The sequence below is a fragment of the Aeromonas sp. 95A genome, from assembly GCF_051919235.1.
Taxonomy (GTDB): domain Bacteria; phylum Pseudomonadota; class Gammaproteobacteria; order Enterobacterales; family Aeromonadaceae; genus Aeromonas; species Aeromonas veronii.
Genome location: NZ_JBQBFC010000001.1, coordinates 2,802,501 through 2,860,171, shown reverse-complemented (window position 1 = coordinate 2,860,171; position 57,671 = coordinate 2,802,501). Strand labels below are relative to the sequence as shown.

The 57,671-nt window shown below is 59.2% G+C and carries 47 protein-coding genes, 1 pseudogene and 1 riboswitch (2 of these 49 cut by a window edge); of the genes and pseudogenes, 20 read left to right on the top strand and 28 right to left on the bottom strand.

Translation table 11 applies throughout. The features are described from left to right. Window positions 1-2,087, bottom strand: partial view of an immunoglobulin-like domain-containing protein gene (locus tag ACTG2U_RS12930; RefSeq protein WP_439974568.1) — the 5' portion only. Its footprint begins 106 nt before the window's first position; 2,087 of the gene's 2,193 nt are visible here — the first part of the coding sequence; it begins with the start codon at window positions 2,085-2,087; the stop codon falls past the left edge of the window. A 50-nt stretch (window positions 2,088-2,137) separates the two neighbouring features. After that, window positions 2,138-2,223, bottom strand: a riboswitch (cyclic di-GMP riboswitch). Between the two features lie 437 nt (window positions 2,224-2,660). On the opposite strand from ACTG2U_RS12930, the gene prlC reads away from it, so the two are divergent. Both prlC and ACTG2U_RS12920 read left to right on the top strand, forming a co-directional pair. Beyond that, window positions 2,661-4,703 (top strand): oligopeptidase A, encoded by a 2,043-nt coding sequence (gene prlC, locus ACTG2U_RS12925; RefSeq protein WP_439974567.1) that lies wholly within the window; start codon window positions 2,661-2,663, stop codon window positions 4,701-4,703. A gap of 204 nt (window positions 4,704-4,907) precedes the next feature. Further along, window positions 4,908-7,454, top strand: a complete 2,547-nt coding sequence (locus ACTG2U_RS12920) for a putative bifunctional diguanylate cyclase/phosphodiesterase (protein ID WP_439974566.1) — start codon at window positions 4,908-4,910, stop codon at window positions 7,452-7,454. 5 nt (window positions 7,455-7,459) lie between these two features. Here the strand turns inward: ACTG2U_RS12920 and ACTG2U_RS12915 are convergent, their stop codons facing one another. Continuing rightward, window positions 7,460-8,200, bottom strand: coding sequence for a substrate-binding periplasmic protein (locus ACTG2U_RS12915; RefSeq protein WP_439974565.1), 741 nt, complete (start codon window positions 8,198-8,200; stop codon window positions 7,460-7,462). 70 nt (window positions 8,201-8,270) lie between these two features. On the opposite strand from ACTG2U_RS12915, the gene ACTG2U_RS12910 reads away from it, so the two are divergent. Beyond that, window positions 8,271-9,020: a class I SAM-dependent methyltransferase gene (locus ACTG2U_RS12910; RefSeq protein ID WP_439974564.1), complete on the top strand. Its 750-nt coding sequence runs from the start codon at window positions 8,271-8,273 to the stop codon at window positions 9,018-9,020. A gap of 71 nt (window positions 9,021-9,091) precedes the next feature. On the opposite strand, the gene ACTG2U_RS12905 is transcribed toward ACTG2U_RS12910, so the two are convergent. From ACTG2U_RS12905 to rhlB, 3 genes are read right to left on the bottom strand one after another with little or no spacing between them, the layout of a single operon-like run. Then, window positions 9,092-9,346: a Rho-binding antiterminator gene (locus ACTG2U_RS12905; RefSeq protein WP_108613501.1), complete on the bottom strand. Its 255-nt coding sequence runs from the start codon at window positions 9,344-9,346 to the stop codon at window positions 9,092-9,094. A 30-nt stretch (window positions 9,347-9,376) separates the two neighbouring features. Further along, window positions 9,377-10,867, bottom strand: coding sequence for a guanosine-5'-triphosphate,3'-diphosphate diphosphatase (gene gppA / locus ACTG2U_RS12900; RefSeq protein WP_439974563.1), 1,491 nt, complete (start codon window positions 10,865-10,867; stop codon window positions 9,377-9,379). 11 nt (window positions 10,868-10,878) lie between these two features. Further along, complete coding sequence (rhlB, locus tag ACTG2U_RS12895) at window positions 10,879-12,168, bottom strand: ATP-dependent RNA helicase RhlB (protein WP_005339414.1); 1,290 nt, start codon at window positions 12,166-12,168, stop codon at window positions 10,879-10,881. A 113-nt stretch (window positions 12,169-12,281) separates the two neighbouring features. Between rhlB and trxA the strand changes: the two genes are divergently transcribed. The 6 genes from trxA to ACTG2U_RS12865 all read left to right on the top strand — a co-directional run bounded on the left by trxA (window position 12,282) and on the right by ACTG2U_RS12865 (window position 18,760). Next, window positions 12,282-12,608, top strand: coding sequence for a thioredoxin TrxA (gene trxA / locus ACTG2U_RS12890; protein WP_005339416.1), 327 nt, complete (start codon window positions 12,282-12,284; stop codon window positions 12,606-12,608). A 204-nt stretch (window positions 12,609-12,812) separates the two neighbouring features. Continuing rightward, complete coding sequence (gene rho / locus ACTG2U_RS12885; protein ID WP_005339417.1) at window positions 12,813-14,078, top strand: transcription termination factor Rho; 1,266 nt, start codon at window positions 12,813-12,815, stop codon at window positions 14,076-14,078. A 108-nt stretch (window positions 14,079-14,186) separates the two neighbouring features. Next, complete coding sequence (locus ACTG2U_RS12880) at window positions 14,187-15,179, top strand: hypothetical protein (protein WP_429013524.1); 993 nt, start codon at window positions 14,187-14,189, stop codon at window positions 15,177-15,179. A gap of 33 nt (window positions 15,180-15,212) precedes the next feature. Further along, the gene (ubiD, locus tag ACTG2U_RS12875; RefSeq protein ID WP_005339421.1) at window positions 15,213-16,682 is read left to right on the top strand and encodes a 4-hydroxy-3-polyprenylbenzoate decarboxylase; all 1,470 of its coding nucleotides are present in this window, start codon (window positions 15,213-15,215) and stop codon (window positions 16,680-16,682) included. A 146-nt stretch (window positions 16,683-16,828) separates the two neighbouring features. After that, window positions 16,829-17,527, top strand: coding sequence for an NAD(P)H-flavin reductase (gene fre, locus ACTG2U_RS12870; protein WP_005339423.1), 699 nt, complete (start codon window positions 16,829-16,831; stop codon window positions 17,525-17,527). 219 nt (window positions 17,528-17,746) lie between these two features. Next, window positions 17,747-18,760 (top strand): GGDEF domain-containing protein, encoded by a 1,014-nt coding sequence (locus ACTG2U_RS12865; RefSeq protein WP_167566723.1) that lies wholly within the window; start codon window positions 17,747-17,749, stop codon window positions 18,758-18,760. Between the two features lie 54 nt (window positions 18,761-18,814). Here the strand turns inward: ACTG2U_RS12865 and ubiK are convergent, their stop codons facing one another. Then, a complete protein-coding gene (gene ubiK, locus ACTG2U_RS12860) occupies window positions 18,815-19,072 on the bottom strand; it encodes a ubiquinone biosynthesis accessory factor UbiK (protein WP_005339429.1) in 258 nt (85 codons plus the stop codon). A gap of 300 nt (window positions 19,073-19,372) precedes the next feature. Between ubiK and ACTG2U_RS12855 the strand changes: the two genes are divergently transcribed. Further along, the gene (locus tag ACTG2U_RS12855; RefSeq protein WP_439974561.1) at window positions 19,373-21,820 is read left to right on the top strand and encodes a VolA/Pla-1 family phospholipase; all 2,448 of its coding nucleotides are present in this window, start codon (window positions 19,373-19,375) and stop codon (window positions 21,818-21,820) included. Window positions 21,821-21,886: 66 nt separating this feature from the next. Here the strand turns inward: ACTG2U_RS12855 and glpG are convergent, their stop codons facing one another. The 7 genes from glpG to ACTG2U_RS12820 all read right to left on the bottom strand — a co-directional run bounded on the left by glpG (window position 21,887) and on the right by ACTG2U_RS12820 (window position 28,027). Continuing rightward, window positions 21,887-22,720, bottom strand: a complete 834-nt coding sequence (gene glpG, locus ACTG2U_RS12850; protein ID WP_005342430.1) for a rhomboid family intramembrane serine protease GlpG — start codon at window positions 22,718-22,720, stop codon at window positions 21,887-21,889. Further along, entirely contained in the window at window positions 22,717-23,040 is a 324-nt protein-coding gene (gene glpE / locus ACTG2U_RS12845) for a thiosulfate sulfurtransferase GlpE (RefSeq protein ID WP_005355913.1), read from the bottom strand. The genes glpG and glpE overlap by 4 nt, the downstream gene beginning before the upstream one ends. 122 nt (window positions 23,041-23,162) lie before the next feature. Further along, window positions 23,163-23,864, bottom strand: coding sequence for an ABC transporter ATP-binding protein (locus ACTG2U_RS12840; protein WP_005339433.1), 702 nt, complete (start codon window positions 23,862-23,864; stop codon window positions 23,163-23,165). Window positions 23,865-23,874: 10 nt separating this feature from the next. Beyond that, window positions 23,875-24,648: a high-affinity branched-chain amino acid ABC transporter ATP-binding protein LivG gene (gene livG, locus ACTG2U_RS12835; RefSeq protein ID WP_005339435.1), complete on the bottom strand. Its 774-nt coding sequence runs from the start codon at window positions 24,646-24,648 to the stop codon at window positions 23,875-23,877. Next, window positions 24,645-25,913 carry a high-affinity branched-chain amino acid ABC transporter permease LivM gene (locus ACTG2U_RS12830; RefSeq protein WP_005355922.1) on the bottom strand — a complete coding sequence of 423 codons (1,269 nt, stop codon included), beginning with the start codon at window positions 25,911-25,913 and terminating at the stop codon, window positions 24,645-24,647. The genes livG and ACTG2U_RS12830 overlap by 4 nt, the downstream gene beginning before the upstream one ends. Further along, a complete protein-coding gene (livH, locus tag ACTG2U_RS12825) occupies window positions 25,913-26,839 on the bottom strand; it encodes a high-affinity branched-chain amino acid ABC transporter permease LivH (RefSeq protein WP_005339439.1) in 927 nt (308 codons plus the stop codon). Before livH ends, ACTG2U_RS12830 begins: the two co-directional genes overlap by 1 nt. Window positions 26,840-26,905: 66 nt before the next feature. Then, entirely contained in the window at window positions 26,906-28,027 is a 1,122-nt protein-coding gene (locus ACTG2U_RS12820; protein ID WP_439974560.1) for a branched-chain amino acid ABC transporter substrate-binding protein, read from the bottom strand. Between the two features lie 434 nt (window positions 28,028-28,461). Between ACTG2U_RS12820 and ACTG2U_RS12815 the strand changes: the two genes are divergently transcribed. Then, window positions 28,462-29,466: a substrate-binding domain-containing protein gene (locus tag ACTG2U_RS12815; protein WP_005357328.1), complete on the top strand. Its 1,005-nt coding sequence runs from the start codon at window positions 28,462-28,464 to the stop codon at window positions 29,464-29,466. A 64-nt stretch (window positions 29,467-29,530) separates the two neighbouring features. Here the strand turns inward: ACTG2U_RS12815 and ACTG2U_RS12810 are convergent, their stop codons facing one another. Together ACTG2U_RS12810 and ACTG2U_RS12805 are read right to left on the bottom strand one after the other, a co-directional pair. Beyond that, window positions 29,531-30,856: a 6-phospho-alpha-glucosidase gene (locus ACTG2U_RS12810; protein WP_232489819.1), complete on the bottom strand. Its 1,326-nt coding sequence runs from the start codon at window positions 30,854-30,856 to the stop codon at window positions 29,531-29,533. Further along, window positions 30,853-32,438: pseudogene (locus tag ACTG2U_RS12805) on the bottom strand (alpha-glucoside-specific PTS transporter subunit IIBC). Before ACTG2U_RS12805 ends, ACTG2U_RS12810 begins: the two are co-directional and overlap by 4 nt. Window positions 32,439-32,720: 282 nt before the next feature. Here ACTG2U_RS12805 and ACTG2U_RS12800 point away from each other — a divergent pair. Further along, window positions 32,721-33,425 (top strand): GntR family transcriptional regulator, encoded by a 705-nt coding sequence (locus tag ACTG2U_RS12800; protein ID WP_005357335.1) that lies wholly within the window; start codon window positions 32,721-32,723, stop codon window positions 33,423-33,425. A 219-nt stretch (window positions 33,426-33,644) separates the two neighbouring features. Then, on the top strand, window positions 33,645-35,909 hold the full coding sequence (locus ACTG2U_RS12795; RefSeq protein WP_429013531.1) for a methyl-accepting chemotaxis protein: 2,265 nt from the start codon (window positions 33,645-33,647) through the stop codon (window positions 35,907-35,909). Window positions 35,910-35,982: 73 nt separating this feature from the next. Here ACTG2U_RS12795 and ACTG2U_RS12790 read toward each other — a convergent pair whose 3' ends face one another. The 5 genes from ACTG2U_RS12790 to glyQ all read right to left on the bottom strand — a co-directional run bounded on the left by ACTG2U_RS12790 (window position 35,983) and on the right by glyQ (window position 41,788). Next, window positions 35,983-36,477, bottom strand: coding sequence for a DM13 domain-containing protein (locus ACTG2U_RS12790; RefSeq protein ID WP_439974559.1), 495 nt, complete (start codon window positions 36,475-36,477; stop codon window positions 35,983-35,985). 113 nt (window positions 36,478-36,590) lie between these two features. Further along, complete coding sequence (locus ACTG2U_RS12785; RefSeq protein ID WP_429013537.1) at window positions 36,591-37,355, bottom strand: EAL domain-containing protein; 765 nt, start codon at window positions 37,353-37,355, stop codon at window positions 36,591-36,593. Window positions 37,356-37,805: 450 nt separating this feature from the next. After that, window positions 37,806-38,624: a restriction endonuclease gene (locus ACTG2U_RS12780; protein ID WP_069528605.1), complete on the bottom strand. Its 819-nt coding sequence runs from the start codon at window positions 38,622-38,624 to the stop codon at window positions 37,806-37,808. A 161-nt stretch (window positions 38,625-38,785) separates the two neighbouring features. Beyond that, on the bottom strand, window positions 38,786-40,855 hold the full coding sequence (glyS, locus tag ACTG2U_RS12775; RefSeq protein ID WP_429013540.1) for a glycine--tRNA ligase subunit beta: 2,070 nt from the start codon (window positions 40,853-40,855) through the stop codon (window positions 38,786-38,788). Window positions 40,856-40,864: 9 nt separating this feature from the next. Next, window positions 40,865-41,788: a glycine--tRNA ligase subunit alpha gene (gene glyQ, locus ACTG2U_RS12770; protein ID WP_005339464.1), complete on the bottom strand. Its 924-nt coding sequence runs from the start codon at window positions 41,786-41,788 to the stop codon at window positions 40,865-40,867. A gap of 222 nt (window positions 41,789-42,010) precedes the next feature. Here glyQ and ACTG2U_RS12765 point away from each other — a divergent pair, with 222 nt between their 5' ends. Together ACTG2U_RS12765 and ACTG2U_RS12760 are read left to right on the top strand one after the other, a co-directional pair. Continuing rightward, a complete protein-coding gene (locus tag ACTG2U_RS12765) occupies window positions 42,011-42,583 on the top strand; it encodes a DNA-3-methyladenine glycosylase I (protein ID WP_058059621.1) in 573 nt (190 codons plus the stop codon). Window positions 42,584-42,712: 129 nt separating this feature from the next. Continuing rightward, window positions 42,713-43,369 carry an OmpA family lipoprotein gene (locus ACTG2U_RS12760; protein WP_429013542.1) on the top strand — a complete coding sequence of 219 codons (657 nt, stop codon included), beginning with the start codon at window positions 42,713-42,715 and terminating at the stop codon, window positions 43,367-43,369. Window positions 43,370-43,513: 144 nt separating this feature from the next. Here the strand turns inward: ACTG2U_RS12760 and ACTG2U_RS12755 are convergent, their stop codons facing one another. Continuing rightward, window positions 43,514-43,861: a RidA family protein gene (locus ACTG2U_RS12755; RefSeq protein ID WP_021229265.1), complete on the bottom strand. Its 348-nt coding sequence runs from the start codon at window positions 43,859-43,861 to the stop codon at window positions 43,514-43,516. 21 nt (window positions 43,862-43,882) lie between these two features. Continuing rightward, window positions 43,883-44,128: a sulfurtransferase TusA gene (gene tusA, locus ACTG2U_RS12750; RefSeq protein WP_005339470.1), complete on the bottom strand. Its 246-nt coding sequence runs from the start codon at window positions 44,126-44,128 to the stop codon at window positions 43,883-43,885. A gap of 169 nt (window positions 44,129-44,297) precedes the next feature. On the opposite strand from tusA, the gene ACTG2U_RS12745 reads away from it, so the two are divergent. After that, window positions 44,298-44,489, top strand: a complete 192-nt coding sequence (locus ACTG2U_RS12745; RefSeq protein ID WP_005339471.1) for a hypothetical protein — start codon at window positions 44,298-44,300, stop codon at window positions 44,487-44,489. A 75-nt stretch (window positions 44,490-44,564) separates the two neighbouring features. On the opposite strand, the gene ACTG2U_RS12740 is transcribed toward ACTG2U_RS12745, so the two are convergent. The 6 genes from ACTG2U_RS12740 to ACTG2U_RS12715 form a co-directional block, all read right to left on the bottom strand. Beyond that, entirely contained in the window at window positions 44,565-45,803 is a 1,239-nt protein-coding gene (locus ACTG2U_RS12740; RefSeq protein WP_064339027.1) for an ABC transporter substrate-binding protein, read from the bottom strand. A 4-nt stretch (window positions 45,804-45,807) separates the two neighbouring features. Further along, the gene (locus tag ACTG2U_RS12735; protein ID WP_005357365.1) at window positions 45,808-47,253 is read right to left on the bottom strand and encodes an ATP-binding protein; all 1,446 of its coding nucleotides are present in this window, start codon (window positions 47,251-47,253) and stop codon (window positions 45,808-45,810) included. Further along, window positions 47,250-47,972, bottom strand: a complete 723-nt coding sequence (locus tag ACTG2U_RS12730) for a response regulator (protein WP_005339475.1) — start codon at window positions 47,970-47,972, stop codon at window positions 47,250-47,252. The genes ACTG2U_RS12735 and ACTG2U_RS12730 overlap by 4 nt, the downstream gene beginning before the upstream one ends. 278 nt (window positions 47,973-48,250) lie before the next feature. Beyond that, entirely contained in the window at window positions 48,251-49,414 is a 1,164-nt protein-coding gene (gene fadA / locus ACTG2U_RS12725) for an acetyl-CoA C-acyltransferase FadA (protein WP_005342451.1), read from the bottom strand. Between the two features lie 21 nt (window positions 49,415-49,435). After that, a complete protein-coding gene (gene fadB / locus ACTG2U_RS12720) occupies window positions 49,436-51,583 on the bottom strand; it encodes a fatty acid oxidation complex subunit alpha FadB (protein ID WP_216952404.1) in 2,148 nt (715 codons plus the stop codon). 204 nt (window positions 51,584-51,787) lie between these two features. Further along, on the bottom strand, window positions 51,788-53,725 hold the full coding sequence (locus tag ACTG2U_RS12715; RefSeq protein WP_266135517.1) for an acetoacetate--CoA ligase: 1,938 nt from the start codon (window positions 53,723-53,725) through the stop codon (window positions 51,788-51,790). Window positions 53,726-53,916: 191 nt separating this feature from the next. Between ACTG2U_RS12715 and pepQ the strand changes: the two genes are divergently transcribed. The 4 genes in view from pepQ to hemG are tightly spaced (at most 36 nt apart) and all read left to right on the top strand, a layout consistent with a single transcriptional unit that may run on beyond the window. Beyond that, on the top strand, window positions 53,917-55,239 hold the full coding sequence (gene pepQ, locus ACTG2U_RS12710) for a Xaa-Pro dipeptidase (protein WP_216959965.1): 1,323 nt from the start codon (window positions 53,917-53,919) through the stop codon (window positions 55,237-55,239). Further along, window positions 55,239-55,856, top strand: a complete 618-nt coding sequence (locus tag ACTG2U_RS12705; RefSeq protein ID WP_040069890.1) for a YigZ family protein — start codon at window positions 55,239-55,241, stop codon at window positions 55,854-55,856. The genes pepQ and ACTG2U_RS12705 overlap by 1 nt, the downstream gene beginning before the upstream one ends. 36 nt (window positions 55,857-55,892) lie before the next feature. After that, entirely contained in the window at window positions 55,893-57,350 is a 1,458-nt protein-coding gene (locus tag ACTG2U_RS12700; protein ID WP_005339482.1) for a TrkH family potassium uptake protein, read from the top strand. A 7-nt stretch (window positions 57,351-57,357) separates the two neighbouring features. Beyond that, window positions 57,358-57,671, top strand: the 5' portion of a protein-coding gene (gene hemG / locus ACTG2U_RS12695; protein ID WP_005339483.1) for a menaquinone-dependent protoporphyrinogen IX dehydrogenase. The gene runs 211 nt beyond the window's last position; the window shows 314 of its 525 coding nt (coding positions 1-314); the start codon lies at window positions 57,358-57,360; its stop codon lies beyond the right edge, outside the window.

Genomic DNA, 57,671 nt, shown 5'->3' with positions numbered 1-57,671 from the left:
TTGCCACCGGCATTGCTGACCCGATCACCGGCTTGATAGCCGGTGTTGGGGGCATAGGCCGGGTAGTCGCCATCGCTGCCGCCGTTGTCGCTCTCTTCGGTCAGGGTGACCGGGAAGCGTTGCACCACCGGCTGCTGGCCGTCAGCCAGACCGGTGATGACCACGTCGTAGCTACCGTCGGTCACATTGCTGCCCTGCAGTACCAGGGTGCTGGTGCCGTTCACCTGGCTGCTGGTGGTACCGTGGCTGCGGCCGCTCTGCTCAAGAGTTGCGGTGATCTGCACCGGGTTGGCGGTGGTCAGGTTGAAGCGGATGCTGACCTGACCGTTGACTATGGTGTACTCGCTCGCCATGGCGCTGACGGTGAAGTCGCTGCTGCCTTCGACGGGTGGCGTTGTGCCGCCGCAGTCGCTGTCGCCCTGTACGCGCCAGACGCCCCAGTCACCCGTGGTACCCGGCTCTTCGTTCTGGGTCCACCAGCCTGCCAGCCAGTTCTTGCCGTTGTGGCTGACGATGTCGCCGCCCACGTAGACCTTCTTGGCATCCCAGCTGTTTTCACAGACGGCGCCTTGCTCCCTGACGGTCACGTTGCGCTGCTGGGTTACCTGCTGACCGGCGCTGTCGCTCACCTGATAGGTGAGGGTGTAGCGGCCGACCTTGCTGCTGTCGACGTTGCCGCTGACCTTGATTTGGGCGGTCAGGTCGCCATCTTCTTCATCATGGGCGCTGACGCTGGTCATCGGATCGAAAGCGGTACCCAGTTCCAGCGTGGTGTCGGTGACGCCGCTGAACACCGGCTTCATGCTGTAGACCTCGATGGTACGTACCTGCTCGGTGACGTTGTTGTCGCGATCGCTCACCTTGTAGGTGAGGGGGTAGAGGCCGATGCGCTGGCTCTCTACCGAGCCTTCTACCTGGATCTGGCCAGTCAGGTCGCCATCTTCCTTGTCGTTGGCGCTGACACTGGCCAGCGGATCAAAGGCGGTACCCTGCTTGATGCGGGTATCGCTCAGGCCGCTGAACACCGGCTTGCCGTTCTCGTCCGGGGGCGTGATCTCCTGATCGTGGATGAAGGGGCCGTAGCTCTTTATGAAGGATTCGTTGTAGGACTGACCGGCGGCGTTGCGGCCCATGTCCCAGTTGATGGACCAGGTCATCACGCCACGCAGCGGTTGCCCCTCGCTCTTCAGGCGGTTGAAGGCGTTGTAGAGCTTCTGCGGATCCTGCACATAGCCGGTGGCGGCGGCGTCGATGTTGGTCGGAATGCCGAACACCAGCTTGTCATGGGGGATCTTGTAGAAGCCGCGGGTTCCGTTGCTCAGCGAATCCGCCATGTAGTAGATGAACTCTTCTTTCAGGGCATCGTTGTTCTGGGCAATCCAGCCGATCCCATCGATGTAGATACCGTCGCCACCCTGGTTGTAGAACTGGGGATTGATCCAGTCGTAGTAGCCTTCCAGATTGCGGATATAGGGGATGTAGGCGCCAGTCTGGGTCAGATAGGGGAACTCCGGCGCCATGGTGATGAGGAAGTTTTTCCCCTGGACGCGGTAGTGATCCTTGACCAGACGCAGGGCCGCCGGGATCACTGTCTGGTTGTCAGCAGCGGTGATGGCGGCCTGTTCCAGATCGATATCCAGCCCGTCGAAGCCATAGGTCTCCACCAGACGGATGATCTCGTCGGCAAAGGCCTGCTCCTGACCCTTGCGCAGCTCGATGTGTGCATCGGCACCGCCCAGCGCCAGCAGCACGGCACGGCCCTGACGGTTCAGCTCGGCGATCTGCTCGATAAACTGGCTTTCGCTCATGCCGATGGCCGGGTCGAGTTTGAAAGTGGGGATGGGATCGCTGCCATAGACCTTCATGAAGGAGACATCGACCACGTTGTATTGCGGGTTGACCTGATCGAGCTTGACGCAGGGGGCGATACCGCCCTTGTAGCCCGAGCCGTCACACCAGTTGTGCCAATAGCCGACCACTACGCCGGACTGGGGGTTGACCATCGCCTGACCGGCACTGGCGGCATATGCCATGGGGGCGCCCATGCCGAGCAGGCAGCCAAGCAGGGATAATTTGAGTTTGTTCATCGTTTCTCCGTACAGTGCAAATGGGGCGTCGGTTGTGATCGGACGTCCCCGGGGGCAGCCCCGCTGTCATAGGTGTTTTCCCTTAGACCGGTGGCTTTGCGTCGCGCCCTTTCGGGTCACTTTGCCTTTTTCACCCGATTTCTGTGCAGCACAGAGAATCAAGTGACCTGCATGGCAGGTTGCCTATGATAGATGCTTGAAAATAAATTAATCAATAGTTGGTTTTGATTCTAATTGACTGAAAAATATTGATAATTTGTTACATTCACCACATTTTGTCCGTTTCCATGATTGGGCATGACGGTACTTGGCTGGCTGCTGTGGCGCCGGTAAATGGCGACTTTTTGCCCCTTGAAAGTAGCGGTAAGAGCCAAAAAAGGCCCACAGATTCATTCTGTTACTGGCTGTTGATAGCAAAACTGCAGCAACGGCAGAGATCCGGGTCGCAATGGCTGGAAAAGTACAGGGTTGCGGCGGATTCCCGCTTGATTATTGCGTGGCTTGGCCACATGTTAGAAAGCCATACAGAGCTGCTAAAGCGGTCTGTTCAAGACCAAACAAGAGGTAACCGGGATGAATAACCCTTTGCTGACAATGGATTCTCTGCCCCCTTTCAGCCAGATCAAGCCGGAGCAGGTTCAGCCTGCCGTGATTCAGGCGATTGCTGACTGCAAGCAGAAGATCAGCGATGTGCTGGCCCAGCGTGATCCCCATACCTGGGATAGCCTGATTGCCCCGCTGGAAGAGGTAAATGACCGCCTGTCACGGATCTGGTCACCGGTCAGCCACCTCAACTCCGTACTCAACAGCGAAGCGCTGCGCGAAGCCCATGACGCCTGCCTGCCGTTGCTCTCCGAATTCCAGACCTATGTTGGTCAGCATGAAGGGCTCTATCAGGCCTATCTGGCCCTCTCCCAGAGCGATGATTTCCCGCTGCTGAGCGGCGCCCAGCGCAAGGAGATCCAGAATACCCTGCGTGACTTCCGCCTCTCCGGCATCGGTCTGCCTGCCGAGGCGCAGCAGCGTTACGGCGAAATTCAGGCCCGCCTCTCCGAGCTGGCCTCCCGTTTCAGCAACAACGTGCTGGACGCAACCCAGGGCTGGCACAAGCTGGTGGACGATGAAGCCGAGCTGGCCGGTCTGCCCGACAGCGTGCGTGCCGCTGCCCGTCAGATGGCTGAACTTAAAGGCAAAGAGGGGTGGCTGTTCACGCTGGATATCCCTTCCTACCTGCCGGTGATGATGTATGCCGACAACCGCGAGCTGCGCGCCGAGATGTATGAGGCCTTCACCACTCGCGCCTCCGATCAGGGCCCCAATGCGGGCAAGTGGGACAACTCCGCCATCATGAGCGAGCTGCTCACCCTGCGTCGCGAACTGGCTCAGTTGCTGGGGTTCGCCAACTATGCCGAGCTCTCCCTGGCCACCAAGATGGCGGACAAGACCGAACAGGTGGTGAGCTTCCTCACCGATCTGGCGGCCAAATCCCTGCCGCAAGGCAAGGCCGAGCTGGAGGAGATCCGCGCCTTCGTCGCCGAGCAGCATGGTCAGAGCGAGCTGGCAGCCTGGGATCTCGCCTACTACGCCGAGAAGCTCAAGCAGCACAAGTTCTCCATCTCCGATGAGCAGCTGCGCCCCTACTTCCCCGCCAGCAAGGTGGTGAAGGGGCTGTTCGAGGTGGTGAAGCGGGTGTTTGGCATGAAGGTGCGCGAGCGCCTCGGCATCGACACCTGGCACCCGGACGTGCGCTTCTACGACATCTTCGATGCCGACGACGAGCTGCGCGGCAGCTTCTATCTCGACCTCTACGCCCGCGAGCACAAGCAGGGCGGGGCCTGGATGGATGTCTGTCTGGGTCGTCGCTACCGTCAGGATGGCTCGCTGCAAAAACCGGTGGCCTACCTGACCTGCAACTTCAACGGCCCGGTGGATGGCAAGCCTGCGCTGTTCACCCACAACGAAGTGGTCACCCTGTTCCATGAGTTTGGCCACGGCATTCACCACATGCTGACCCGCATCGACGTGGCCGGCGTGGCCGGTATCAACGGCGTGGCCTGGGATGCGGTGGAGCTGCCGAGCCAGTTCCTCGAGAACTGGTGCTGGGAGTCCGAGGCGCTGGCCTTTATCTCCGGCCACTACGAGAACGGCGAGCCGCTGCCTGCCGATCTGCTGGAGAAGATGCTGACCGCCCGCAACTTCCAGGCGGCGATGCAGATGCTGCGTCAGCTGGAGTTCGCCCTGTTCGACTTCCGTCTGCATCAGGAGTTTGACCCGGCCAAACCGGATCTGATCCCGGCGCTGCTGGACGAGGTTCGCAGCCAGGTTGCCGTGATGACGCCGCCGGCGTTTAACCGCTTCCAGCACAGCTTCTCCCACATCTTCGCGGGCGGCTATGCGGCGGGCTACTACAGCTACAAGTGGGCCGAGGTGCTCTCTGCCGATGCCTTCTCCCGCTTCGAGGAGGAGGGGATCTTCAACCCGGCCACCGGCCAATCCTTCCTGAAGAATATTCTGGAGAAGGGGGGCTCGAAGGAGCCGATGGAGCTGTTCCGAGCCTTCCGTGGTCGTGAGCCCAAGGTGGATGCACTGCTGCGACACAGCGGGATTGCCGCATGAGGCTGATGGCCACGACTGCACAGAGCCTCAAGCAGATACATTTTTGAGCCATAGTGAGATCAAGACGTGATTTCTGCGATAAAAAGGGACCTTTTGGTCCCTTTTTTCAAGGCTTTTTAATATCTTGCTGATTGCATATTTGCACAGTCCACGGCTCTTCAGTAGAGTCGTGTTCTAACCTTCAAGGAGAGAAAGCCACTTGCCATGAGGCGAGCACTCGATTCCGTCTGTCAAATCATCTCCAGTCTGGCTCACTCGAGCGGTCAGGGATATTTCGATACCTTTGTGAGTGAAATCGCCGCTGCTGTGATGGCTGATGTCGTCCTGATCGCCAGCAGGGAATCAAATGCTACCCACCTGACGGTTCAGACCGCTTATCCCTCCTCTCTTGACACCGATACCCTGACGCTGCCACTTGCTGACTCTCCCGATGCCATTACCTGGCAGGAGGGGGAAGCCTGGTTCAGCGATCGTCTGCTTCAGCTCTTTGCCAACGTTCCCCTTGCACAGGAGTGGCAACCTCAGGCCTATGCCGGGATTGTCCTCAGGAATGCAGATGGCGAGACCATAGGTATCTGCGCCCTGCTTTATCGTCAGCCGCAGGCCAATATGAGCAAGGTGATTGGGTTACTCCGGTTGCTGGCTCCGTTGGCGGGTCGTGAGCTGGCGCTGATGCTGCAACGACAGCTGCCCCCCCCTCTGCCTGAACCGTCCCATGCATTGCAGAGCATGCTGTTCCAGGCTCCGGTGGGGATCGGTAAGCTGGATCTGGCTGGCCGTATCCTCTGGGCCAACCCGGCCATCGAGCAGATGCTTGGCTATCCCCTCGACGAGTTGCTGCAGCGATCCATCTCCGACATCAACCATCCCGAGGATTGGCAGGGCAGCCTCGTTTGCTACGAAGAGATCCGCCGTGGCGAGCGCAGCAGTTTCACCCGGGAGAAGCGCTACTTCTGCAAGGGGGGGCAGATCCTGTGGGGGCGGGTAACCGTCACCCTGATCCGTGACAAGCAGCAGCAGCCGGACTACCTGATGGTGCTGCTGGAGAATATCGATCCTCTCAAGCGCCATGCGGAGCAGCTCAAGCTCTCCCACCGGGTCTATGACAATCTCTCCGAGGCGATCCTGGTCTGTGATGCCGATAGCCGCATCATCTCGGTCAATCCGGCCTTCGAGCAGATCACCGGCTACAGCAGTGACGAGGTGCGAGGCCAGCGCCCCAGCCTGCTCAAGTCGGGGCTGCACGATCAGACCTTCTATGCCGACATGTACCATGCGCTGGAGCGGGTGGGGGTATGGCGTGGTGAGGTGTGGAACAAGCGCAAGAATGGCAAGCTCTATCCACAGCAGTTGATGATTAGCACCCTGCGGGAAGGGGGCAGGATCAGCCAGTACATCGCCATCTTCAGCGACCTCTCCCAAACCAAACTGGCCGAGCAGAAGATCGCCGCACAGGCCAACTATGACAACCTCACCAGCCTGCCCAACCGCTGGCTGTTCAGTCGCTGTCTCAGCCGCTTCTGCGAGCGGGGCGAGCGCTTTGCGCTCATGGTGCTCGACCTCAACAACTTCAAGGCGGTCAACAACAGCATGGATCACCATGCCGGTGACGCCCTGTTGCGGGAGGTGTCGGACCGGCTGGTGAGCCGGGTGCGCACCGAGGACCTGGTGGCCCGCATCGGTGGTGACGAGTTCGCCTTTCTGGTGCCAGGCATCGTCACCCGTCGTCAGGCCGAGGTGTTTGCCAAGCAGGTTATCGGTAGCTTTACCCGTCCCTTTATGCTGGCCAACCAGCATCTCTATGTTACGGCAACCGTGGGGATGACCCTCTGCCCCGTCGATGGTAGCGAGAGTGACGAGCTGCTGCGAAACGCCGAACAAGCGTTGTTTGCCGCCAAGCGGCAGGGGCGGTTGATCGGTACCTACTGCTCCTCAATGCGGGAAGAGGTGCGTCAGCGCCACCAGATGCAACAGGATCTGGCGGAGGCGATCAAGCTGGAGCAGTTAACCATGGCCTACCAGCCGATCTGGGACAACCGCAGCGGTCGGGTCGCCAAGCTTGAGGCGCTGGTGCGCTGGTATCACCCCCAGTGGGGACAGGTGTCGCCAGCCGAGTTTATCCCGCTGGCGGAAGAGGCGGGGTTGATTCAGGGGCTGGGTGCGCTGGTGTTGTGGCAATCATGCCGGGATCTGGCGCGGTTGCAGCAGTCCGGCTTCCCTGATCTGCAGATGTCGATCAACCGCTCCACCATGGAGTTCCAGACTATCGACCCCGAGGCGAGCGAGTGGCTCAAGGTGATCCAGCACTTCGGGCTCGATCCTGCCGACATCGTCATCGAAATCACCGAATCTCTGCTGATGGAGAGCAGTGATCAGCACAGGGTGCGGATCGATGCCCTGCGCGAGGCGGGTTGCAAGCTGGCTATCGATGATTTCGGTACCGGCTACTCGGCGCTCAACTATCTGCGCTCTTTCCCGGTGGATCTGGTCAAGATCGACCGCTCTTTTGTGCGCCATATCCCCTTCAACGAGCAGGATCGGATGCTGCTCGACGGCATCATCAACATAGTGCACAACCTCGGTATGCAGGTGGTGATCGAGGGGGTAGAAACCCGCGAGCAACTCAACTTCCTCTGTCAGAAGGGATGTGCCTTCACCCAGGGTTATCTGCTCAGCCGCCCGCTGGCCTATGACGATCTCACCGAATATCTGCAGCTCAATGACAAGGGGATGTTTCTGCAGATCAGTTAGGGGGTTTACTCCTTCGATGTCATCTCTGCCTGCTTCGTTTGCAGTGTCCGGTAATTCTCGCCGAGATAGCGCAGATAGATGCGATCCAGTACCCCTTCATCCAGCATCTGTTGCAGCGCCTTGTTGTAGGCAGGCAACAGGTCTGCTTTCTGCTTGCCAAAACAGAGGTAGAGCGGTGTCGAATCGATAAAGGGGGTGAGGGCGCGGATCCTGACGTCCTGCTCCCTCGACAGAATGGGGGCAGAGAAGTAGTCCAGGATGATCATATCGACCCGGCTCTTTTCCAGCATCAGTAGCAGCTGTTTGTCGGAGTGAACCTTGATGGGCTCCCAGCCGGTGAAGTTCCTGATCTTGTCGGTATAGTCATAGCCCCTGACCATCCCCACTTTCAGCCCTTTGGCCATCTCCCACGAGAAGTTCTGTAACGGACTGTCGGTACGCACATAGGCGGCCAGAGGATAGAAGGCGGTGGCAACGTCAGAGTGATAGCAACCGGGGAGAGGGGCATTGTCGAGAATGCCATCCGCCAGCTGGGTGCTGACATATTGCTCGCAGCGCCCCCAAGGCAGTTCAAGCAGGGTGAGGTTCATGCCAAGGCGGCGCGCCACCTCTTGATGGATCTCCACCGAAATGCCCTCTTTCAGGTTGCCCTGTTCGGCATAGGAGAAGGGGGGCCAGTCTACACCGCATACCTTGAGACTGGTGCTGCTCTGGGCGGCAAGCAACAGGGCTATCAGCAGCTGCATGGGATTCTCCGGGATATGAGGGGGGTTGTGGTACACTCGCTTCACTGAACTTAGAACGCATCCAAAGACCATGCAAATCCTCCTCGAAGACCCCGCCAAGGCCGCGCAGGCAGACGCGCTGGCCAGCCAGCTTGCCCAGCTCGACCTTCCCCAGTTTGCCCTGGTGTTTACCCCGGAAAGGTTGGAACTGCGCAAGCTGGACGAGCCCAAGCTGGGTGCCGTCTATGTGGACTTCGTGGAAGGGGCGGTGGCACATCGTCGCAAGTTTGGTGGTGGTCGCGGTCAGTCCATTGCCAAGGCGGTGGGGCTCAAGGCCGGAGCCACACCCACCGTGGTGGATGCCACTGCCGGGCTGGGGCGCGATGCCTTCGTGCTCGCCTCCCTTGGTTGCAAGGTGACCCTGATCGAACGCAGCCCCGTGGTGGCTGCTCTGTTGCAGGACGGGTTGGCGCGGGCGGCGCAAGATCCCGAGATTGGCCCCTGGGTCAGCGAGCGGATGCAGTTGCTGCACGGCCCGGCGGTGGACAACCTGCTGGCGCTGCCGGAGCGGCCCGAGGTGATCTACCTCGACCCCATGTTCCCCCACAAGCAGAAGTCGGCGCTGGTAAAAAAAGAGATGCGGGTGTTCCAGTCGCTGGTAGGGCCGGATCTCGATGCGGATGTCTTGTTGCCTGCCGCGCTCAAGATGGCTGAGAAACGGGTGGTGGTGAAGCGGCCGGATTACGCCGGCTGGCTCAACGAACAGAAGCCCAGCATGGCTATCGAGACCAAGAGCAACCGCTTCGATGTCTATGTGATGGCGGCGCTGGCGGCGAGTTAACGGTCGGTGCGAGTTGCGGATGCAAAAAAGGAGGGCCAACGTCATGTTGGCCCTCCTTTTTCGTATTGGATTCAGTTGGTTGGCGCGAAGCGGATCAGCTTCTCTTCCCCTTGCCAGTTCAGGCGCAGGGTCGCCAGTTCTGCCAGACTGAGCCGCTCGCCACTGTGCAGCAGCAGATACTCGACCCCTTCGCTGGCTTCGATGGTGCGGATCTTGTCATCCCGCTGGCGACCATCGCGGCTGGTGAGGGTCACCGGCAGTTGCCAGCTGGCAGCAATTTCGAGCCAGTCGTAGAGATCGCAGCTGATGGGTTGATAATCGGGCATGATCGGCTCCAAAACAGGCAGGTTGCTGAGTCAGGCTTCCTGTACTCGGGTCGGCCAGCCCATCTTCTGCTGGCGTTCCACTTCAAAGCGCAGCTCGCTGGCACGCAGGTAGTGTTCATCCATCCAGCCCTTGGGCAGGGTCAGGGTCAGTGACTCCTCTTCTGCCTGCAGGGTGAAGCTGGGCACTGTGCCCTGGGTACGGCGCATGCAGAGGATCAGCGCGATGCGCAGGATACGGGCCAGCCGGATCGCCTGACGACCGGTGACGGCACCCTGTTTCTCCAGTGGTTCCAGCTTGAATTCGTCCCGCTGGTTGAACAGCAGGGCCGACAACAGCTTCTTTTGCGCAGGAGTAAAGCCCGGCATGTCGATGTTGTCGATGATGTAGGCGGCGTGTTGCGGTGCCTTCTTGTATTCGATACAGAGGCCGATCTCGTGCAGCAGGGCGGCATAACGCAAGATCGGGCGACCGTAGCGTTTCGAGAGTCGCCAGGCCGGTTGCAGCTGGTTGAACGCCTCGACAGCGGTATCGCGCACCCGTTCGGCGTGCTCTTTATCCAGCTGATAGCGGCTGATCAGGCTGTCGGCGGTGCGATCCCGGGCATCACAGTCGTGATTGTTGCCAAGCAGACCGTAGATCAGTCCTTCGCGCAGGGCGCCACCCGCGAGGGTCATGCTCTCGATATCGAGGGTTTCGAAGATGGCGATCAGGATGGCGAGGCCGGAGGGGAACACGGTCAGCCGTTCGGCCGCCAGCCCTTCCAGCTGTAGTCTGTCCAGCTTGCCACAGGCGATGGCCTGACCCATCAGCTCCTGCAACTTCGGCAGGGTGACCCGCTCGCTCTTCCCTTGCGCCAGCATGATCTCTTGCAGCGCCTGTACCGTGCCGGAGGCGCCAACGCAGGTGCGCCAGCCGAGGGCGCGGTAATCTTCCGCCACCTTCTCCAGCACCGCCTTGGCGGCGGCAATCGCCTGCTCGAAACGGGCTTCGGAGAGCTCGCCATCACCGAAGTGATTGTTGAGCCAGGTGACACAGCCCATGTGCAGGCTGTTGAGCAGTTTTGCTTCGCTATGTTCGCCGATCACCAGTTCGGTACTGGCGCCGCCGATGTCGATCACCAGCCGGTTGCCTTCCCCGGCAGAGGTCCAGGAGACCCCTTCATAGATGGTCTTGGCCTCTTCCTCGCCCGAGATGATCTCGATGTTGTGGTTGAGTACCCGTTCCGCTTCGCTGAGGAACTCGTCGACGTTGGTGGCAAGCCGCAAGGTTGCGGTGCCCACCACCCGGATGTTGTCGGCCGGAATGTCCTGCAACTGTTCGGAGAAGAGACGCAAACAGTCCCAGCCTCGCTCCATGGCGGCACGGCTGAGACGAAATTCCGGATCGAGCCCGGCTGCGAGGCGAACCTTGCGCTTGACCTTGGCGACGGTGCGCAGGGCACCGGCGACCTCGCGCACCACCAGCATATGAAAGCTGTTGGAGCCGAGGTCGATGGCGGCATAGAGAGGCGAGTTGTGCAACGGGCCTGTCCTTAGCTCTTGCGCGGCGGACGACGACGGTTGTTGCTGTTGCCACCGCCCTGACGATCCCGCATGTTGCGGTTCACCGGCTGACGGTTGCGGAACACCCGTTTCGGCGGGGTCACGTCATCCAGCAGCGCTTCGCGATCATATTTGCTGACCGGAATGGCGTGGTGGATGTACTCCTCGATGGCCGGCAGGTTGAAGGCATAGTCTTCACAGGCCAGGCTGATGGAGTGACCGCTCTTGCCGGCACGACCGGTACGACCGATACGGTGTACATAGTCTTCGGCGTCGTCGGGCAGGTCATAGTTGAAGACGTGGGTCACGTCAGGGATGTGCAGACCACGGGCGGCCACGTCGGTGGCGACCAGAATATCGAGCGCACCCTTGGTGAAATCCTCGAGGATCTTCATCCGCTTCTTCTGTGGCACATCACCGGTCAGCAGACCGACGCGATGGCCGTCGTTTTCCAGCCAGGCATGGACGTCTTCACAGACGTGCTTGGTGTTGGCGAAGACGATCGCTTTTTCCGGCCACTCCTCTTCCATCAGGGAGAGCAGCAGCAACATCTTGTCTTCATTGGAGGGGTAGAACAGCTCCTCCTTGATCCGCACGCCGGTCATCTGCTCCGGCTCAACCTGCACATGTTCCGGGTGGTTCATGTGTTCGTAGGCCAGCTCCTGCACACGCAGGGAGAGGGTTGCGGAGAACAGCATGCTCAGACGCTCGGTCGCGGGCGGCATGCGGCGGAATAGAAAGCGGATGTCCTTGATGAAGCCCAGATCGAACATGCGATCCGCTTCGTCCAGTACCACGACCTGAATGTTGCTCAGATCGATCACCTTGGACTTGAAGTAGTCGATGATGCGGCCGGTGGTGCCGATCAGGATGTCGACGCCCTGCTCCAGCACGGCCAGCTGCTTGTCGTAACCTTCGCCACCGTAGGCGAGGCCGAGTTTCAGGCCGGTAGAAGCAGCGATGCTGTCGGCATCGTTATAGATCTGTACTGCCAGTTCCCGGGTGGGTGCCATGATGATGGCTCTGGGTTGATTAACCAGACGGGGCTTGGTCAGCGGGTGAGTCAGCAAATAGTTGAATGTCGCGGCCAGGAAGGCAATGGTCTTGCCGGTTCCTGTCTGGGCCTGACCGGCGAGGTCATGACCTTCTACCAGCAGTGGCAGAGACAGTGCCTGGATGGGCGTGCAATAGTGAAATCCCTTTGATTCCAGACCAGCCAGAACTTCGGGTTCGAGGCCCATTTGGGCGAATTTGTCGGTCGTTAAGTGTGTTTTGCTCATGGCGGTAGGTTATCAGGTTAGGCTTGCAATAATAAACAGGATCATTTCAAATAGGGCAACTATTGCCTTTGTTGATATGTCAATAAAGCCTTAATTACTGACTGGAGTTGGAGATGAGTGACAAGATTGTTCAGCTGAGCGATGCCAGCTTCGAGGCAGATGTAATCAAAGCCGATGGCGCCGTTCTGGTCGACTTCTGGGCCGAGTGGTGTGGTCCGTGCAAGATGATTGCCCCGATCCTGGAAGAAGTTGCCCAAGAGTACGAAGGTCGCGTGACCGTAGCCAAACTGAACATCGACCATAACTCTGATACTCCGCCCAAGTACGGCATTCGTGGTATCCCGACCCTCTTGCTGTTCAAGAATGGCGAAGTGGCAGCGACCAAGGTCGGTGCACTGTCCAAGACTCAGCTGAAAGAGTTCCTGGACGGCAACCTGTAATAATTAAAGAGGAGCGCATTGCAATAATGCGCTCCTTGTGTTTTATCACCTAGACGCTCATCCCGATTGGTGCTAGTTTATCGCTCGTTTGCTAACCTTTTTGCCTGACTCTTTGCTAACCACAGCCTGGCAATCAAATCCGATCAGCATCAATCCAGCAGACTGTCTCCTCATTTCAATCCTTGCTTACAGACTTTCACCACTATGAATCTGACTGAATTAAAGAACACTCCTGTGTCCGAGCTGGTCAAGCTTGGCGAATCCATGGGGTTGGAAAATCTGGCTCGGGCGCACAAGAAAGATATTATTTTTGCAATCCTCAAGGCGCACGCCAAGGGTGGTGAAGATATCTTTGGCGACGGTGTGCTGGAAATCCTGACCGATGGTTTCGGCTTCCTGCGCAGTGCAGACGGCTCCTATCTGGCAGGCCCTGACGATATCTACGTCTCCCCGAGCCAGATCCGCCGCTTCAACCTGCGTACCGGCGATACCATCTCCGGCAAGATCCGGCCACCGAAAGAGGGCGAGCGCTACTTCGCACTGCTCAAGGTCAATGAGGTCAACTACGACCGTCCGGAAAACTCCCGCAACAAGATCCTGTTTGAAAACCTTACCCCCCTGCATGCCAACGAACGTCTGCGTATGGAACGGGGTAATGGCTCTACTGAAGATATCACCGCCCGTGTACTGGATCTGGCTTCCCCCATCGGTAAAGGCCAGCGTGGCCTGATCGTGGCGCCGCCCAAGGCCGGTAAGACCATGCTGCTGCAGAACATCGCCCAGAGCATCGCCTACAACCACCCGGATTGTGAACTGATCGTTCTGCTGATCGACGAGCGTCCGGAAGAAGTGACCGAGATGCAGCGCATGGTAAAAGGTGAAGTGATCGCTTCCACCTTTGACGAGCCGGCTTCCCGCCACGTTCAGGTTGCCGAAATGGTGATCGAGAAGGCCAAGCGTCTGGTCGAGCACAAGAAAGATGTGGTGATCCTGCTGGACTCCATCACTCGTCTGGCTCGCGCCTACAACACCGTCATCCCGTCATCCGGCAAGGTACTGACCGGTGGTGTGGACGCCAACGCCCTGCACCGTCCCAAGCGCTTCTTCGGCGCCGCGCGTAATGTTGAGGAGGGCGGCAGCCTGACCATCATCGCTACCGCGCTGATCGATACCGGTTCCAAAATGGACGAGGTTATCTACGAAGAGTTCAAGGGTACCGGCAACATGGAGCTGCACCTCTCGCGCAAGATTGCCGAGAAGCGCGTCTACCCGGCCATCGACATCACCCGCTCAGGAACCCGTAAAGAAGAGCTGCTCACCTCAGGTGACGAGCTGCAGAAGATGTGGATCCTGCGCAAGATTGTCCACCCGATGGGCGAGATCGACGGTATCGAGTTCCTCATTGACAAGCTGGCGATGACCAAGACCAACGACGAGTTCTTCGACGCCATGCGGCGCCAGCAGAAGTAAGTCCGGTCAGAAAATGACGAAACCGCGGCTCTGGTCGCGGTTTTTGTTTATCTGTTTTCCGGTCGCCCTAGTAGTATGAGATCCCGATGTCACATGGATGGAGACGTCATGAAGCCTGTTTTCTGGTTATTGCTGGGGTTGCTGAGTGCAATGCCAGCCTGCGTGCAGAGTGCACCGGTCGCGGTGACAGCCGAGACGTTGCAGACTCACCAGCTCTATCTGGCGGGCCGTCTGAACGAGGGGCAATTTGCAGCCATCGACTCTCTGCTGGCGACCCTGAGCCGCGAGCGGCGGGAGTTCCTGCTGTTGCAGCTGCTGCGGGATATTCCCGCGACCACCCCTGCATCCCCTGCGTTGCAACAGTGGGTCGAGGCTCAGGCCGACAAGGCCCCCGAGTGGCTCATGGAGCAGCAGGTCGACGGTTTTCTGGTGCAGCAACCTGTCTATGATTTTGCCGCTCGCGCCCGTCAGTTGCTGGGGGAGTGGCAACTGCAATCACTGGTGCAGCACTATCGGCAGCAGCTTGCCCAGGGCAGCTTCCAGCTAAAGTCCATCTACTACAGCAGTAACCCCGATCTCGCCATGCAGCAGCAAGCCCTGTTGCTGGCCCTCGACACCTTGCCGCAACCGATCTGGATGCGGGAGGCGCAAGCGCTGGCCAGCCAGAATATCTATCTGCCCGACAATCATCTGTTGTTTCATCTGTTGCAGCGCACCGGGGAACCGGCGCTCTATGGCATGTTGTGGCGGCGGCCGGCAGATCAGGATGCGCTGCGTGCACTCTCTACCATCAACCGCTTCCATCACGGCAGCGCTGCCAGCGATCTGCTGATTGCCGCCAGTGGCAACGAAGGATTGAAGGGGGCCGCCCTGCGTCAGTTGAGCGCGCTCTCCCCCTTGCCGCCGCAGGCCCAGAAATACCTGCTGGCGGAACTCTCCAACCGTCAATACGGGGCGCTGGTGGCCGGTCTGTTGATGGAGGTGGACGAGCCCCAGCTGCTCTCTGCACTGGCCAGACGCCTTGGCCAGCGTGACATGCCACCCATTGCACCGAGTCTGCTGCCCGATTCGGGTACACCCGATGGGCAGCCAGGGTTATAATGCGTGACCTCCTGAACCCGGTTGGGAACTTGCATGAAATACAAGGATTTGCGTGATTTCATCGCGCAGCTGGAACAAAACGGACAACTCAAGCGCATTACCCGCGAGATAGATCCCTATCTGGAGATGACCGAGATCAGCGACCGCACCCTGCGTGCGGGTGGCCCGGCTCTGCTGTTCGAAAATCCCAAAGGCTACACCATGCCGGTGCTGACCAACCTGTTCGGTACCCCGGATCGGGTTGCCATGGGCATGGGCCAGCCCGATGTGGGCGCCTTGCGTCAGGTCGGGGTCTGGCTCTCCTATCTCAAGGAGCCCGAGCCGCCCAAGGGATTCAAGGAGCTGATGGAGAAGCTGCCGATCTTCAAGCAGGTGCTCAACATGCCGACCAAGCGCCTCTCTTCTGCCCCCTGCCAGCAGGTGGTACAGGAGGGCGATGCGGTCGATCTCGACCAGATCCCTATCCAGCACTGCTGGCCCGGCGATGTGGCGCCGCTGGTCACCTGGGGCCTCACCATCACCCGCGGCCCCTACAAGAAGCGCCAGAACCTCGGCATCTATCGCCAGCAGAAGATCGCCAAAAACAAGCTGATCATGCGCTGGCTGGATCATCGTGGCGGTGCCATCGATTTTCGCGAGTGGCAGGAGGCCCATCCCGGTGAGCGATTCCCGGTGGTGGTGGCGCTCGGCGCCGATCCGGCGACCATTCTCGGCGCGGTGACGCCGGTGCCGGATACTCTCTCCGAATATGCCTTTGCCGGTCTGCTGCGCGGCAGCCGTACCGAAGTGATCAAGGCCATCAGCTGCGATTTGGAGGTGCCCGCCAGCGCCGAGATCGTGCTGGAAGGCTATCTTGAGCCGGGTGAGATGGCGCCGGAAGGCCCTTATGGCGACCACACCGGCTACTACAACGAGGTGGACGAGTTCCCGGTCTTCACCATCACTCACATCACCAAACGGCGCGATGCCATCTATCACAGCACCTACACCGGCCGTCCGCCCGATGAACCGGCGGTGCTGGGTCTGGCGCTGAACGAGGTGTTTGTGCCGCTGCTGCAGAAGCAGTTCCCCGAGATTGTGGACTTCTATCTGCCGCCGGAGGGGTGCTCCTACCGGATGGCGGTGGTGACCATCAAGAAGCGTTACCCGGGCCACGCCAAGCGGGTGATGCTGGGGGTCTGGTCCTTCCTGCGCCAATTCATGTACACCAAGTTCGTGGTGGTGTGTGACGATGACGTCAACGCCCGCGACTGGAAGGATGTGATCTGGGCCATCACCACCCGGATGGACCCGGCACGGGACACCACCTTGATCGAGCACACCCCGATCGACTATCTGGACTTCGCCTCGCCGGTCTCCGGCCTCGGCTCCAAAATGGGGCTGGATGCCACCAACAAGTGGCCGGGCGAGACCAATCGGGAGTGGGGTCAGCCCATAGTGCAGGATGAGGCGGTGAAGCAGAAGGTTGATGCCATCTGGGATGAGCTCAATATCCTCGGATGAAGCAAACATGACAGCTTTGCTGCAAAAAGTGATGCGATCCGCACTGATTTGAGTATTCTCGACTGACGGGGCCAGGGCTGCTGGTCGTCACTCCATAGTGAAACAATGAGCGAAGCGGGCCGAGCGAGCCCGCCACAAGGACAAGAATGCAACGTATCAAATGCCGCGTAGAGGAACTGCGCGAATATGTCGACACCATCTGGCATGTGGCCCTGACGCCGCAGCAAGCGATCAGCTTCAAGCCGGGCCAGTATCTGCTGGTGGTGATGAGCGATTCGGACAAGCGCCCCTTCTCCATCGCCAACTCGCCGACCCGCCCGGGCGTGCTTGAGCTGCAAATTGGTGCCACTCCCGAAAATGCCTACGCTGGTCAGGTACTGGCCCGCATGCGCGAGCAGGGGGAGATCGAGGTTGAATTGCCGGCTGGCAAGGCGTTCCTGCGCGATGAATCCCCCCGTCCGCTGATCCTGATGGCGGGCGGCACCGGTTTCTCTTACGCCCGCTCCATTCTGGAGTACCTGATCGACACGGGCAGCAAGCGTCCGGTGTTCTTCTACTGGGGGGTGCGTCAGGCTCACTGGCTCTATGAGCTGGAGCAGATGCAGCAGTGGGAGCGTGACTATGCGCCGCTCACCTTTATTCCGGTGGTGCAGGAGCCGGAGGCTGACTGGACTGGCAAGAGCGGGCTGGTGCACAAGGCGATTATGGATGACTTCGTCAGTCTCCACGACTACGACATCTATGTCGCCGGCCGTTTCGAGATGGCGGGTGCCGCGCGTGAGGAGTTCAAGATCCTCGGCGCCGAGCCTGAGCGCATCTTCGGTGACGCCTACGAATTTATCTGACGGGATCCCCGCTTGGATGATGCAGCCCCCGGTTTTGCCGGGGGCTTTTGTTTTTGTGGCAGCCGCAGTACCGGATCGTACCGAATGGTTGGATTATCGCGGCGTTATCCCATTATTTTTCAATATTTTGACTATGAATGGCTACTAATCAAACGTAGCTGATGGCATCTTTGTGAGGGATTGACAAGAGCATCCATAGAGCAAGCACAAGGAGGCGCAGTGTTGAGTGAAGAGGGCAGGGCATCTGCGGAGGATGACAGGGGTGAGACCGGCTCTGTCGAGCGGGTCGCAACGCTGATCCCGTCCCCTCATGGCGGTGAAATGGCCCGTTTGCAGGCAGAGATCGCCGCTTTGAAGCATGAAAATGGCCTGTTGCAGGAGAAGCTCAATGCCGCCCTCGATGGCACCGGCATCTGTCTCTGGCAGGGCACCATTCCCACCGGCGAGCTGCGCGTCTTCAATCTGCAGAACTTTCAGGCCGGTGACATGGCCCCTCATTTCGATCAGTGGAGCGCCAAGCTCCATCCCGACGATCGCGCCCATGCCATGGGCAGCTACTTTGCCCACCTTGAGGGCAAAACCCCCTTCTATGAAGCCGAATACCGCACCATCAACCCGCAAGGCGAGGTCACCTGGCTGTGGGATAGGGGGCGGGTCGTCGATCGGGATGGCGATGGCAAGCCGCTGCGGATCATGGGCTCCCATATCGATATCACCCAGCGCAAGGCTTATGAGCAGCGACTGGCGGAGCGTGCCAACAGTGACGCGCTGACCGGTTTGCTCAACCGGCAGGGGTTTGGCAAGGCGTTTGCCCAGCTGCAGCCGCAAGGAGCGGGGGCGCTGCTCTTTATCGATCTGGATGATTTCAAAGGGATCAACGACCAGCTGGGGCACGCCTGCGGCGATCTGGTGTTGCAGCAGATGGCGGACTGGCTGCGCCTTATCATGCCTGGCTCGGCGCTATGTGGCCGTTACGGCGGCGACGAGTTTGTGGTGCATCTGCACCGGGATGTGTCGAGCCATGGCCTGGCGCAACTGGCTGACGCCCTGATCAGCCGGATGCACGGCTATGTGCCCAAACCCGGTTGCCCGCAACGGGTGGGGCTGAGTATCGGCATCGCCCTGTGGGAGGAGGAGCCATTGAGCTTCCGGCAGGCATTGGAGGTGGCCGACCGTGCCATGTATGAGGCCAAGGCACGCGGCAAGCGGGCCTGGTATCTGCTTCAGGTGTGATGTTTTTTACAGGTTCAATACAAAGCAAAAACCCCAGCCGAGCTGGGGTTTTCGTTATTCGCCTTTGGCGCCGAGCTGCTGTTCGAGCTGAGCCAGCTTGCTTTCGAGGGCGGCCAGTTTTTCACGGGTACGCAGCAGCACCTTGGTCTGCACGTCGAACTCTTCGCGGCTGACCAGATCCAGCTTGCCCAACTGGGCTTGCAGTACCTGACGCATCTTCTTCTCGGCCTCTTCACCCATGCTGCGAATGCCGGGCGGCAGGGAGTTGTGCACCTGCTTGGCGATCTCTTCCAGTTTCTTCGGGTCGATCATGATGTCCTCCTTAAGCGTTGGCGGACATTCTACCGACAATTCCCTCACTTTGCCGAGATCGCGGCGGCTTTTTAGTCGTGATGGTGCCCGCTGGCTGGTCGGGTCTGGTGATGGGGCCACAACTGCTACCCTTGCGCCCCTTTGTTAACCTGAAACCATGACATGCACCACAAAGCTGAGCCAGAACTGTCCGGCATGAGTCTTATTTGGTGTTGGTTTTATGTTAACGTTTTGCAGTCGAGGTCGTGATGACCCCGTTGGCTTGTGATGGATAACAACCTTATAAAAAGAGAATAAAAAATGAAGAAGAAGCTAATTTATGCAGCTGTTGTCAGCGCCCTGCTGGCCGGATGTGGTGGAGATGACAACAAGGGAGACACCACCAGCTCCCTCGACTACGTCCTGAGTGGCGCCAACGGGGTGCGCCCGAGCGTGCTGGCCCCTCGTGCCAGCGACGGTACCCTGAAGTTTTCGACAGAAACTGCTGATCTGTCTAACCCGGTATCTGCCCTCTCCACCCTGGATGGCTGGTCAACCACCCAACCCGTCCAGCTGGTACCGGCGACCGTGACCGGTGTCTCTGTGCCGGCACCGGCGGCCAGCGAGTATGCCTCTGCCGTTGCGCCCCTCTACCTGCTCGAGCTCATGCTGGATCCGGTCACTCTGCAACCCAACGGAGTCAAGGGCGGCAAGCCACTGGTTTATGGGACCGACTTTGTGGTCACTGGCGGGGACGGCAAGCTCAATATGGTTCCGCTCAAGCCGCTCAATCCCTCTTCTTACTACATGATCGTGGCGACCGATGCCCTCAAGGACAGTCGTGGCACACCGCTCAAGGCGGGCGGCGATTACAGCAGCTTCAAATCGACAGCTGGCGCAACCACCCAGGAGCAGACCATTAACGGCCTGATCTCGCTGCAGGAAGGTCTGTTCAAGGCGGCCACCGGGATCACCAGCGATCGGGTGATCTTCTCCGACTGGTTTGCCACCCAATCTGGTGCCGATGTGCTGCTGGCGGTGAAGAGTGCCGCCGCTTCCGTGCTGAAGAGCCCGAGCCTGGACGCCGCGGTGCTGTGGAAACAGGATGCCAAGGGCAACACCAGCCTGCCAGCAACCTATACCATCAACGGTCTTAATGGCGGGGTGGATTTTCTGACCCAGCTGGCGAATGAGCAATTCTTGCCGCAGAAAGATCGTGATGCGATTGCTGCCGCTGTGGCGGCTAATGGCACCCTAAACGGAGTTGCAGCGGTGACCAAGGTGTATACCGGTACCGTCAAACTCCCTTACTTCCTCTCAACCCCGGCGATAGCCGGCTCCTGGGACAAGGCCAAGACCCAATCTTGGCACGGCGCCATTCCCAGCCTCTATGCCATCGCCAACGCGCTGAAAGCGGGCGATACCGAGGTGATCGGTGGACTGGTCGGGGCGGGCGTGGACCCGGCATTGCTGGGTGAGCTGATCGCCGACCCGAGCCGTCAGAGTGAACTGCTGACCGAGGCAAGCAAGCTGATCGGGGTGACCCTCACCTCTGGTGGCAAGCCGCTGGATGCCGAGCGCAATATCGGCCGTTTCAACCCGTTGCCGACCCTGACCGAAGTACAATCGGTACCGCTGCGGATCTTCGCCGCTGCACCGCTCAATACCATTACCGATGTGATCATCTATCAACACGGGGTTACCTCCATCAAGGAGAACGCATATGCGCTGGCGCTGGGCCAGATTGGTGCTGGTCTGCAAGTCACACCAACAGCCAAAAATGTCGCTGTGGTAGTGATCGATCATCCGCTGCACGGCGAGCGTGGTTATGCCCTGAGCAACAGCATGGCGACGGTGACCACATCGGAGAACTCGCTCCCCTATCTGAACCTCAACTATCTGACGGTGGCGCGGGACAACCTGAAACAGAGCGTGGCCGATCTGCTGGGACTGCGACTGGCTGTCGGTCTGGCCAACACCCAGGGATTGGGTGGCCAATTGGGTGGTGCCGGTCTGAAAGTTCACTTCCTTGGTCACTCACTCGGTGCCATTACCGGGGCCAATCTGCTGGCTGTCGCCAACCAGACCACCGGCAGTGCTCAGGCTGATGCCCTGTTCAAGTTCGATACCGGTGGTCTGGCGATGCCGGGTGGCGGCATCGCGCCGCTGCTGCTCAACTCGCCGAGCTTCGGACCGACCATCAAGATGGGGGTGCTCACCTCGGGCAGTCCGGAGCTGAAAGCGGGCTTTACTGCCTATGCGCCGAACTGCAAAACGGCAGCCGCCAGCTGCTTCGTCAACGAGTTCCTGCCAAGCCTGGATGCGGTCACTCAGGCGGGGGCTGCGAGCACCTTGCAGAGCTATACCTTTGCCGCCCAGTCGGTGCTGGACTCTGCCGATCCGATCAACCTTGGCAGTGGCGTCGCCAAGAACTTCCCGCTGTTCGCCACCGAAATTGTTGGCGATGGAGCGCTCAGCTTGCCGGATCAGGTGATCCCCAACAGCATCGCCTCTGCGCCGCTGGGTGGGACCGAGCCGCTGTTCCGGGTGCTGGGATTAAAACCGTTGACCGATAGTTATCTGGGCTCCGTGCATCATGGGGCGCGGTTTGTTGCGGGGGGCCATAGCTCGCTGCTGGCCCCTGACGAGAACTTCGATCAGGCGGGTGCCGTTACCGCCGAGTTGCAGTCGCAATTTGCCAGCTTCTTTATGAGTGGTGGCAATGCGGTACAAGTAACCGTGAATGGCAAGAGCTTGCTCAAGCAGTAACTGCCCAGCGCGTAAAAAAACGCCGCCCTTCGGGGCGGCGTTCTCGTTTCTGCGGTAGCTGAAAAATCAGCCCGGCTGGTGGTTGCGATCCAGCCAGCCTTGCAGCAGGCCGACCAGCAGGCCGGTCAGGTGGGCGATGTTGGCGGTGCTGGTGCCGAGCATGTCGAAGAAGCCGAGCACCATCCAGAACAGCATAAAGCCCATCAGCGCCGGTGGCAGAGTCAGGCCACAGGCCGGTTGCAGCTTGCTGCGCAGCCAGCAGTAGCCGAGCAGGGCATAGACCACGCCGGAGAGGCCGCCAAACAGCGGGCCGCTGGCAAAGAACTCGGCGATATTGGGCAGGGCAGCGCCCACCAGCAGCAGGATCAGCAGCTTGCCGCTGCCGAGGCGCTGCTCGATCTGGCCGCCGAGATACCACCACCACAGCAAGTTGAACACCAGATGGAGCACCGAGAAGTGGATCAGGGCGGGGGTGAAATAACGCCACGCCTGCCAGTCGGTGAACTGGGCCAGCGTCGGGTGGAATGCCAGTTCATCGTAGATTGGCAGGCCGATGGCCTCGATCCCGTAGATGGCGAGACAGGCGATGATGACCACCAGCGTCAGTGGCCCCGCCTGATGAAGGAAATCGGTGATGGGATCCGTCATCCCCTTGCTGTAGTCGATGCGGGCATCGGCGCGGCCGGATTGCCAGGAGGCCTCCATGTAGCGCGGGTGGCCCGGCTCGGCCAGAAAGCGCTTCACCTCCAGCTGGGCCTGAGCGAGGCGCTGCTCGTCCGCCAGCCAGATGGTGACCCCCAGCTCGGACTGGGTCAGCTCGCAGGAGATGCCCAGCGTCGCCAGATAGTCCACCAGCGCCTGCGCCATGCGGGCGTTGTCGAGCACCAGCAGCTGGATCATGCCTCGCCTGCCTCGATGGGAAACTCCCGGCGCCACGCTTCGAAACCGCCATCCAGACTGTAGACCTCGTCATAACCCTGTTGCAGCAGGTATTGGGCCGCCCCCTGACTGCTGTTGCCGTGATAGCACATCACGATGACCGGGGTATCGAAATCCACTTCGTTCATAAAGCGCACCAGCGTGCCATTGGTGAGGTGGAAGGCGCCGACCGCGTGGGCCGCTTCAAAGGATTGCGGGTCGCGAATATCCACCAGACGGGCTTCACCCGCGCTCAGTTTCTGGTGGGCATCATGGGCATTGATATGGGCAAACTGGTCCATCGGGATGTCCTGCGAATAGGTTGATTACGGGCCAGTGTACCGCAAGCTTGGGCGCAAACTAACCCCACAAAAGATAAGGGAGCCAGCGGCTCCCTTGTCGATATGGCATGCGGGTCAGTGGGTTAACCGCCCAGATAGGCCTGCCGTACCGCCGGGTTGGCCAGCAGGGCGGCTCCTGTGTCTTGCAGCACAACGTGGCCGTTCTCCAGCACATAGCCGCGGTCGGCTAGCTTGAGCGCCTGGTTGGCGTTCTGCTCCACCAGAAAGATGGTCATCCCCTTCTGCCGCAACTGTTCGATGGTGTCGAAGATCTGCTGGATGACGATGGGGGCCAGCCCCAGCGAGGGTTCATCCAGCAGCAGCAGGCGCGGTTTGCTCATCAGGGCGCGGCCGATGGCCAGCATCTGCTGCTCGCCGCCGGACATGGTGCCTGCCCGCTGTTCCAGCCGTTCGTGCAGGCGTGGGAACAGGGTAAACACCTGATCCAGCAGGCCATGCTGCTCGGCCTTGTCGACGAAGAAGGCGCCCATCAGCAGGTTCTCCTCCACCGTCAGGCGGGCGAAGATACGGCGCCCCTCCGGCACCACGGCGATATCCTTGCGCATGATGCGGGCGGTGGTGAGGGAGCTGATCTGTTCCCCCTCAAACCAGATGGAGCCGCTGCTGGGCTTGGGCTCGCCGCAGAGGGTCATCAGCAGGGTAGTCTTGCCCGCGCCGTTGGCGCCGATCAGGGTGACGATTTCCCCCTCTTTCACCTCGACGCTGACATCGTGCAGCGCCTGAATTTTGCCGTAGTGGGTCGATACGTTGCGAAGTTCTAACATCTTGTTTTCCTTACGACTCGCCCAGATAGGCCTTGATCACTGCCGGGTTGTTACGGATCTCATCCGGCTTGCCGTGGGCCAGCGGGGTGCCCTGGCTGACCACGAAGATACGGTTGGAGATGCCCATCACCAGCTTCATATCGTGTTCGATCAGCAGCACCGAGACCCCGAATTCGTCCCGCAGGCTCATGATGAGCTCGTCCAGCTCGTCGGTCTCCTTCGGGTTGAGACCGGCGGCCGGTTCGTCCAGCATCAGCAGCTCGGGACGGGTCGCCATGCAGCGGGCGATCTCGAGCCGGCGCTGCTGACCGTAGGCCAGATTACCGGCGGCGCGGTTGGCAAGATCCTTGAGGCCCACTTTATCCAGCCAGAAGGCGGCCCGCTCCAGCCCCTCCTGCTCGGCACGGCGGAAGGCCGGGGTCTTGAACAGGCCGGCGATAAAGCTGGTGTTGAGGTGCTGATGCTGGGCAACCAGCAGGTTCTCCACCGCCGTCATCTCCTTGAACAGCCGCACGTGCTGGAAGGTGCGCACAATCCCCTTGCGGGCGATGAGGTGGCCGGGCAGCCCCTGGATCTCCTCACCCTTGTAACGGATGGTGCCGCCGCTCGGGCAGTAGAAACCGGTCAGGCAGTTGAAGATGGTGGTCTTGCCCGCGCCGTTGGGGCCGATGATGGAGATCACCTCGCCCTTGTCGATATCCAGTTTTACCCCGTTGACGGCCAGCAGGCCCCCGAAGCGCATCGACAAATCAGAGACTTCCATTAACTTCTGATGTGTACTCATTTCTTCAACTCCAGATGCGGACGGGTCATCGGCAGCAATCCTTGTGGCCGCCAGATCATCATGAACACCATCAAGAGGCCGAACATCAACATGCGGTACTCGTTGAATTCGCGGGCCAGCTCCGGCAGCACCGTCATCACGATGGCAGCCAGCACCACCCCGATCTGGGAGCCCATACCACCCAGCACCACAATCGCCAGCACAATGGCCGACTCGATAAAGACGAAGGATTCCGGGCTGATAAAGCCCTGCCGCGAGGCAAAGAAGCTGCCGGCAAAGCCCGCGAAGGTAGCGCCTATGGTGAAGGCGGTCAGCTTGATGATGGTGGGGTTGAGCCCCAGCGATTTGCAGGCGATCTCGTCTTCCCGCAGCGCTTCCCAGGCGCGGCCAAGGGGCATCCGCAGCAGGCGGTTGATGACAAACAGGGTCACCACCACCAGCACCAGCGCCATCAGGTAGAGGAAGATCACCTTGTGGTTGGCGTTGTAGGTAATGCCGAAGAAGTTGTGGAAGGTATCAAAGCCCCCATCCTTGACGGTGCGGTTGAACTCCAGCCCCCCCAGCGTCGGTTTGGGGATTCCGGATATGCCGTTCGGGCCGCCGGTCAGGGTGGTCATGTTGTTGAGCAGGATGCGGATGATCTCGCCAAAACCCAGGGTGACGATGGCCAGATAGTCCCCCCGCAGCCGCAGTACCGGGAAACCGAGCAGAAAGCCGAAGGTAGCGGCCATCAGCCCGGCGATGGGCAGGCACTCCCAGAAGCTCAGTCCGAAGTAGGTGTTGAGCAGGGCATAGCTATAGGCGCCGACCGCGTAGAAGCCGACATAGCCGAGATCGAGCAGGCCGGCGAGGCCGACCACCACGTTCAGCCCCAGCCCCAGCATGATGTAAATCAGGGTGAGGGTGGCGAGATCGATGGCGCCGCGAGAGGCCATAAAGGGCCAGCTCACTGCGAACAGCAGCACCAGCACGGCGGTGAGGTTATAGAGCTTGGGCGCCTCTTCCGGGCTCGGCAGCACCAGCTTGGTGAAGCCGACCGAGAAGCCGCTGATGGAGGCCTGAAACAGCTTGGCGATCTGGCCGCGCAGCATCTGGAACCAGAAAACGAGGGTGGCGCCCCCCAGCAGCCAGGCCAGCGATACATCGAGGCGGCTCACTACCTGCAGGCTGGAGCCATCGGTCTCCAGCTTGAAGCCGAGCAGCCAGAAGGAGAGCACCAGCAACACCAGGCTGGCGATACAGGCGTGGATAAATTGATGTTTCATCACACTTTCTCCACTTCCGGACGACCCAGGATGCCAGTGGGCATAAAGAGCAGCACAAAAATGAGCAGGGCGAACGCCATCACATCCTTGTACTCGGTGCTGAGATAACCGGCGGTGAGCGCTTCAACCACACCGAGCAGCAGGCCGCCCAGTACGGCGCCCGGAATGCTGCCGATGCCGCCCAATACAGCGGCAGTGAAGGCCTTCAGACCGGCCATAAAGCCGAGGTAGGGGTTGATGACGCCGTAATACATGCCGAGCAGCACCCCGGCGACGGCGGCCAGCGCGGCCCCCAGCACGAAGGTGATGGAGATGACTACATGGGTGTCTATCCCTAACAGGTTGGCCATCTTGATATCTTCCGAACAGGCGCGGCAGGCGCGGCCCATGCGGGAGCGGCCGATGAACTGGGTCAGCGCCAGCATGGTGATGAAAGTCACCACGAAGATGATCAGCTGCATATAGGAGAGGCTGGCCTGAAAACCATCCTCGCCGCCCAGGGTCCAGCCACCGGAGATCAGGCTGGGCATGGCGATATCCCGCGAGCCCTGAGCCATCCGCATCATGTTCTGCAAGAAGATCGACATGCCGATAGCGGAGATGAGGGGGATCAGCCGGTTGCCACCACGCAGTGGCCGGTAGGCGACCCGCTCGATGCTCCAGCCATAGGTGCCGGTGATGATGATACTGACCAGGAAGGCGCCCCCCAGCAGTAGAAAGGTGCTGTCGATGCCCATCATCATGAGCCCCGCCATCACCATAAAAGCGACATAGGAGCCGATCATGTAAACCTCGCCGTGGGCGAAGTTGATCATGCCGATGATGCCATAGACCATGGTGTAGCCAATGGCGATCAACGCATAGGTGCTGCCTATGGTTAATCCGTTCAGCAGTTGCTGAACCAGATAGAGGAGGTGTTCGGACATACTGCGTTCCCTGTACTTGCCCGCAAAGAGAGGAGGGGGTGAGCGTACTCACCCCCGATCGGCAGATTATTTGACTTGGCTGGAAGTACCGTCAGCGTGCCACTGGAACACACCGAATTCGAAGCCTTTCAGGTCACCGTTCGGTGCCCAGGTCAGGGGGCCCATCACGGTATCGATCGGTGCGGCCTTGATGGCGGCGGCAACGGCAGCCGGGTCATCTTGACCCGCCTTGGCGATACCGGCTGCCAGGGTTTGCACCGCGGCATAGGTAGTCCAGACGAACGGGCCGGAGGAGTCCTGACCCTTGGCTTTGAACGCCGCCACCAGCGGGGCGTTGGCAGGCACCAGATCATACTTGTTCGGCAGGGTCACCAGCAGGCCTTCAGAAGCCGGGCCACCGATGGCGGAGATATCCTTGTTACCCACCCCTTCCGGACCCATGAACTTGGCTTTCAGCCCCTTCTCGCCAGCCTGACGCAGGATCAGACCCAGCTCAGGGTGATAGCCGCCGTAGTAGACGAAATCGACGTTCTCTTTCTGCAGTTTGGCGATCAGGGCGGAGAAGTCCTTGTCACCGGCGGTGATCCCTTCAAAGGCCACCACTTTCACGCCAGCCTTGTCGAGCGCCGCTTTGACGCTGGAGGCGATCCCTTCGCCATACTGCTTCTTGTCGTGGATAACGGCCACGCGCTGGGGTTTGACCTGCTCGATGATGTACTTGGCGGCAGTCGGGCCCTGATCGCTATCCAGGCCGATGGTGCGCAAGGTCAGCTGGTAACCGCGCTCGGTGATCTTGGGGTTGGTGGAGGCGGGGGTGACCATCAGGATCCCCTCGTCTTCATAGATGTCGGAGGCGGGCAGGGTGTTGTCGGAGCAGAGGTGGCCGACCACGAACTTGACGCCGTCATTCACCACCTTGTTCGCGACGGCCACTGCCTGTTTGGGATCGCAGGCATCGTCATAGACGACCGCTTCGATCTGCTTGCCATTGATGCCGCCAGCCTTGTTGATCTGCTCGACCGCCATCTTGCCGCCGGTGAACTGCATGTCCCCGTACTGGGCTACCGGGCCAGTGACCGGGCCTGCGATACCTATCTTGATGGTGTCTGCCGCGTGGGCGATGGAGATCGATCCAAACAGAGCCAAAGAAACCGCTGCGCCAACTGTGATTTTGCTCAACTTATGCATTGATTCGTCCCTTAATCAGTGGATTGTTTCATTTCCGTGTGCCATTCCGGATCTACATCCCGTGCATCCGGCTATAGGTATGGTTCTATCATTCCTCACGGGGCAATAACAAGCTGTTAAAGATACTAACCAGAGGGGGTTGGATGGGTGGATTTTGAAATAAATGACCTGTTATTTTCGGCTAATTAGAGCTTAATTTTGATTTGTTTGCTTAACATCTTGGTAACGAGAGGCGATTCTGACAAACGCCAGAGGATTAATCTGGCGATATTTTACTCTGACAGCGCTCCCATTTTGACCACAATCCATTTGCGCAAACAGAAATGAGCGCCTAAATTAGCCGGCATTGACAATTCCGTGGCAGAGCTCGTTAAAACCAAGCCTTTATTCGGGAAATCTGCTAATGTTCCGCCTTTGACAGTCAGGAGACAGAGATGGCCACTATCAAGGATGTCGCCTCGCGCGCAGGCGTATCCATCTCCACCGTCTCACATGTGCTCAACCACACTCGGCGGGTCAGCGAAGACGCGACCCAGAAAGTGATTGAGGCGGTGGCAGAACTCAACTACGCGCCCAACTCGGTAGCGCGCAGTCTTAAAATAAATTCGACCAAGACCATTGGTATGCTGGTCACCACCAGCGTAAACCCCTTCTTCGCAGAAGTGGTGCAAGGGGTTGAAGCGTACTGCTTCGAACAGGGCTACAGCCTGATCCTCTGCAACACCGAAAACCAGCCGCCTCGCCAACAGCATTACCTGAGAATGCTGATGGAAAAACGGGTGGATGGCCTGCTGGTATTGGGTACCGATATCGACACCCCGTTGCGCGACATGCTGCGCATCCACAAGAACGTGCCACAGGTGGTACTGGATTGGGGCACGGAGTGCGATTTCGCCAACGTCATCAACGACAACGCCCGCATCGGCGCCCGCATGGCCGTGCGCCATCTGCTGGAGCTGGGGCACCGCGACATCGTCTGCATCACTGGCCAGCTCTCCAAGCCGACCACCCAGCAGCGACTGGACGGGGTACGTGATGCGCTGGGCGAACAAGGTCTGACCCTCAAAGATGAACAGGTCTTTGAAGGGGATTACGAGAGCCAGAGCGGCTTCGATGCCATGCAGCGCATCCTGGCCCTGCAGCCTCGTCCGACCGCGGTCTTTGCCTTCGACGATCCCATGGCGATCGGCGCTATTTGCGCTGCCTGGGAAGCGGGAGTCAAGGTGCCGGACGATATCTCCATCATCGGCTACGACGATGTGGAGATGGCGCGCTTCTCCAGCCCGCCGCTGACCACCATCCGTCACCCTAAGGCCGAACTGGGCCAGCTGGCGGTGAAGCATCTGGTCAGCCGGATCCGCAACAAGGAGCTGGAAGTGGAATCGATGACGGTACAGCCCGAGCTGATCGTCCGTCGCTCGGTCAAACCGCTGCGTTAATCCGCACCCGTTGCCAACACGAAAAACCCCCTCTGTCACGAGGGGGTTTTTGTTTATGGGCGGTTTATTTCAGTTCCGGCCAGTAGGCTTTGTTGGCCTTTATCAAGTCATCGAGAATGGACTTGGCCACCGATGCACTGGGCACTGTCTTGGAGAGGGTGATGGCTTGCCACAGCTTCTGGTAAGAGTGCTCGACCCAGGCTTCGACCACCAGTTTCTCGACCGCGACCTGCTGACCCATCATGCCCTGCTGGAACAGCGGGATGCTGCCCACTTGCAACGGCTCTGGCCCGCTGCTGCCGACCAGGCAGGGGATCTCGACCATGGCTTCTGGGTCAAAGTTGGGGATGGCGCCGCGATTGGGAACGATCAGCAGCATCCGCTCCTGAGTGTTGAAGGCGATGGCGGTTGCCAGGTCAACGATATAGGAGGCGTGTTCATCGATCTCCAGCTCGCCCGCTGCTGAATTGCCTGCCTTGACGATGTCGGTACAGGCGGTGAAGACCTGCTTCTCGCGGTGCTCCATCACCTCGTTGGCGCGGGTGTGTTCCGGGTTGGAGTGGGCCACCACATAGTCCGGGTAGAGGTAGTACTTCAGATAGGTGTTGGGCAGGGTATCCGGGTCGAGCGCCCACACATCCTTTGCCTTGGCGAAGGTATCGTTCCAGCTTGCTTCGGCATGGCTGGCGCTATTGGGCACATAGCCGTGGCGGGCGACGTGCTCTTTGATCTTCGGCATCAGGTCGTTACCTTCCAGATCCTCGATGCGGGTCCACCAGCCAAAGTGGTTGAGGCCGTAATAGCGTACCCGCATCTCTTTGCGGGATTTGAGACCGGCAATCTGGGCCATGCGCCCCTCGATCCCGATCGGCATGTCGCAGATGTTGAGGATTTTGGCGTTGGGACGCAGGCGACGGGTCGCTTCGGCCACAATGGCGGCCGGGTTGGAGTAGTTGAGCATCCAGGCATTGGGTGAGTACTGCTCCATATAGTCGACCAGCTCCAGCACTCCGCCGATGGAGCGCATGCCATAGGCGATACCGCCCGGGCCGCAGGTCTCCTGACCGACCACGCCATGACGCAGCGGGATCTTCTCGTCCAGCTCGCGCATCGGATATTTGCCAACCCGGATATGGGCCATGACGAAATCTACATCGCTAAACGCTGCTTTGGGGTCGGTGCCATAGCTGAAGGCGATCTCGGGAGCCTTCTCTTTCAGCAGGATTTTGCAGGCTTCGGCGATGATCTCCTGACGGGCACCATCGTTGTCGTAGAATTTGATCTCCTTGAGCGGGAAGCGATGTTGATTTTCCAGCAACATCAGAACGATACCAGGAGTAAAAGTGCTGCCACCACCGGCAATGACTACAGAGAATTTTTTCATGATCATGACTCCATTACTAAAGACGATTGTTGATGACTGTTGTTCATAATCGATTCCATATTTTCACGTACCTGAGGTACATGCAGACCGATAATTACCTGGATACTATCGCCATGGCGGACGACACCATGGGCCCCTAATTTAATAAACTCCTCATCTGCAGCGGCTAGCTTGCTGTTAACCAGCGATATTCTTAAGCGGGTGGCACAATTATTCAGACTGCGTATATTTTTGACTCCGCCAAGCGCTTCGATAATTTGTGTTGCACTATCACTGCCACGCTGGTTTTTGGCTGCCTGATAATCTGACTTGGAATAAAGCTTTATTTCACTGTCTTCCCGGCCCGGTGTTTTAAGATTGAGTCTGATAATCATCGCGCGGAATATCAGGAACCAGATTCCGGTAAAGACCAACCCGATAGCGATCTGGGTGAACATCATTCCCGCATGGTTGTGGAACATGGGTATCCAGTTCTGCGGCAGGAACTGGTCGAGCAGACCTCCACCCATGTTGCCGACCACACCAAACAGGTACATCACAGTCGACATGGTGGCTGCCAGCAGGGCGTGGATGGCAAACAGCAGCGGCGAGATGAAGAGGAAGGTGAACTCCAGCGGCTCGGTGATACCGACCAGAATGGCGGTCAGGGTGGCCGGGATCAGCAGGCCTGCCACCTTGGCCTTGTTCTCTTTGGCTGCCGTGGCATAGATGGCCAGAGCAATCCCCATGGCACCGAAAATCTTCGAGTTGCCGTGCAGGGCAAAGCCACCCTGAGGGAACTGTTCAATCAGCGGGCGAGTGCTCTGGCTGACCAGCATGTGCTGTGCCCAATAGAGCTGAATGCCCCCCTCTACTGCCGCTGGACCGAAGATGAAGGGGCCGTAGATAAAGTGATGCAGGCCGGTCGGGATCAAAATCCGCTCGAGGAAGGTGTATACCCACACCCCGACCGGACCCGAGACCAGCATGAAATTCTGCAGGGAGGCGATGCCCATCTGTACTTTTGGCCAGCCAAGCAGGGTCAGCCAGGCGCAGGGGATCATCACGAAGAAGGCGACAATGGTGACAAAGGAGCTGCCCTGAAAGATGCCGAGAAAGACCGGCAGTTGGCGATCAAACAGGCGGTTGTGCAGTGCCGTCACGATGCCGGAGATGACGATGGCCCCTATGATGCTGGTATCCAGGGTTTTGATCCCCGCCACCATGGCGAGGCCACTTTCCCCCCCACATCCTGACTGAAGTCGACCCCGAAATAACTGCCCCAGGTCATTCCCATGGCGTTGATAAAATAGTTCCAGGTCATGAAACTGACCAATACAGCCAGACAGGCTCTGGCTTGAGCCTTATTTGCCAGACCGATTGGCAGGCCAATGGCAAATATCAGCGGCATATTCCTGAATACTGTCCAGCCACCCTCTTCAATAATATGGATGATCTGGAAGAATAATCCTTGTGGGTTTGCCAGTGATTCACCGACAAACATCGGGTTTTTCAGCATAATTGCAATGCCTACTACCATACCTGCAAAAGGAAAAAGCAGTACAGGAGTGAACATTGCTCCGCCAAAACGTTGAATTTGACTGAGCATATATTGTCCCTTGGTTGAAATAGCTAATCGAATCCTTGCCGGTGTTGCCAGATGCAAATTAGCAACGATAAAAAGAGACCTCATGAAATATCTTGGAATAATGTGATCTGACGCATGCAGTTATTTAGACAAAGATGTCTAACTTTTGCGATATTGTTGTACCTCTTGGTTTTGTGATGTTTTTGCAGCTTTAGTTGAAAGTTAAGTTATTGTTTTTAAGCAATTTAGCCACTTCATTGAGAATAAGATGGTTGGCGTTGTGACCACAGGAGATGTCTAGCAGTGATCTATAAATCGGTGGCTGATCGACTCAGGATCAGGGTAAACGGTGCCGAGTGCCGGGTGGGAGATGTGTTGCCGGGCGAAAAAGCGCTGGCAGAACAGTATGGTGTCTCCCGCATGACCATTCGCAAAGCGGTAGACATGTTGATCGAGTGGGGATTGGTCGAGCGGCGCCACGGCAGCGGCACCTATGTGACAAAAAAGGATGTCCAGCATGAGACCAAAGGGCTGAGCGGGTTTACCGAACTGATGCGCGAGCAGGGGCGCACGTTGACCAGCCAGGTGTTGGAATTTCGCACCATGCCTGCGCCACCGGCCATCGCCAGTCAGCTGAGGGTGAAGGTGAATGAACCCGTCTATTACTCCAGCCGGATCCGCTCGGTGGATGGTCGGGCTCTGCTGCTGGAAGAGAGCTATATGCCGGTCAGACTGTTTCGCAATCTGTCGGTCGCCCATCTGGAAGGGTCCAAATTCGACTACATCGAACGGGAGTGCGGCATCGCGATTGCGGGTAACTATGAGTGCTTCAGTGCCGTGCTGGCGGATCGGGTTACTGCCGAGCTGCTCCATATCGAGCAGGGGGCCCCTATCCTGCGGCTCACCTCGCTCTCATACAGCGAGAGCGGAGAGTTCCTCAACTACTCCATCATGTTCCGCAATGGTAACGACTACCATGTCGACTACCACCTGCACCGTTTTCGTTAATCCGCTCGCCAGCCTGCGGGTTGGTTATTGGCTGGATGCAGGGCCTCTCACGAAGCAGGGAATGGCCCTCTATCTGGTGGATATTCCCCCCATTTGACCCACCTCGCATTTTGCCTGTTAATCGTTTGATCAATATCAACAAAGGGTTAAGTTCTGATGGACTCCCGACTTAACCGTTCCATCCTGTAGGTTGGGTATGACTGTCAAGGATGGTGTCTTATGTTCCCCCCTCGCAAGCTGGGTCACCAGATCACGCTGCTGGCAATTGGCGGCATCGTATTGCTCGCCGTGGTGCTGCTTACCTTTAACCTGTTTGAAAATCGCCAGCGGGCGCTCGCGGCCGAGCAGGCTGCACTGCGGAGCCAGCTCCAGAACGTGGAAGCGGTGATCAAAAACACCAGCCATGAAACCGTGCTGGCAGCGACTCTGATCGCTCAGCGGCCGGATGCAGCCAAGGCGGTGGCCGACAAGGATTGGCAGACCCTCGCCAATCTGTTTGATCCGCTCTGGCCCGCTATCAAGGCGCAGGGGATCGAGCAGTTCCAGTTTCACCTGCCGCCAGCCACCTCCCTCTATCGGGTACACAAGCCTGAAAAACACGGTGATGACCTCTCTGCCATTCGCCCCACTGTGGTTGAGGTGAATCGCGAGCATCATGCCGTTGGCGGGCTGGAGATTGGCGTGGCTGGTACCGGTTTGCGCGGGGTCGTGCCGGTCACCTTCAACGGGCAGCCGGTCGGTTCGGTGGAGTTTGGTCGTGCCCTGGATGAAAAGCTGTTTGGCCAACTGCTGGACAAGCAGGTGCAGCTCGCCATCTATCTTTTTGAGCAGGGCAAGCTGGTGACGCTGGTTGGCACATCCCGGCTTGGTGAGGCGATGGAGTGGTATCAGCCGGTACTGGCCGGTGAGGAACGCTTCGTCAATATGACGCAGCAGGGGAGTGATTTGCTGGTGATGGCGGCCCCCCTGCGCGATTACTCCGGCAAGGCGGTCGGTATCATCGAGTTGACCCGGGATCACAGTCTGGTCGCGGCCGATCTGGCGCGTCAGGGCTGGCAGATGGCGATCATCTCTCTGGTAGGGGCTCTGGTGATTGCCATGGTGATGGCGTTCGCACTCAATCGCATCAATCGACCGCTGCTCGACAGCGTCAAGGCGCTGGAGGCGCTGGCCAATGGCTCCGGCGATCTCGGCAGCAAGCTGCCGGTGGCGGGGCCGGAGGAGATCCGCCGCCTCGGGTCGGCGTTCAATGCCTTTGTTGCCAAGATTCGCGACACCATCAGCCAGCTCACCGCCACTCTGGGCGAGCTGGCTGGCGAGAGCGAGCGGCTATCGCGCAGTGCGGCGGGCAACCTTGGCAGCATGACGCGCCAGCAGGAGCAGACCACCCAGCTCGCCACCGCCATGACCGAGATGACCAGCACGGTACACGAGGTGGCCAACAACACGGCGCAGGCGGCCGAAGCGGCCAACGAAGCGGACAATCAGGCGGTCACCGGTGATGAGGTGGTGCAGCAGAGCGTCAACATGATCGAACAGCTGGCGGAGGAGATCGCCAGCGCGGGCAACACGGTGAAAGAGGTTGCCAAGGCCAGCGAGCAGATTGGCTCTGTGCTGGCGGTGATCCAGTCCATCGCCGAGCAGACCAACCTGCTGGCCCTCAACGCCGCCATCGAGGCGGCCCGGGCCGGTGAACAGGGGCGCGGTTTTGCGGTGGTGGCCGACGAGGTGCGCTCGCTGGCTGGGCGCACCCAGCACTCCACCGCCGAGATCCGCGGTACCATCGAGCAGTTGCAACGGGCGGTGGGCACCACGGTGACCATGATCGAACACAGCGTCTCGCGGGCGGGAGAGTCGGTGGAGCGGGCCAATCAGGCGGGAGAAGCCCTCGGCCGGATCAAGGGGGCGGTCAACAGCATTCGCGACATGAACACCCAGATCGCCGCTGCCTCGGAGGAGCAATCCTCGGTGAGCGACGAGATCACCCGCAATATCGTCAGCGTCCACGAGATCTCCCAGGCCACCACGCTGGTGGCGCGGGATACCGCCCATATCGCCAGCCATGTGGCGACCCTGGTGGACAAGCTGGGGGATCTGGCCGGGCAGTTCCAAGATGGTTCCAACGTGCGGATGGTGCTGAGTCGCGCCCGCGCCGCTCACATGGGCTGGAAGACCCGTGTCCGAGCCTATCTGGATGGGCAGGAGGGGCTGTCGCGCAGCGAGGCGGTTAGCGACAAGGAGTGCCGCCTTGGCCACTGGTACTTCAGTGAAGGGCAGGCATGTTGCGGCGATCAACCCGCCTTCAGGGCGATGGCCGCCCCCCACGCCAGATTGCATCAGGTGATCCAGCAGATTATCGAGCTGAAAAATCAGCACAAGCATGAAGAGGCGGAGGCGCTCTACCGCGAGATCGAGCAGAACTCAGAACAGGTAGTGGGCTGCATCGATCAGCTGCTGCGGGAGATGACCAAGCCGGAGCGTTAATGACGAGCGGGCGGATAGCCAAAGGGCTGACAGCGATGTCAGCCCTTTTGCATGGTGCGGGTCTGGGGCGAGGTTATTGCTCCGGACGCAGATCCTGATAACGGGCGGCGGTGATGAACTGGCCGAAGGTTTCACACCAGACGATCACGCTGCTGTAGCGGGCCGGATCGATCGTGGCGGGCAGCGGCACGATAAAGTTGTCGAAGGTCTTCACCGGCCCGACTCGCACCATCTGATCCTTGAGGCGGGCAAAATCGGCTTCGGTCTCGACAAACTCGGGGGAGAGATAGAGCTGGTAGTCCGGCCCGGGGGCCAGCTTGCCCATCAGACTGACGGTATCCTGCCCTATGCTCACCTTGCCTTCTCCCCAGTGCAGCCGATCGCTGTCTTTCAGATCCCGGCGAAAGGTGCCGTGGAATCTCGCTTGCTGCTGGCTGGCCGCTACCTGCTCGGTATCAGGGGCGGGTGGCGCGATCAGGATCGGCAGGGTGTAGACACCGGCGGCAAAGCCTGCCGCCGCGACCAGCAGATGGGTGCCCAGCAGCAGGGCCATGGTTTTGCGTTTCATGATACCTCGGTCGTTGATGAACAGGTGCCAGCATCATAGCAGTGGTGCTGGCTAAACCGCTTGTCATCCAGCGCTATGGAGCTGGATGTTTGCGCAGCCCTGGCCGACATGGCTTACAGGCTGGCGAAATCCACCTCGGGCAGGTTTTCAAAGCCGGGGCGGGCGAACAGGTAGCCCTGCATCAGGTTGATGCCCATCTCCCGCAGACAGGCCATCTCTTCGCGGGTCTCGATCCCCTCCGCCAGCGGGGTGATCTGCAACTCCACAAACAGCGCCAGAGAGTGGCGCACTATGGCTTGCCGGGTCGGGTCATGGTCGATGCCGCGCAGCAGGTGCATATCGAGCTTGACGATATTGGGGTGAAAATCGGCCAGCAGGTTGAGACCCGAGTAACCGGCGCCAAAGTCATCGATCGCCGTTTTGAAGCCGAGGGCCTGATAGTGATCGACGATGCCGCGAAGATGCTGGCTATCCTGCACCTGCTCCACCTCGGTCAGCTCGAACATGATCTGCGCGATGGGGAAGTGGTGCTCGCGGGCCGCCTGCAGGGTGGTGCGGATGCAGCGCTCCGGACGGTAGACCGCATTGGGCAGAAAATTGATGCTCAGCATGCCCCGCATATCGAGCCGGGCGGCCAGCGCGATGGCCTTGATCCGGCACAGCTGGTCGAAGCGGTAGCGATTACCGTCGTTGACCCGGGCAATCACACTCTGCGCCGGTTCGTTGTTGATCCCCCGCACCAGCGCCTCGTAGCCGAAGACGGTGCGCTGGCTGCAATCGACGATGGGCTGGAAGGCCATGGTGAAGTCGAAGTCGAGATCTGCTTTCTCCTGACACAGCTGGCAGATGGCGGGGGATGGGGCGGCAGGTATATCCATGACTCTCCTCTCGGGCGTGGCGGCGCTGGGCACTGTCTCAAATGATAACAGCTCATTACCCCCCTGTAGGTTCGATTAGCGCAGCGTAATCGGACGAACGAGAGGCTTTGGTTGCGGTTGTTGCCGTGAGTTAGGGTTGGCCAGCCGGAGGGGAGAATTCGGCTGGCCGTTATGGCGAGAGAATCGATTTACGCGAACGTCCGATTACGCCTGGCGGCTAATCGAACCTACGGGCTGGGCACTGTCTCAAATGATAACAGCTCATTACCCCCTGTAGGTTCGATTAGCGCAGTGTAATCGGACGAACGAGAGGTGTTGATAGTGGTTGTTGCCGTGCAACAGGATCGGCCAGCAGGAGGGGGAAGTGCGGCTGGCCGTTATGGCGAGAGAATCGATTTACGCGAATGTCCGATTACGCCTGACGGCTAATCGAACCTACGATCAAAAATTTCAATCATCTTCAAAATAGTCATTGTCAACTTTAAATGTGGAGTAGTTTTTAATAGTTGACACTCCTACACCATGGTTAATCATTAAGTCACATAAAAGAATTCCATCTACTAAAATAATACTTTTTTGTTGTTTTGCTGCATACTCAATGGCAGTTTTTGAAAATGACGACGTTGTGATGAAAACTCCTTTTTGGACATTTTCCATTGCGCCAACAAATTGTTGTACATCGGGTCTTCCAATGCTTTTCTCTGAATATCTCTTGGCTTGAATATATATTTTATCTAGACCAAGCTTGTCTTCTTTTATCACGCCGTCAATGCCACCATCTCCAGGAGATCCACTAACTAATCCTGCATCTGGGGAGTTTCCGCCATAACCCATTGACAGTAATAGATCAACAACTAGCCTTTCAAAAAATGCAGGGTCAGATGCTAGAATTCTTTCTAGTAGAAGGGATTTAACATTATTGATATGCTCCCGATATGCATCATGGAGTTTCTCTTCTGGAATTTTATCCGTACTTGTTTCGGTGACTTCTTTTTTGCTCAGTAACTTCTGTTGCTGGACGTTTTCAAATATGAAGTATTTAGTTATCTTTCCATTCTTACTAGATATTATAAAATGTTTTGCAGGACTAGAGGATGGAAAGTCCAATCCAAAACAATGCTTTCGTAACTTACTGTTTACAATCGATTCTGGTTGCTTTGCTCCAAACTCATATAGCCCTCTAGATATGATTTCACTATATATTTCCTGTGAGGTCATTGGTTTGTTGTTTGAGCTAAGAACTTCTTTTATCGCCTCAACAATAGTCATTGTATTTTCCCAGAAAAACAAAGCTAATATTAATATCCTCCATATAACTTGTAATGGTCAAGTGAGGAAGCCTCCATATGAAATAGCATTGATGTTTATGTGATCAAAAACAAAAAAAGGCGCCTTACGGCGCCGTTTTTAATATCACTTACCCAACCATATCACTGCAGCAGGGAGATATCCGCGACTTGCAGGAACAGGTTGCGCAGGTTGTTCAGCAGCGCCAGACGGTTGGCCTTGAGAGCTTCGTCATCGGCCATCACCATCACTTCGTTGAAGAAGGTATCGACCGGCTCGCGCAGGGCGGCCAGACGGGTGAGGGCAGCCTGATAGTCACCGGCGGCGAACAGCGGGGCCAGTTCGGCTTGCAGTTCGGCAACCTGGGTAGCCAGCGCCTTCTCGGCGGCATCGACCAGCAGTTCCGGTTTGACGGCGGTCGGCAGTTCGCCTTCGACCTTGGCCAGAATGTTGCTCACGCGCTTGTTGGCGGCAGCCAGTGCCAGTGCGGCATCCAGCGTGCGGAAGTGGCTGACGGCCTTGACGCGACGATCGAAGTCGAGCGGACGGGTCGGGCGGCGGGCCAGTACGGCCAGCACCACGTCGGCACCGATGCCTTCGTCCTGATAGGCGGCGCGGAAGCGGCCCAGCATAAAGTCGACCACGTCGGTAACGACGGTTTTGTTGGTCAGCTTGTCGCCGTAGACGCGTACCGCTTCTTCAACCAGTTCAACCAGATCCAGATCCAGCTGCTTCTCGGTCATGATGCGCAGGGCACCGATGGCGGCGCGACGCAGGGCGAACGGGTCCTTGTCACCCTTGGGCAGCATGCCGATGCCGAAGATACCGGCCAGGGTGTCGAACTTGTCGGCCAGCGCTACGGCGCAGGCAACCAGACCGGACGGCAGGGCATCACCGGCAAAGCGCGGCATGTACTGCTCGTTGAGGGCCACGGCCACCGCTTCGTCTTCGCCATCGTGACGGGCGTAGTGCATCCCCATGACACCCTGGGTGTCGGTGAACTCGCCGACCATGTTGGTCATCAGGTCACACTTGGAGAGCAGACCGGCACGCTTGGCCTGAGCCACGTCGGCACCGATGCGCTCGGCGATAAAGCCGGCGACGGTCTCGATACGCTCGACCTTGGCCTTGACGGTGCCCAGCTGTTGCTGGAACAGCACGGTTTCAAGGCGCGGCAGGCGGGAGGCCAGAGTCTGCTTGAGGTCGGTCTTGAAAAAGAACTCGGCGTCTGAGAGACGGGGGCGAACCACCTTCTCGTTGCCGCTGATGATCTGGCTCGGGTCTTTGGACTCGATGTTGGTGACGAAGATGAACTTCGGCAGCAGCTTGCCGTTCTTGTCGTAGACCGGGAAGTACTTCTGGTCACCCTTCATGGTGTGAACCAGTGCTTCAGCGGGAACGGCCAGGAACTTCTCTTCGAAGTTGGCGGTCAGCACCACAGGCCACTCGACCAGTGCAGTCACTTCTTCCAGCAGGGCGTCGTCCAGATCGGCTACGCCACCGAAGGCGGCAGCGGCCGCTTCGACGTCAGCCTTGATCTTGGCCTTGCGCGCCATAAAGTCGGCAATCACCATGCCGCGCTCCTGCAGGATCTGCGGGTACTGGCTGGCGTTGTCGATGGTGAATTCGCTCTCGCCCATAAAGCGGTGGCCGCGGATGGTGCGGGCAGAGTCGATGCCCAGAATGTGGGCGGGCACCAGCTCGCCATCCAGCAGCAGGGTCACGGTGAAGACCGGACGCACGAACTGGATGGTCTTGTCGCCCCAGCGCATCATTTTCGGGATCGGCAGCTTGGCCAGCGCCTGGCTAACCAGCTCGCCCAGCAATTCTTTGGCCGGACGGCCTTCGACCTTGGCGGTGTGAACCAGCCACTCACCCTTGTCGGTGACCAGACGCTCGGCCTGCTCAACGGTGATGCCGTTGCCACGGGCCCAGCCTTCGGCAGCCTTGGTCGGCTTGCCTTCGGTATCGAACGCCTGCGCCACGGCCGGGCCGCGCTTCTCGACGCTCTTGCTCGGCTGTTCGCCAGCCAGCTCGCTTACCTTCAGCGCCAGACGGCGCGGTGAAGCAAACCACTCGACGTCGCCGAAGGCCAGATCGGCCTTGGTCAGTTCGGCTTTGAAGTTGTCGGCAAAGGCTTCGGCCAGGGAGCGCAGGGCTTTGGGCGGCAGCTCAGCAGTACCGATCTCTACCAGAAATGTATGTTGTGCCATGTCCGTTCCTTAACCTTGCTTGTTCTCACTGCGCTGACACATCGGGAAACCCAGCGCTTCGCGGGAGGCGTAGTATGCCTCGGCCACGGCCTTGGTCAGGGTGCGAATGCGCAGGATGTAGCGCTGACGCTCGGTGACCGAGATGGCCTTGCGGGCATCCAGCAGGTTGAAGGAGTGAGCGGCTTTGAGGATGCGCTCGTAGGCAGGCAGCGGCAGCGGTTTTTCCAGTGCCAGCAGGTTCTGGGCTTCCTTCTCGTACTGCTCGAAGCAGTGGAACAGGAACTCCACATCGGCGTGTTCGAAGTTGTAGGTGGATTGCTCCACTTCGTTCTGGTGGAACACGTCGCCGTAGGTGGTCTTGCCCAGCGGGCCGTCAGACCAGACCAGATCGTAGACGCTGTCTACGCCCTGAATGTACATGGCCAGACGCTCGAGACCGTAGGTGATCTCGCCGGTGACCGGCTTGCACTCGAGGCCGCCAACCTGCTGGAAGTAGGTGAACTGAGTCACTTCCATGCCGTTCAGCCACACTTCCCAGCCCAGACCCCAGGCACCCAAGGTAGGGTTTTCCCAGTTGTCTTCCACGAAGCGGATGTCGTGGATCTCGGGATCCATACCCAGCTCTTTCAGGGAGCCCAGATAGAGTTCCTGAATGTTGTCGGGGGAGGGCTTGATGATCACCTGGAACTGGTAGTAGTGCTGCAGGCGGTTCGGGTTTTCACCGTAGCGGCCGTCAGTCGGACGGCGGGACGGTTGCACGTAAGCGCAGGCGATGGGCTCCGGGCCCAGGGCACGCAGACAGGTCATGGGGTGGGAAGTACCGGCACCCACTTCCATATCCAGCGGCTGAATGATGGTACAGCCCTGGCGGGACCAATAGTCCTGCAGCTGCAGGATCAGGCCCTGAAAGGTTTTGACATCGAATTTTTGCATAATTTTTTTCGCGCGAAGTGAAAATCAGAGCAAGATTTGCTGAATGTGAACCGAGGGAGTATACCGTCTGGCATGGTCGGATAATAGGCGAAATTGCAGCGGATTCGCGGGATGGTGCTGCGCTGTGGCTGGTCGGGCGGGATGTCCGGTATATGATGTGAGCAGTGCCGCCTGCAGAGTGGGCAGGGTTGGGCAAACCGCTGAAATAACGAGGGAGAGGAAATGGAACTGCGCTGCGCCTGGGTGACCAAGGACCCGGAATACATCGAATACCATGACAAACAGTGGGGCAGGCCGGTCTATGACTCGCGTGAGCTGTTTGCCAAGCTCTGCCTCGACGGTCAGCAGGCGGGGCTGTCGTGGATCACCATCCTCAAGCGCACCGAAAGCTATTACCGCGCCTATGCCGACTTTGATCCGGTGCAGATTGCCCGGTTCGACGAGCAGGATGTAGAGCGGCTGATGCAGGACACCGGCATTATCCGCAACCGGCTCAAGGTGCAGTCGATCATCAGAAATGCCCGCGCTTATCTGGCGTTGCAGGAGCAGGGGATCGACTTCGCCGACTACCTGTGGGGCTTTGTCGGCGGCGCCCCCATCGTCAACCAGCGGCAGGGCAACGGCGATATTCCGGCGACCTCGCCGGAGTCGGATGCCATGTCGAAAGCGCTCAAGAAGCTTGGCTTCAATTTCGTCGGCAGCACCATCTGTTACGCCTTTATGCAGGCGGTGGGGATGGTGAACGATCATCTGGTCAGCTGTCCTTGCCACGCCGAGTGTCAATTACCGCGCTGACAGCCCGCCGATTGCCCAAAAAAACACCACTCTCGCCATCTGTTCAGGCTTGCGTCAGACAATGGCGTGCCAGCGCGTTACAATCCGGCCCCCGGCATGGTGCCGGATTGTTTTCACAGAGGTTTTTTCATGCGAGCCAAGATCCTGGTGCCTGCTCTGGCACTGACCGTTGCCCTGAGCGGCTGTACCACCAACCCCTACACTGGTGAATCCCAGACCTCCAAGGGCGCCTGGGGCGCGCTGGCCGGTGCCGCTGCCGGTGCCGCAGTAGGCGCGCTCTCCTCCAGCAAGGGTGACCGCAAGAAGGGGATCCTGACTGGTGTGGCCGCCGGTGCCGCGCTGGGTGGCGGTATCGGTTACTACATGGATGTGCAGGAGGCCAAGCTGCGCGAGAAGCTGCAGGGCACTGGCGTCAGCGTTACCCGTAATGGCAACGATCTGATCCTCAACATGCCGAACAACGTCACCTTCGACAGCTCCAGCTCCCAGCTCAAAGCGGCCGGAGCCAACACCCTGTCTGGCGTGGCCATGGTGGTTGCCGAGTTCGACAAGACTCGCCTGAACGTAGTCGGTCACACCGACAGCACTGGTTCCCGCGATCTGAACATGAAACTCTCCCGCGAGCGCGCCGACGCCGTTGCCGCCCAGCTGATTGGTCAGGGTGTTGCAGGTAGCCGTATCGCTACCACAGGTGTTGGCCCGGATCAGCCGATTGCCAGCAACAGCACCGCAGCCGGCAAAGCCCAGAACCGCCGCGTTACCATTACCCTGACCCCGACTGCCTAAGTCGTTCAGGTTTCGGTAACGAAAAGGCCCCGCCAGTGATGGCGGGGCCTTTCTATTGGTGCTGTTGCGAGTAACAGCGTCATGTTATTTGCACCCTGCTCCCCTTGCGGGGGCAGGGCTGGTGGATGAGGGGGAAACCGCCTCTTAGACAGCCGCAGTCAGCTGCACTTCCACCTTGTAGCCTTCGTGGGCCAGACGGGCTTGTACACAGGCTCTAACCGGCGCGGTGCCGGCAGGGATCCAGGCATCCCACTGCTCGTTGAAAGCGGCGATATCGCCAATGTCTTTCAGATAGATGTTGGCCATCAGGATCTTGTCGACGCCGGAGCCGTTGGCTTCCAGCAGGCGCTGCAGGCTTGCCAGCACTTCGCGGGTCTGCTGGTGGATGTCGGCCTCTTCGCTGACGGGCACTTCCACCACGTAGAGAGTGCCATTGTGGATGACCACGTCTGACCAACGCTGGGTGGTGCCGATTCGGGTAATGGTTGTCATGGAGTGCTCCGGTACGGGGGCTTATTGACCCTTGCGGATCAGATAGCGGTAGGGGGCCTGCTCTGTCTCGCTGGCGACCAGGGTGTGATCCATAAAGCGGCAGAAACTGGGGATGTCGCGGGTGGTTGAAGGATCGTCGGCGCTGACCAGCAGGGTCTCGCCATCCGCCATCAGCCGCACTTTCTTGCGAACCATCATAACGGGTTCCGGGCAACGAAGCCCGATTGCGTCCAACTCATGAGTTGCGCCGCAGAATAAATCACTCATCTATTATCAACCTTCAACCTATTCGGCTGCCAATGATACTCAGGGCTAAAAAATAATCAAACAAACGCCCCATCAACCAGCATATGTAACCGAAATGTTTTTCGGCCCTATCCAGCTTGCGCCGGACGAGTAATATAAAAATTGAACCATATTCAACAAGGAGGTGAATATGCAGGTCTCCTACGGCAGATTACAAGCCTATGCAGGCATGGGGTTCTTGTCCTTCGCCATGATAGTGATGGGCAGCCCGATCGGGAATACCGGTACCTGGTTCGGCTCCATGGTGATGGTCGGGTTGGGGCTCTGGATCGAGCTCAGCGATTACTATGACGAGGATGAGGACGAGAACGATCAATCCTGAATCGGATGACGATTCAACAACAAAGGCGGAGTAATTCCGCCTTTGTCATTTCTGCCGTTTGGCAATGTACCCGGATCAGCGGGTCGAGCGCATCGCCCGCTCCAGATGCAGCGCCGTCTGTTCCGGGTTGGCCTTGGGATCGTTGAAGAAGTTGCTCAGCACATCGAGGATTGCCTGCCGCATATTGGTCGGCGTCGCCATCCCCTCCGCCATGCTGGGCAGCAGGTTGTCCTGCTTTTCCGCCAGCAGGAAGTCCTGATAGGAGCGGACGGCGCAGCGGTCGAACTTGCTCATGTCGGGATTGGTCAGAGCCGGGATCGACCCCTTCACCCGATTGAACTCTTCCTGGAATTTCGGCGTCATCAGCAGTTGGGCCAGGTCCCCCTGCGCCTGCAACTGGGCCGGATCCCGTTGTTTGAACATGGCGATGGAGTCTAGGTTGTAGCTGAACAGTCCGGCGCTGCCCGGGCTCGGCAGGCAGGCGATATCCTCACCCGGCCGGTAGTTACCGGCACTCAGTTCACCTTTCACCCAGTCGCCCATCACCTGCATGGCGGCGCCACCGCTCTCCAGCAGATTGGTGGCCTGATGCCACTTCAGTCCGGCGTATTTTTGCGGCACATAGGCGCGCAGCTGCTGGAAACGGGTCAACACCCGCACCATGTCTGGGCCGGTCAGGGTGGCGCTGTCCTGCTCGAGGAACGCCTTGCGATAGAATTCTTTTCCGCCCTCACCGAGTGCCACCGTTTCAAACAGTACCGCCAGTTGCCAGGGCTCGTTGCCAATGGCGAGCGGGGTGATGCCCCGTTTTTTAAGCTGGTCGGCGACGGTGACAAACTGGGCCCAGTCGGTGGGCGGAGTCAGCTTGTTGCGCTCGAAGATCTTGCGGTTGAGCCACAGCCAGTTGACCCGGTGGATGCCGGTGGGCACCGCCATCAGGGCGCCATTCTGGCTGAGGGTGGCACGCACCATGGGCGGCATCTGACTGTACCAGCCGAGGTGTTCGGCCATCGGGCTGAGATCGCGCAAAAAGCCGAGTCCGGCCCACTCCTTGAGCTCGTAGCCCTTGAGGTGGGCCGCTTCGGGCGGGTTGGCCGCCAGCGCCCGGCTCTTCAATACCGTCATGGCGCTCTTGCCGCCGCCGCCCTGTACCGCGAAGTCGTTCCACTGGTTGCCCTGTTTGGTCCACTCGGATTTGAGCACTTCGACCGCTTTCGCTTCGCCGCCGGACGTCCACCAGTGCAGTACCTCCACCTGGGAGGCGGCAACGGGAGCAGAGAGCAGGGCGATGACAGAAAAAGACAACCACTTCATAAGGTTACTGCCTTGGTAGGGAGAGCGTGGCCTGCAGGCCACCTTGCGGACGGTTTTCCAGCACCAGATCGCCGCCGTGGGCGTGGGCAATGTTGCGGGCGATGCCAAGGCCGAGGCCGGTGCCAGCCTGATCGGTACTGAGCCGGTAATAGGGTTCGAAGATGCGCTCGAACTGATCGTCCGGCAGGCCGGGGCCCTCATCCATGATAAAGAGGATCAGCATCTCCTCGTCATCCATGATGATGATGCGCACCTTCTGACCGTACTTGATGCCGTTGTCTACCAGATTGCCGATGCAGCGCTTGAGCGCCAGCAGCTTGCCGCGATAGGGCCACTTACAGTGGCCTTCGATGGTCAGCCGCTCGTCGTGCAGGTTCATCGACTCCGCCATCTGCTCCAGCAGGGCGTTGATGTCGATCTCCTCGATATTCTCGTGAATGTCGGTCTCTTTGACCGTCTGCAGCGCCCCTTTCACCATCAGCTCCAGTTCGTCGAGATCCTTGTTGAATTTGGCGATTTGCACCTCGTCGTCGAGCAGTTCGACCCGCAGTCGCAGTCGGGTGATGGGGGTCTTGAGGTCGTGGGAGATGGAGCTGAACAGCCGCTCTCTATCGTCGATATAGCGACGAATGCGGTGCTGCATGATGTTGAAGGCGCGGGTGGCCGCCACGATTTCCGATGCTCCTTCCTCCTTGAGCGAAGGTTGGTCGATATCCTTGCCCAGATTCACCGCCGCCTTGGCGAGACGGCGCAGCGGGCGGGTCTGCCAGCGCACCAGCATAAAGGTGAAGAAGCAGAGGAACACCGTCATCAGGGCGATGAAACGCACCTGGTTGCTCGGCATCACGGTATCGTCGAGGGTCATGTAGGGGGCGGGCAGCAGGGCCGCCAGATAGAGCCACTCTCCCTTTTCGATCTCGATCTGGGTCACCAGCACCGGCGGATTGAGCGGCTCCAGCGACAGGGTGTAGCGGGCCCAGGAGGAGGGGAGATCCGCCAGTAAGGTGTCGTTGTTGAAGACGTGGAGGTCATCGGGTCGGGAGAAGTCCACCTTGATCGCCATGGCGTCGGAGAGCTTGCGGGTCAGCACTCCCTGAACTTCCTCCAGCACCTGCGTCTTGCGTTCGCTGTCGGGGATGGCGTTGATGTGGATCTCCTCTTCGTTGAGTGAGACGAAGAAGCGGCTGCCCCCCATGTTGCGCAACTGGTCCAGCGCGATATGGCGATACTGCAGCGGCAGGGATTTGAAGAAGTTGACGGTGGAAGCGGCAGACATGGCGAGGTTGCGGGTGGTGCTGAGCATCCCCTCCAGTTCCCGCTTCTGGATCTGCTGCATCCAGATGCCGGTCAGAATGGTCTGGGAGAGCAGGATGGCCAGCAACAACAGCAGGATCATCCGTGACAACAGGGAGCGGGGCACCAGCGCCCCCCAGGACCACTTGTTGCTCATGGCAGCTCGTGCACCTCGGCAATCAGCATGTAGCCACTGCCGCGAATGGTCTTGATGATGCGCGGGCTCTTGCCGTTGTCGCCCAGCTTCTGGCGCAGACGGCTGATCTGTACGTCGATACCGCGCTCCATCGGCAGGCTTTCGCGGCCGCGGGTGGCATCCGAGATGGTGTCCCGATCCAGCACCACGCCGGGCTGTTGCAGGAACATGCCGAGCAGCATGGCATCGCTGCCGGAGAGATCCAGCAGGCTGCCATCATCATGGGTCAGCTGGTGGCTCAGGGTGTCGAGGGTCCACTCGGCAAAACGCAGGCGGCGGCTCGGCTCTTTCTCTTTTTCCGGCTGGCGGAATTCGGCGCGGCGCAGCAGTGCCTTGATGCGGGCCTGCAGTTCACGGGGGCTGAACGGCTTGGCGATATAGTCGTCAGCGCCGAGTTCCAGGCCGATCACCCGATCCGCTTCGTCGGAGGCGGCGGTCAGCATGATGATGGGCACCTGGGAGTCACGACGGATCTGCTGGCAGAGGGTAAAACCGTCCTCGCCGGGCATCATGATGTCCAGAATAATCAGGTCCGGGCTGTGCTGGGCGAGTTGCTGACGCATCTCATTGCCCTCCGCCGCCGTCAATACCTGAAAGCCCGCCCGAGTCAGGTACTCATTGAGCAGCTCGCGGATCTCTTGGTCGTCATCGACGATCAGCAGTTGTTTGCTCATTGACATATGTATGTGCATCCACCCATTTTTTTGTGCAGATTGAACCTGTCGGGGGAGTAAAAAGCAAGCAAGCCCCCTATCTAATGTGAGGTTTAAGGCAATAACAGCCTATTGATAAGATTAAAACGAAAAAAGGCCGACCCAAACGGGACGGCCAACAGACAGCTTCTGACCACTGACGAGCACCCCGTGTGGCGATCGTCACAGACTTGAAAAGGGGCCAGTCAGACTGGCCCCGAAAAGGGACAACTCTCAGTAGTGCATCCCGTCGATCCGGCTGGTTATCACACCCGTTCAAACACGGTGGCGATGCCCTGACCCAGACCGATACACATGGTGGCAACCCCCAGGGTGGCATCCTTCTCCTCCATCAGATTGATGAGAGTGGTGGAGATGCGGGCGCCGGAGCAGCCGAGCGGGTGGCCCAGCGCAATGGCGCCACCGTTCAGGTTTACCTTCTCGTCCACCAGATCCTGCAGACCCAGATCCTTCACGCAGGGCAGGGACTGGGCGGCAAACGCCTCGTTCAGCTCGAACAGGTCGATATCACCGACAGTCAGGCCGGCACGCTTGAGCGCCTTCTGGGTGGCCGGTACCGGGCCGTAACCCATGATGGCGGCATCACAGCCGGCGATTGCCATGGCACGTACCTTGGCGCGCGGCGTGAGGCCGAGGGCCTTGGCGCGATCCGCGCTCATCACCAGCATGGCGGCGGCGCCATCGGACAGGGCCGAGGAGCTGCCGGCGGTGACGGTGCCGTTGACCGGGTCAAACACCGGGCGCAGCTGGCTCAGGGTTTCGACCGTGGTCTCCGGGCGGATCACCTCGTCATAGTCGTAGAAGAAGCGGGCGCCGCTGGCGTCATGGCCTTCCAGCCCGACGATCTCCTTGGCAAAACGTCCTTCCACGGTTGCCGCGTGGGCACGGCGGTGGGAGCGGGCGGCAAACTCGTCCTGCTGCTGACGGCTGATGCCGTGCAGCTTGCCGAGCATCTCGGCAGTCAATCCCATCATGCCGGAGGCTTTCGCCACCGATTTGGCCATGCCGGGGTGGAAGTCGACGCCGTGGCTCATCGGTACGTGACCCATGTGCTCGACGCCGCCGATGATGAAGATATCCCCATCACCTACCTGAATGGCGCGGGAGGCGTCATGCAGCGCCTGCATACTGGAGCCGCACAGACGGTTGACGGTGACCGCCCCCACCTGCTTCGGAATACCGGCCAGCAGCGCGGCGTTGCGGGCGATGTTGAAGCCCTGCTCCAGGGTCTGCTGCACGCAGCCCCAGTAGATATCCTCGATCTCGTTCGGGTCGAGGTTGGGGTTGCGCAGCAGGATGGATTTCATCAGGTGCGCGGACAGATCTTCTGCACGCACGTTGCGGAAGGCGCCGCCCTTGGACCGGCCCATCGGGGTCCGGATACAGTCGACAATGACTACGTCTTTCATGAATGGATCTCCTTTCCGCAATCAGTAGAAGGTTTTGCCCTGGGCAGCCATCTCGCGCAGCTTGTCGCTGACGCGGTAGAGCGGGCCCAAATCGGCATACTGGTCGGCCATGGCCACGTAGCGATCCAGACCGATAGTGTCCAGATAGCGGAACACGCCGCCGCGGAAGGGAGGGAAGCCCAGACCGTAGACCAGCGCGATGTCGGCTTCGGCTGGCGTGGCGACAATGCCCTCTTCCAGACAGAGCACCACCTCGTTGATCATCGGGATCATCATGCGAGCGATGATGGCTTCCTTGTCGAAATCCTGTTTCGGCTTGGCGATGGGGGCCAGCAGCTCGTAAGCAGCGGCGTCGGCCACCTTCTTCGGTTTGCCCTTCTTGTCCTGCTCGTAGGCGTAGAAGCCCTTGCCGTTCTTCTGACCGAAGCGATTCACTTCGTACATCACGTCGATGGCGGTGCGACCTTCCTTGCTCATGCGTGCCGGGAAGCCCTGCGCCATCACATCACCGGCATGGTGACCGGTGTCGATGCCGACCACGTCCAGCAGATAGGCGGGGCCCATGGGCCAGCCAAACTCCTTCTCCATCACCTTGTCGACGGCCGCGAAGTCAGCACCATCGGCGACCAGCTTGTTGAAGCCGAAGAAGTAGGGGAACAGCACCCGGTTGACGAAGAAGCCCGGGCAATCGTTGACCACCACAGGGGACTTGCCCATGGCGGCGGCATAGGCCACCACGCGGTTGATGGTTTCATCGGAGGTTTGCTCGCCGCGGATGATCTCCACCAGTGGCATACGGTGCACCGGGTTGAAGAAGTGCATACCGCAGAAGTTCTGCGGGCGCTTCAGCCCCTTGGCCAGCAGGGAGATGGGAATGGTGGAGGTGTTGCTGGCGAGCACGGCGTCTTCGCCGATGATCCCTTCCACTTCGCCCAGTACGGCGGCTTTCACTTTCGGGTTCTCGACCACGGCTTCGACAACGACGTCCACATGCTTGACGTTGTCATAGCTGAGGGTCGGAGTGATGGCAGAGAGCACCTGACCCATCTTGATGCCGTCGATGCGACCCTTTTCGAGCTGGCCGTTGAGCAGCTTGGTGGCTTCACCCATGCCAAGTGCCAGCGCCTTCTCGTTGATATCCTTCATCACCGCCGGAATGCCCTTGCTGGCAGACTGGTAGGCGATGCCGCCACCCATGATGCCGGCACCCAGTACGGCGGCGTGGCCAGTGGCCTTGGTTGCCTGCTTGGCCGCCTTCTTGGCCAGCGCCTTGATGTGTTGATCGTTGAGGAAGATCCCGACCAGTGCCTTGGCGACATCGGTTTTGGCCAGCTTGATAAAGCCTTGTGCCTCGGCCACCAGAGCTTCGTCACGGCCCATACCTGCGGCGGCCTCGACGGTTTTCACCGCAGTCATCGGCGCCGGATAGTGTTTGCCCGCCACGGCGGCAACCATGCCGGCGGCGGTGGTGAAGCTCATCATGGCTTCCAGTTTGGAGAGGCGCAGCGGCGCTTTCTTGGCGGCGCGACGGCTCTGCCAGTCCAGCTTGCCCGCGATGGCGTCCTTGATCATCTGCAGCGCAGCGCTCTGCAGTGCATCCGGGGCGACCACGGCGTCAATGGCGCCCACCTTGAGGGCGTCATCGGCACGGTAATCCTTGCCGGTGGTGATCCACTCCAGTGCGTTGTCGGCACCGATCACTCGTGGCAGACGGACGGTGCCGCCAAAGCCCGGCATGATGCCGAGTTTGGTCTCGGGCAAGCCAATCTTGGCGCTGGTGTCGGCCAGACGGAAGTCGGTGGAGAGGATGGTCTCGCAGCCGCCGCCCAGAGCGTGGCCCTTGATGGCGGAGAGGGTCGGAACCGGCAGATCTTCGATGGCATTGAAGATGTCGTTGGCCTTTTTCAGCCAGCCGAGCAGATCTTCTTGCGGCAGATCGAACAGTTCCAGGAATTCGGTAATGTCGGCACCGACGATAAAGGCGTCTTTGCCGGAGGTGAGGATCAGACCTTTTAGTTCACGTTCTTGTTGTAATGCGGCGATCGCTTCGCTCAGGGAGAGCAGGGTAGCGCGATCCAGCTTGTTGACTGAACCCGGGGCATCAAACCTCAGCTCGGCGATGCCGTTTTCGAGGTAGCTGACCGACAGGGTTTCGCCTTGGTAGATCATGAGAGTGTCTCCTTGTTCCCACTCAGTGGGGAGTGGTGCTCCTTAATCCCCAGCAGGGGGCGAGGCTCACTATTGATCCAAAAGGAGACATTTTCAACACCTATTTAAAACATTTGTTTAACAGATCTCGAGTAAAAGCTCTTCATCACAAAACGGGCAAAAGAGAGGCGCCTTGCGGCGCCTCGGATGAATATGAGTTTGTTATCAACTGGCTAGTTCCGGCCGGTTGCGATACTGGTTCAGCACCTCGGGATCGGCGAGGGCATGGGTGTTGTTGACCGGCCGGTTGTGTACCACTTCGCGCACCGCCAGTTCGACGATCTTGCCGGACTTGGTGCGGGGGATGGCATCCACCTGCAGGATGCGGGCGGGCACATGGCGGGCGGTGCAGTGCTGCTTTATTTGCTGGCGGATCCGCTCGCGTAGAGGCTCATCCAGCTTGCAGCCCGCCTTGAGCTTGACGAACAGCACCACCCGCTCGTCCTGCTTCCATTGCTGGCCGATGACGATGCTCTCCTCCACCTCGTCCAGCTGCTCTACATAGCGGTAGATCTCGCTGGTGCCGATGCGCACGCCGCCTGGATTGAGGGTGGCGTCGGAGCGGCCGTAGAACAGAATGCCGCCGGTCGGGGTCAGCTCGATCCAGTCGCCGTGGCACCAGATGTTGTCGAACCGCTCGAAGTAGGCAGCGTGGTACTTGTCGCCGCTCTCATCCCCCCAGAAGTAGATGGGCTGGGCCGGGAACGGCTTGGTGCAGACCAGCTCGCCCTTCTCTCCTTGCACCGGCTGGCCCGCCTCGTTGAATACCTGCACCGCGAGACCGAGGCCACGCCCCTGGCTCTCACCGCGATAGACAGGGCTGAGCGGGTTGCCGATGACGAAGCAGGAGCAGATATCGGTGCCGCCGGAGATGGAGCTGAGCTGCACATCCTGCTTTATCTGCTGGTAGACGTAGTCAAATCCCTCCGGCGACAGCACAGAGCCGGTGCTGCAGATCAGCCGCAAGTACGGCAAGTCGTGGCTCTTGATGGGGGCATAACCCTGCTTGTGCAGCGCATCGAGATACTTGGCCGAAGTGCCGAACAAGCTGACCTGCTCGTCACGGGCCAGATCCCACAGCACGTTGCCGTCCGGGTAGAAGGGCGAGCCGTCATAGAGCACCAGGGTAGCGCCGGAGGCGAGGGCGCTCACCAGCCAGTTCCACATCATCCAGCCACAGGTGGTGAAGTAGAAGATCCGCTCCCCCGGCTTGATGTCGCAGTGCAGCTGGTGCTCTTTCAGATGTTGCAGCAGGGTGCCGCCGATGCCGTGCACGATGCACTTGGGTTTGCCGGTGGTGCCGGAGGAGTAGAGGATGTAGAGCGGGTCGTTGAAAGCCATGGACTCGAACTGGAGGCTGGCGTCCGGCTGGCTCGCCAGCACTTGCTGCCAGTCGTGACCAAGCTGCAGCGGGTTGCCGAGCAGGGGGATCATCACCGTCTGCTCTATGCTGCCTAACTGGCTCACCACGCTGGCGACTTTCTGTTGAATGTCGATCTCCTTGCCGTTGTAGCGATAGCCATCCACCGCAAACAGCACCCGCGGCCGGGTCTGGCCGAAGCGCTCTACCACGCTGGCCTCGCCAAAGTCGGGGCTGGTGGAGGTCCAGATCGCCCCGAGGCTGGTGGTTGCCAGCATGGCAACCACGGTTTCCGGAATATTGGGCAAATAGGCGGCGACCACATCGCCACGACCAATCCCCTGATGACGCAGCCACTGCGCCAGCCGGGCAACCTGTTCCCCCAGTTCACCCCAGCTCAGAGTGCGACTTGGGCTACCTTCGATGCGGGAGATGATGGCCGGGCTCTCGTCTTGGCGGCGCAGCAGGTTTTCGGCGAAGTTGAGGCGGCTGTCGGGGAACCAGCGGGTGCGCTGCATATCCTGACGGTTCTCCGCCACTATGTTGCCGAGCTCGCCCTTGACGCCGCAGTGCTGCCATACCAGCGGCCAGAAACGGGTGGTCTTCTCCACCGACCATTGATAAAGCTGCGGGTAGTTCTGCAACTGCAAGCCGTGGAAACGGTTCACCTCCGCCATAAAACGGTAGAGGTTGGATTGCTGCATCCCGAGCGGATCCGGTTGCCACAGGCAGAGGTTGTCCATGAGTAATCCCTGACTTCATGTATCTACCGGCAGTGTATTGAATTGTTTTTGATTTGTTAATGATTGGTTTTATGTTGATAACAAACACGTTTGTAACGTATGCGTTACCTCACGAAGCGGCAGCTTGACGGGTCGAGCCGCCAAGCGCTTGATGTTATGCTGCAATCACATTCACCTCGGAGCAGGACGCCATGAGCAGCTACAGCCAACTTTTTGCCCAGCACCTCGATACCTTGCAGCAGCGCACCCGCGACATTCTGCAACAACAGGGGCTCAGCGGACTGGCCATCCACTCCGGCCAGACTCACCGCATCTTCCTCGATGATCAGGATTACCCGTTCAAGGTAAACCCCCACTTCAAGGCCTGGTTGCCGGTGCTGGACAATCCCCACTGCTGGCTGCTGGTGGACGGGGTGAACAAACCAATCCTGCTGTTCTACCGCCCGGTGGATTTCTGGCACAAAGTAGCGGATCTGCCCAATGCCTTCTGGGTCGAGTTCTTCGATATCCGTTTCCTGACCCGGCCGGAACAGGTGGCCGACCATCTACCTGCCAACAAGCAGGAGTGGGCCTATCTTGGTGGTCATCTGGAAGTGGCCGAGCTGCTGGGGCTGACCCAGCCCAATCCCGAGGCGGTGCTCAACTACCTGCACTATCACCGTGCTTACAAGACCCCCTACGAGCTGGAGTGTCTGCGCGAGGCGAACCGGATCGGGGTGCGCGGCCATATCGCTGCCAAAGACTCCTTTATGGCGGGGGCGAGCGAGTTCGAGATCAATCTGGCCTACATGAAGGCGGTCGGGCAGGGAGCCAATGAGGCGCCCTACGGCAATATCGTCGCCATCAACCGCAATGCGGCCATCCTTCACTACACCCATTTGTCCGCCTTGCGGGTGCCCGATGCGGAGCGCCACTCCTTCCTGATCGATGCCGGCGTCGATTTTCATGGTTATGCCTCCGACATCACCCGCACCTGGGCGTGGCGGCGTGGCGAGTTTGCCGATCTGATTGCTGCCCTCGACGAGCAGCAGCAGGAGATCATCAAGGAGATCAAGCCGGGTCGCCGCTACAGCGAGCTGCATCTGCAGATGCACCACAAGCTGGCGCGCCTGCTGCAAGCGACCGAGTTGGTGGACATGTCGGTGGACGAGATGATCAACACCGGAGTGACCAACGTCTTCTTCCCTCACGGCCTCGGCCACTTCCTCGGTTTGCAGGTACACGATGCGGGCGGTTTCATGCAGGATGAGCGCGGCACCCATCTGGCGGCGCCCGAGCTGTTCCCCTATCTGCGCTGCACCCGGGTGATGGAGGTTGATCAGGTGTTCACCATCGAGCCGGGTCTCTACTTCATCGACAGTTTGCTGGAGCCGCTGCGTCAGGGCGAACAGGGCAAACGGGTCAACTGGAACAAGGTGGAGGCACTGCGGCCGTTCGGCGGCATCCGCATCGAAGACAACATAGTGCTGCACGCCAATGGGGTGGAGAACATGACCAGACAAGCAGGACTCTGATGGCGGCTGCGTACTCCATTCCGGCCGCCCCGCTGGAGTTGACCGAAGAGATAAAGAAGAGCCGCTTCATTACCCTGATCGCCCACACCCCGACCGTCGAGGCGGCCAAGGGGTGGGTCAACGAGATCAAACGACAACATCCGGCCGCGCGCCATCACTGCTGGGCGTTTGTGGCTGGTGCGCCGCAAGATAGTCAGGTTTATGGCTTCAGCGATGACGGCGAACCTTCCGGTACTGCGGGCAAGCCGATCCTGGCCCAGTTGATGGGCTCGGGGCTCGGTGAAATCTGCGCCGTGGTAGTGCGTTACTACGGCGGCATCCAGCTTGGCACCGGTGGACTGGTCAAAGCCTATGGGGGCGGCGTCGGTGCCGCCCTCAAGCAACTGCCCACCCTGCTCAAGGTGCCGCGCACTCCCTCTCTCATTCACTGCGATTACGGTGACATGGGGACGGTCGAGTCGCTGATCAGCAGCCATAATGGCGAATTGCTGGCGGCGGATTACGGTCAGCAGGTCACCTTGCAGGTGGCGTGGGAGTCCTCGGTTTGGGCTCAGGTGGACCGTGAATTGACCGACCGGACTCATGGGCGGGTATCCCTCAGTCCCTTAGATGGCTAGAATCCATCGCTCTTTAATTGGGGAAAGGGAGCTGTAATGCACATTCTGAGCATTATTCGCATTGTTGGCCTGCTGGTTGCGCTGTTCAGCTCGACCATGCTGTTGCCTGCACTGGTGGCCTTTGGCTATCGGGATGGTGGTGGTGCCGAGTTCGTCAGCTCTTTTCTGATCGCCCTGCTGCTCGGCGTGGTGCTCTGGTTTCCCAATCGCTATCACAAGAAGGAGATGCGCTCGAAAGAGGGCTTCCTCATCGTGGTGCTGTTCTGGACCGTGTTGGGCAGTGTGGGGGCGGTGCCCTTCATCATGAGCGACGTGCCGGATATGTCGGTTTCGGAGGCCTTCTTCGAATCTTTTTCCGGCCTGACCACTACAGGCGCAACGGTACTGACCGGGCTCGATAATCTGCCCAAGGCGTTTCTGTTCTATCGCCAGCTGCTGCAGTGGCTGGGGGGGATGGGGATCATCGTACTGGCGGTGGCCATTCTGCCACTGCTGGGTATCGGGGGCATGCAGCTCTATCGCGCCGAGATCCCGGGGCCAGTGAAGGATACCAAGGTGACGCCGCGCATCGCCGAAACGGCCAAGGCGCTCTGGTTCATCTATCTGCTGCTGACCGCGCTCTGTGCGCTGGCCTACTGGCTCGCCGGGATGACGCTGTTCGATGCGGTCTGCCATTCGTTCTCGACGCTGTCGGTCGGTGGCTTCTCCACTCACGATGCCAGCATCGGTTTCTTCAACAGTCCGGTCATCAACCTGATTACCGTGGTGTTCCTGCTGCTGGCCAGCGTGAACTTTGCGCTCCACTTTACCGTCTTCTCTCACCGTCCGGTGCGGCTCGGTCGCTACCTTTACGATTCTGAACTCAAGGTGTTTCTGGCCATCCAGGCGACCCTGGTGATGATCTGCTTTGTCGCCTTGCTGACCCACGGACACTACGCCACTTGGCAAGAGGCGCTCAACCATGGATTGTTCCAAGCGGTCTCTCTGGGTACCACCACCGGCTATAGCACCACGACCTATGCCGACTGGCCCTCGTTCCTGCCCATGCTGCTGATGTTCTCAGCATTTATCGGCTGTTGTGCGGGTAGTACCGGCGGCGGCATCAAGGTGATGCGTTTCATGATCCTGTTCATGCAGGGGATGCGCGAGTTGAAGCGGCTGGTTCACCCCAGAGCCATCTATACCTTGAAGCTGGGGAATAGGGCGGTGCCCGAGCGCATCGTCGAGGCGGTGTGGGGCTACTTCGCCACCTATATTATTCTCTTCTTTATGTTCATGTTGCTGTTGCTGATGACGGGGCTGAACGAAGTGACCGCATTCACCGCTGTGGCTGCGGCTTTCACCAACGTAGGCCCGGGTTTGGGAGAGGTATCAGCCAACTTCGGCAATATCTCGCCAGCGGCCCAGTGGGTACTGGTGTTGGCTATGTTGTTTGGCCGATTGGAAATTTTCACGCTTCTGGTACTGTTTACTCCTGCATTCTGGCGTAGTTGAGGTTGTTATGGACAAGATTCTGGTGCTTTATTCCTCTCGGGATGGCCAAACCCGCAAAATAGTCGATGTCATGCTGGAGCAGATGCCGGGATGCGAAGTGGTGATGCACGACCTGCACACCTTGCCGATGTGCAACCTCAGCAAGTATGCCAAGGTCTTGATCGGCGCCTCCATTCGTTATGGCAACTTCCACCCCAGCCTGTTCAGCTTTATTCACGCTCATCAGGAGCAGCTAGAGGTGGCCAATGCGGCCTTCTTCTGTGTCAACCTGACGGCCCGCAAGCCAGAGAAGCAGACGCCGCAAACCAATGCTTATATGAA

Bases quoted from the DNA above. Each gene is read 5' to 3' on its own strand.
- prlC (WP_439974567.1), top strand. From the start codon at position 2,661: ATGAATAACCCTTTGCTGACAATGGATTCTCTGCCCCCTTTCAGCCAG.
- ACTG2U_RS12920 (WP_439974566.1), top strand. From the start codon at position 4,908: ATGAGGCGAGCACTCGATTCCGTCTGTCAAATCATCTCCAGTCTGGCT.
- ACTG2U_RS12915 (WP_439974565.1), bottom strand. From the start codon at position 8,200: ATGCAGCTGCTGATAGCCCTGTTGCTTGCCGCCCAGAGCAGCACCAGT.
- ACTG2U_RS12910 (WP_439974564.1), top strand. From the start codon at position 8,271: ATGCAAATCCTCCTCGAAGACCCCGCCAAGGCCGCGCAGGCAGACGCG.
- ACTG2U_RS12905 (WP_108613501.1), bottom strand. From the start codon at position 9,346: ATGCCCGATTATCAACCCATCAGCTGCGATCTCTACGACTGGCTCGAA.
- rhlB (WP_005339414.1), bottom strand. From the start codon at position 12,168: ATGAGCAAAACACACTTAACGACCGACAAATTCGCCCAAATGGGCCTC.
- trxA (WP_005339416.1), top strand. From the start codon at position 12,282: ATGAGTGACAAGATTGTTCAGCTGAGCGATGCCAGCTTCGAGGCAGAT.
- rho (WP_005339417.1), top strand. From the start codon at position 12,813: ATGAATCTGACTGAATTAAAGAACACTCCTGTGTCCGAGCTGGTCAAG.
- ACTG2U_RS12880 (WP_429013524.1), top strand. From the start codon at position 14,187: ATGAAGCCTGTTTTCTGGTTATTGCTGGGGTTGCTGAGTGCAATGCCA.
- ubiD (WP_005339421.1), top strand. From the start codon at position 15,213: ATGAAATACAAGGATTTGCGTGATTTCATCGCGCAGCTGGAACAAAAC.
- fre (WP_005339423.1), top strand. From the start codon at position 16,829: ATGCAACGTATCAAATGCCGCGTAGAGGAACTGCGCGAATATGTCGAC.
- ubiK (WP_005339429.1), bottom strand. From the start codon at position 19,072: ATGATCGACCCGAAGAAACTGGAAGAGATCGCCAAGCAGGTGCACAAC.
- ACTG2U_RS12855 (WP_439974561.1), top strand. From the start codon at position 19,373: ATGAAGAAGAAGCTAATTTATGCAGCTGTTGTCAGCGCCCTGCTGGCC.
- glpG (WP_005342430.1), bottom strand. From the start codon at position 22,720: ATGATCCAGCTGCTGGTGCTCGACAACGCCCGCATGGCGCAGGCGCTG.
- glpE (WP_005355913.1), bottom strand. From the start codon at position 23,040: ATGGACCAGTTTGCCCATATCAATGCCCATGATGCCCACCAGAAACTG.
- ACTG2U_RS12840 (WP_005339433.1), bottom strand. From the start codon at position 23,864: ATGTTAGAACTTCGCAACGTATCGACCCACTACGGCAAAATTCAGGCG.
- livG (WP_005339435.1), bottom strand. From the start codon at position 24,648: ATGAGTACACATCAGAAGTTAATGGAAGTCTCTGATTTGTCGATGCGC.
- ACTG2U_RS12830 (WP_005355922.1), bottom strand. From the start codon at position 25,913: ATGAAACATCAATTTATCCACGCCTGTATCGCCAGCCTGGTGTTGCTG.
- livH (WP_005339439.1), bottom strand. From the start codon at position 26,839: ATGTCCGAACACCTCCTCTATCTGGTTCAGCAACTGCTGAACGGATTA.
- ACTG2U_RS12820 (WP_439974560.1), bottom strand. From the start codon at position 28,027: ATGCATAAGTTGAGCAAAATCACAGTTGGCGCAGCGGTTTCTTTGGCT.
- ACTG2U_RS12815 (WP_005357328.1), top strand. From the start codon at position 28,462: ATGGCCACTATCAAGGATGTCGCCTCGCGCGCAGGCGTATCCATCTCC.
- ACTG2U_RS12810 (WP_232489819.1), bottom strand. From the start codon at position 30,856: ATGATCATGAAAAAATTCTCTGTAGTCATTGCCGGTGGTGGCAGCACT.
- ACTG2U_RS12795 (WP_429013531.1), top strand. From the start codon at position 33,645: ATGTTCCCCCCTCGCAAGCTGGGTCACCAGATCACGCTGCTGGCAATT.
- ACTG2U_RS12790 (WP_439974559.1), bottom strand. From the start codon at position 36,477: ATGAAACGCAAAACCATGGCCCTGCTGCTGGGCACCCATCTGCTGGTC.
- ACTG2U_RS12785 (WP_429013537.1), bottom strand. From the start codon at position 37,355: ATGGATATACCTGCCGCCCCATCCCCCGCCATCTGCCAGCTGTGTCAG.
- ACTG2U_RS12780 (WP_069528605.1), bottom strand. From the start codon at position 38,624: ATGACTATTGTTGAGGCGATAAAAGAAGTTCTTAGCTCAAACAACAAA.
- glyS (WP_429013540.1), bottom strand. From the start codon at position 40,855: ATGGCACAACATACATTTCTGGTAGAGATCGGTACTGCTGAGCTGCCG.
- glyQ (WP_005339464.1), bottom strand. From the start codon at position 41,788: ATGCAAAAATTCGATGTCAAAACCTTTCAGGGCCTGATCCTGCAGCTG.
- ACTG2U_RS12765 (WP_058059621.1), top strand. From the start codon at position 42,011: ATGGAACTGCGCTGCGCCTGGGTGACCAAGGACCCGGAATACATCGAA.
- ACTG2U_RS12760 (WP_429013542.1), top strand. From the start codon at position 42,713: ATGCGAGCCAAGATCCTGGTGCCTGCTCTGGCACTGACCGTTGCCCTG.
- ACTG2U_RS12755 (WP_021229265.1), bottom strand. From the start codon at position 43,861: ATGACAACCATTACCCGAATCGGCACCACCCAGCGTTGGTCAGACGTG.
- tusA (WP_005339470.1), bottom strand. From the start codon at position 44,128: ATGAGTGATTTATTCTGCGGCGCAACTCATGAGTTGGACGCAATCGGG.
- ACTG2U_RS12745 (WP_005339471.1), top strand. From the start codon at position 44,298: ATGCAGGTCTCCTACGGCAGATTACAAGCCTATGCAGGCATGGGGTTC.
- ACTG2U_RS12740 (WP_064339027.1), bottom strand. From the start codon at position 45,803: ATGAAGTGGTTGTCTTTTTCTGTCATCGCCCTGCTCTCTGCTCCCGTT.
- ACTG2U_RS12735 (WP_005357365.1), bottom strand. From the start codon at position 47,253: ATGAGCAACAAGTGGTCCTGGGGGGCGCTGGTGCCCCGCTCCCTGTTG.
- ACTG2U_RS12730 (WP_005339475.1), bottom strand. From the start codon at position 47,972: ATGTCAATGAGCAAACAACTGCTGATCGTCGATGACGACCAAGAGATC.
- fadA (WP_005342451.1), bottom strand. From the start codon at position 49,414: ATGAAAGACGTAGTCATTGTCGACTGTATCCGGACCCCGATGGGCCGG.
- fadB (WP_216952404.1), bottom strand. From the start codon at position 51,583: ATGATCTACCAAGGCGAAACCCTGTCGGTCAGCTACCTCGAAAACGGC.
- ACTG2U_RS12715 (WP_266135517.1), bottom strand. From the start codon at position 53,725: ATGGACAACCTCTGCCTGTGGCAACCGGATCCGCTCGGGATGCAGCAA.
- pepQ (WP_216959965.1), top strand. From the start codon at position 53,917: ATGAGCAGCTACAGCCAACTTTTTGCCCAGCACCTCGATACCTTGCAG.
- ACTG2U_RS12705 (WP_040069890.1), top strand. From the start codon at position 55,239: ATGGCGGCTGCGTACTCCATTCCGGCCGCCCCGCTGGAGTTGACCGAA.
- ACTG2U_RS12700 (WP_005339482.1), top strand. From the start codon at position 55,893: ATGCACATTCTGAGCATTATTCGCATTGTTGGCCTGCTGGTTGCGCTG.